Source organism: Massilia sp. DJPM01 (assembly GCF_030348125.1).
Classification (GTDB): Bacteria; Pseudomonadota; Gammaproteobacteria; order Burkholderiales; family Burkholderiaceae_D; genus Telluria_A; species Telluria_A frigida.
The window spans coordinates 57,672-115,342 of the sequence record NZ_JAQOZV010000001.1 but is presented as its reverse complement, the minus strand read 5'-3'; the positions used below and the strand labels follow the sequence as shown (position 1 = coordinate 115,342).

Here is a 57,671-nt window from a genome sequence, read left to right as displayed (position 1 = left end):
TCAGATAAATTGTTTTATGATTTGGACATGAAACAGCAAACGGCCCGGCATCGAGCGAAAGAAAGCATGGATATTGTGAAAAATGCCGTTCGTGGCCCGAGGCGAAGGTGCCGCTCGAGTACAAGGTGATGCAGGCCGGCCTCAAGACGTGGTTGATCACGCAGGCCGGCCTGATGCCGGCGTTGACCATGGCGCGTACGCGGAACAAGCTGAAGGAGGTCGTGCGCCTGGCAATCAAGGCGTAGCGCTTGCCGATCATCGACGCGAGCGGCTGCCTACCGAAGAATCGGGAGCAAGAAGAATGCAGGGTAATTCATCGTATCGGCCTCTCGGAAGACCGGAGCCCTTGCGCGAGGCCGCACGCAGGCATGACTCAAATCGCGGATGACGTCGGAACGCGTTTGACGTTAGGCAGCGCTTCATTCTGAAGCCAGACGATGAATTTCTTCATGTCCGCTTCTCCACCCCGTCGCATCAGCCGGACTTTGAGCAGCCGCAACAAGCCCTGCTCGCTATAGCCATGCAGCGCGGTGCCGGGAATGGTTGCGTAATCGGCGCCCAGAAGACGTTGTTCGCGCTCGGTGACGGCGGGTGACAGGATCGTCCGGACATCTTCCTCGATGATCCAGACCATGTCTTCCACCAGGCACAAGCGGATCTGCGCCCCGTAGTACGCGTAATAGCGGCCGTTCCATTTTTCGGATGCCGAACGGCGCGCGGCGCGCCTGAGCGCCGGGATGATCTCGATGATATCCCTCGCAAAATGAAAGCACCCGCCCGCGCACCACAAAATCAACACGACAGGCAAGGCCGCGCCGAACACGCCGCTGAATGTGCTGGCGATCAGCCACCCCAGCGTGAAGTAGCAGACAAGGCGAAGCGGGAGATAAGGCATGGCGCGTAGCAGCCGTGGTGGCGGCTTTTCAAAGAGTCGGGGCCGGCTTTTCGCCGGGCGAGGGCAGCGATCCGCTGCCCGAAAACCACACATCATACAACTTGCTGATTGTTTAATCATCTTATCCAGCGTAGTATGGACGCGTCGCTGCCGTGACGACCCCGCCAGGGGCTGCCGGCGCCGATTCTGACCTGCGCGAACCCGGCTCCCCGCCTTCCTCGCAACGGCGACAGGCACGCGAGGTACCTGTCTCAGTCATCGCTGTTGGATGCTGAAAGCTGTTCCCTACCCAACCCGTTGGACCCCATCGCCCGTGATGCGTTGCGGCTTGCCGCGCCGTTGTTCACGCCGATCCGGCATTGCCGCAGGCAAGGCGCCGGCGCGCGGGTAGGGATCGTCATGCGCGGCGCAACGGAGCGTTCAGCAAAAGAACGCGCGCCATTCTATATTTGCTTCATAGGAGACAACCATGAAAAAAACCTTACTCGCCGTCAGCGTCATGCTGGCATCGACCGCGCAAGCGGCCACCATCGACGCCAGCACCTTCGTCGGCGCCAGCACACCGCTGCAAACGCTTCCTTACGGCGTGCGCAATTACTCGGCCCCGGTGCTGGTGGGTGGGCTGCACGATCCCGCCAGCTACATGGCCGCGCCCAAGCTGCCGGCGTGGCAGTTCGCCCAGGTCGACCCGACCGGCGGCGTGCTCACCTTCGAGCGCCAGAGCGCGCCGGCGACCGGCTGGCATACCTGGTCGCGCAAGGGCAAGGTGGTGGTCAGCGGCGGCAGCGCGGCCAGGGCCGACCGCGTCTACACCGTCTTCAACGGCCAGCAACTGGTGAACGCCATCAACCAGGCCGGCAACGAACCGAAGATCATCCGCGTGGTCGGCCATATCGACTTGCGCTGGAGCCAGAACAACACGGTGTTCAAGGAATACACCAGTTATTCGGACCAGAAATACGGCGGCTCGATCAACCTGCCGTCGAACACGACCCTGGTGGGCATCAACGATGCCCAGGGCCGGCCGGCGCGCATCACCGGTACCGCGCTGCTGATCGGCGCCGAAATGCCGCTCGCGCCCGGTGGCGACCCGGAAGTGGATTTCAAGAAGTGGATCAAGGATGGCAAGGATGGCGAAGCGTATCCGACCTGGACCCGCAACATCATCGTGCGTGGTACGACTTCTACACGGGCGCGCTGCACCAGGGCGGCAAGACGGTGACGATGAAAGCCCCGGCCGCGCGCATGCCGCTGCTGGTCAAGGCTGGCGCGATCCTGCCGATGGGTCCCGTGACCCAGTACGTGGATGAAAAACCGGACGCGCCGCTCACGCTCACGATCTACACCGGTGCCGACGGCAAATTCAGCCTGTATGAAGACGACGGCGTCACCAACGCCTACACCCGGGGCGAATTTACGCGCATTCCGCTCAGTTACGACGACAAAACCAAAACGGTGACCATCGGCGAGCGCACCGGCCAGTACAAGGGCATGGTGGCCAAGCGCCAGTTCAAGGTCCGTTTCATCAAGGCCGGCGTATCGAGTTCCGATAACTTCGATCTGGCCGATAAGGAAGTCAATTATGAGGGCAAGGCGCTGACAGTCAGGATGTAAGCCCCCGCCACTCCCAGAAGCCCGCCGGCGCCACCGGCGGGCCTTTTTTTACCCCCTACGCTTTCCTATCCTCACACGCCATAGTCACAAAGGCGTAGCCCGCCTACGTCTTCTCCCCACCCCGCACAACCGTCATGCGCATAGGCACTGTCTAGCCCGATCTTTACACTTATCCAGTCGGCATACGTTTCCCGAAGGTCGACGCGAATCAGCGATATGGGGGAGCGTTCCCCCTTGCCCAGAACCGGAGAGTGACATCATGAAGAAGAAGATTCCAGCAACGTCCAGTAGCGCCACCCCAGGCAGCCGCCGCGATTTCCTTGGCAAGAGCGCCCTGGCGGGCCTGGTGACCGCAGGCGCTACCATCGGACTGGCCGGATGCAAGGAAGAGGCCGCGCCAGGCAAGGCCGCCGCGCCCGCCAAGGCCGCCGATACCGGCGAGCACATCAAACCCGGCCAGCTCGATACCTATTACGCCTTCATCAGCGCCGGCCACGGCGGTGAAGTGCGCGTGCTCGGCCTGCCGTCCGGCCGCACCCTGAAACGCATTCCTGTCTTCAATACCGATTGCATGGTCGGCTGGGGCATCACCAATGAATCGAAGGCGATCATCGGCACCAAGGCCGATGGCAGCCTGCAATACACCACCGGCGACACCCACCACGTGCACGGCAGCTACAAGGACGGCACCTACGATAGCCGCTGGCTGTTCGTCAACGACAAGATCAACGCGCGCCTGGCCCGCATCCGCATGGATACGATGGAGTGCGACAAGATCACCAGCCTGCCCAATGTAATGGGCTTCCACGGCATTTTCCCGGACAAGCGCGACCCGGTCGACGCCGCCATCAATTACACCACGCGCGTGTTCTGCGGCACCGAATTCCACATGCCGCTGCCGAACGACGGGCGCGACCTGGACGATCCGACCAAGTGGGGCTGCCTGTTTACCTGCGTCGACGCCGCCAGCATGGAAGTGCGCTGGCAGTGCCGCGTGGACGGCAACATGGAGCTGGTCGCGTCGTCCTACGACGGCAAGCTGGCCGCCGCCACCCAGTACAACACCGAGGGCGGCGCCGACCTGGCCGGCATGATGTCGGCCGAGCGCGACGCTTGCGTGTTCTTCAACGTAGCCCGCATCGAGCAAGCCATCAAGGATGGCAAGGCCACCACCCTGGGCAGTTCCAAGGTGCCGGTGCTGGACGGACGCAAGGCCGCCAACGCCGACCCCGCCACCGCGCTGACTTGCTATGTGCCGGTCGGTAAAAACCCGCACGGCGTCAACGCCAGCCCGGACGGCAAATATTTCGTCTGCGCCGGCAAGCTGTCGCCGACCGCGACCGTGATCGAACTGAGCAAGGTGCTCGGCTGGTTCGGTGGCGAAGTCAAGCTGCCGCGCGACTGCGTGGTAGCCGAACCGGAACTCGGCCTGGGCCCATTGCACACCGCGTTCGACGGCAAGGGCAATGCCTTCACCTCGCTGTTCCTCGATAGCCAGGTCGTGAAATGGAACGTGGATGCGTCGATTGCCCAGTTCAAGGGCGACAAGGCGGCCAAGGTGGTGCTCGACCGTATCGACGTGCATTACCAGCCGGGCCACGGCTACGCGTCGATGGGCGAAACCAAGGAAGCCGACGGCAAGTATTTCAACTCGGGTAACAAGTTCTCGAAAGACCGCTTCCTGCCGGTCGGCCCGCTGCACTGCGAAACCGAACAGCTGATCGATATCAGCGGCGCCAAGATGAGTCTGATGGCCGACCATACCGCGTATCCGGAACCGCACGACGGCATCATCGTGCGCCGCGACGTGGTCAAGACGCGCCAGATTCACACCATGACCGACTTCCCGAACGCGGTCACGCCGGAAACCGCCGGTATCGAGCGCAAAGGCAACAAGGTGCACGTGCGCCTGATGTCGCAGGCGCCCGCGTTCAGCATGCCGATCATTAAGATCAAGGTGGGCGACGAGGTGACCTTGACGCTGACCAACTACGACAAGGTGGAAGACCTGACCCACGGTTGCGCCATTCCGACGTACAACATCAACTTCATCGTCAACCCGCAGGAAACCAAATCGGTGACTTTCAAGGCGGACCGGCCCGGTGCCTACTGGATCTACTGCACCCACTTCTGCCACGCGCTGCACCTGGAAATGCGCAGCCGCCTGTTGATCGAAGCGTAAGCCGGACTGTCGATGCGCGCCCTGGCTTTCCTCCTGCGCCTGTTTGCCCCGTTGTTCCTGGCATCGTTGCTGGCGGCAGGGCCGGCGCGCGCCTCGGTCTACTCGGCCGAGCTGTCGCAGCAACTGCTGCATGGCCCCGACCTGTGCGCCGAGGCGCCTTGCCGCGATGTCATGCCGCAGGCGCAGAAGTTCTCCGTGCGCAAGGGCCGGCCGAGCTATGTCGAGGCCCTCGCGGTGGGAGCGGACAAGTCCGAGCGCGTCATCGGCTATGTCTTCCTGTCGACCGATGTGGTCGACATTCCCGCTTACTCAGGCAAACCCATCGTCACCCTGATCGGCATGGATACGCAGGGCATCATCACCGGTGTGCGCGTGCTCAAGCATTCCGAGCCGATTTTATTGGCAGGGATAGCTGAATCGACTTTACTCAAATTCATCGCCCAGTACACCGGCAAGTCCGGCGACGCCAAGCTCGAAATCGGCCACGGCGACGAGGCCAGCGGCACCGTCGGGCTGGACGCGATCAGCGGCGCCACCGTCACCGTGATCGCCGAAAACCAGGTCATGTCGCGCAGCGCCTACGAAATCGGGCGCCAGGTCGGCATTTTCAAGGGCGAAGTGCGGCCGGCGCCGCGCTACACCCCGCTTGACGATCGCCTCAGCTGGCAGCAATTGCTGGACGAGGGCAGCGTGGTGCATTTCCCCCTGCAGCGCAAGGACGTCGGCCTGGCCGGCGACGCGGCCTACATCGACATGTATTTCGGCCACCTGAACGTGCCCACGGTCGGCATCAGCCTGCTGGGCGAACCGGTTTACCGGCGCCTGATGGCCGACCTCAAGCCGGACGAGCAGGCCATCTTCATCATCGCCAATGGCGAAGCCTCGTTCAAGGGCTCGGGCTTTGTGCGCGGCGGCATCTACGACCGCATCCAGGTGCGCCAGGACCCGCAAAGTTTCACCTTCCGCGATACCGATTACCTGAACCTGTACGGCTTGCACGCGCCCGGCGCACCGGCGTTTACCGAGTCGGCCGTGTTCATCGTGCGCTCGGCCAATTTCAATCCCGCCTGGCCGTGGCAGCTCACTTTCCTGGCCAACAAGGCGGACGCCCAGAGCGGCGCCAAGACCTTCGTCCACTTCAATGCGCCGTACTGGCTGCCGGCGCGCTACCTGGAAGGCGGGCGTCCGCACATCGTCCGGCCCGAGGCGAGCTGGCGCGCCATCTGGAAGGGCAAGCCGGTCCAGATCGTGCTGTTCCTGCTGGTGCTGGCCTTCACGGCAGTCATGTATTCGCAGCGCGACAAGCTGGTGCGCGCCTCCAAACGCAAGCACAAGCCATGGATTTCGCGTCCGCGCCATGTGCTGTGGCTGGTCAGCGTGGTGTTCCTCGGCTTTTACCTCAAGGCCCAGCCCAGCATCACCCAGGTGCTGACCTGGTTCCATTCTCTGCTGCACCAGTGGAAATGGGAATTGTTCCTGTCCGATCCCTTCATTTTCCTGTTCTGGTGGTTCATCATCGTCAGCGTGCTGGTATGGGGCAGGGGCGTCTTCTGCGGCTGGCTGTGCCCGTTCGGCTCGCTGCAACAACTGGCGCTGAGCATCGGCAAGGCGGTCGGGCTGGCACGCTTCCAGAAGCTGTTGCCTAAACCGCTGCACGATAAGCTCAAGTGGATCAAATACGCCATTTTCGCCGTACTGCTGGCAGTGTCGTTCTACTCCATGGAAATGGCCGAGCGGCTGGCCGAGGTCGAACCGTTCAAAACCACCTTCATCGTCGGCGTATGGAACCGTACGTGGCCGTTCTGGGCCTTCATCGGCGCCATCCTGGGCTGGTCGTTCCTGAGCGAGCGGCCGTATTGCAAATACCTGTGCCCGCTGGGCGCCGGACTGGCCATTCCCGGCAAGTTCCGCCTGTTCGGGCTCAAGCGCAAGGCCGAATGCCAGACTTGCCACGCCTGCGCGGCCGGCTGCGGCTCGCATGCGATCGACAGTGCAGGCCGCATCGACCAGATGGAATGCATGCTGTGCCTGGACTGCATGATCCTGTACTACGATGATCACGCTTGCCCGCCGCTGGTCAAGGAGCGCAAGCTGCGCGAAAAGAATGGCGATGCGCTCACGCCAATCAATGCGGGAGGCTATTTCATTTCCCTCGATTCGGTGCGCGGCGCGCTCAAGGCCAAGACGGCGCCATCGGCGGGGGAGCCGCCGTGAGCGCGCGCGCCATCGCCCTGGGCGCGCTGCTGGCCCTGTGCGCCGGCGCCGCACACGCCGCCGTGCTGCAAGTGCGCGCGGGCGAGTCGATCGGCGCCGCCGTGCGCGCCGCATCCGCCGGCGACACGATCCTGGTCGCGCGCGGGCTCTACAAGGAACGGCTGCTGATCGACAAGCCGCTCACCCTGCGCGGCCAGGAGCGGCCCACCATCAGCGGCGGCAACAGCGGCGACGTGATCCGGGTGACAGCCAGCGACGTCACCATCGATGGCCTCATCATCCGCGACAGCGGCGCCGACCTCGACCGCCAGAACGCGGGCGTGTACGTGGTGCCCGGCTCCGACCGTTTTGTGCTGCGCAACTGCGTGCTGAGCTACACCCTGTTCGGCGTGTGGCTGGAAAAAGTGGACCATGCCACCCTGGCCGGCAACACCATCAGCGGCAAGCGCGACCTGCAATCGGCGGCGCGCGGCAACGGCATCCAGGTCTTCAACAGCGCCCACGTGGATGTCATCGACAACAACATCAGCTATGCGCGCGACGGCATCTACGTGGACCTCTCGCGCCACGCCCTGTTTCGCGGCAACAAGATCCACCACCTGCGCTACGGCACCCACTACATGAACACCAACCACAGCACGTGGGAAAACAACGAGTCCTACCAGAACCGGGGCGGGCTGGCGCTGATGGAAGTGCGCAACCTGGTGGTGCGCAACAACGTGGCCTGGGGTAACGAGGATCACGGCATCATGCTGCGCACCATCCAGGATTCGCTGATCGAAAACAATGTGGTGGCGGCCAATGGGCGCGGCTTCTTCATCTACGACGCCGAGTTCAATGTGCTGCGCAATAACATCGTCATCAACAACCGCACCGGCGTGCATCTGTCGGCCGGTTCCTCCAACAACGCGGTCGATGGCAACGACTTCATCGGCAACGAGGAAGCCGTCAAGTTCGTGGCCGCGCGCGACGTCCAGTGGGGCCGCACGCGCGGCAACTACTGGAGCGGCTACAACGGCTGGGACCAGGGCGGCGATGGCGCCGGCGACGTGGCCTACGAGGCCAGCGACCTGGTCGACCGCCTCAACTGGCAATACCCGCTGGTCAAGCTGCTGCTGACCAGCCCCTCGGTGAGCACCTTGCGCTTCGTGGCGCGCCAGTTTCCCGTGCTGCGCGCGCCCAGCGTGGTCGACCGCTATCCGCGCATGCGGCCCAACAATCCTGACTGGCATCGCTGGAATGACAAACATGTCCATTGAACTTGACGCGGTGAGCAAATCCTTCGGCCCGGTCGAGGCGATCCGCAATGTATCGCTGAACATCGCGCAGGGCGAGATGTTCGGCCTGATCGGGCATAACGGTGCCGGCAAGAGCACCTTGTTCAAGCTGATGCTCGGCCTGCTGCCGGCCAGTGCCGGCGCGGTGCGGGTGGGCGGGGTGGCCACCGCCAGCGCCGCGTTTCGCCAGGTGCGGCGCCGCATCGGCTATCTGCCGGAAAGCTTCGTGAGCTACGACAACCTTTCCGGCCTGGAAGTGCTGCAACTGTTCGCCGACCTCAAGCAGGTGGCGCGCGCCGAATGCGGCCGCATGCTGCGCCGGGTCGGGCTGGCCGATGCCGCCACGCGGCGCCTGCACACTTACTCGAAAGGCATGCGCCAGCGCCTGGGATTCGCGCAAGTGCTGCTGGGCGACCCGGCACTGATCTTTCTCGACGAACCGACCAACGGACTCGATCCGGAAGGTATCGCCGATTTCTACACCATCCTGCGCGAGGCGCAGGGGCGCGGCGCCACCATCGTGATCACCTCGCACATCCTGGCCGAAATCCAGGACCGGGTCGACCGTCTCGTGATCCTCGATGCGGGCCGGGTCGCCGCGCTGGGCACCCTGGCCGAGCTGCGCGCGCGCCAGGTGCTGCCCTCGCATATCGACGCGCAGCTGTTGCCCGGCGGCGGCGCCAAGGCCGGGCCGGCGCTGGCCCATCTGGCGGGGGTGACCACGATCGTCGATGGCGACCGCGCCCTCATCGCCTGCGCGGCCGCGCTCAAGGCGCCGGTGCTGGCCACGCTGGCGCCGATGCTGCTTGATGTGAGCATCCGCGAACCCTCGCTCGAAGACCTGTTTTTGGGCTATGGAGGCACGCATGGGCGCGCGCATTGAGTGGGGCCAGGTGCGCGTCATCGCCGCCAAGGAATTTCGCGACCGCATCCGCAATCGCTGGGTGCTGGCGGTGGCGCTCATTTTCGCCCTGTTCGCGCTGGCGATCGCTTACTTTGGCGCTTCGCAGCAGGGCGAGGTCGGCTTTCGCAGCATCGACGTGACGGTGGCCAGCCTGGTCAGCCTGGTGATCTACCTGGTGCCGCTGATCGCACTCATTCTCGGCTACGACGCCATCGTCGGCGAGCGCGAACGCGGCTCGCTGGAATTGATGCTGTCGATGCCGATCACCCGCTTCGAGATTTTGTTGGGAAAATATTGCGGACTGGCCGCCGCGCTCGCCAGTTCCACCGTGCTCGGCTTCGGCGCCGGTCTGCTGCCGCTGGCGTCCGAATTGACCGTGCGCGATGGCTACCACTACGCCGGCTTCGTCGGCAGCGCCATCCTGATGGGCATGGCGTTCCTGAGCATCTCGATGCTGGTGTCGGTGCGCGCGCTCGACCGCGTGCGCGCCAGCGGCGTGGCGATCGGCCTGTGGTTCTTCTTCGTGCTGATTTTCGACTTGCTGCTGATGGGGGCGCTGGTGCTGAGCCAGGGCCGGCTGGACAGCAACACCTTCGCGGCACTGCTGATGCTCAATCCCGCCGATGTGTTCCGGCTGCTCAATATCTTCAGCTCGGAGCAGGCCCAGACCATGTACGGCCTGGCCACGGTGATGCCGGGCGGCCTGACCGATCCGGCGGTCCTGCTGGCCATCATGGCCGGCTGGGTGGTCATTCCCTTCTTGCTTGCCAACTGGAGTTTCAAATGTCCTTCAAGATAAACCGCCTGCTGGCGGCCTTCGCCGCCGCCGGCTTGCTGGCCGCCTGCAGCCAGCAAGCCACCACCGCCAGCGCCCGGGAACCGGCACCTGACACCGCCTGCGCGCTCGATGGCATGGTGCTGCTCGATTTCCCCGGCCCCAAGGCGCAGATCCAGTATGCCGAAGGCAAGGCCGACTATTACTGCGACCTGATGGAACTGTTCACGGTGATGCTCGCGCCCGAGCACAAGCGGCGCATCGCCGGCGTGTTCGTGCAGGACATGGGCAAGACCTCCTGGGACAAGCCGAGCGGGCACTGGATCGCCGCCAAGGATGCGCTGTACGTGGTTGGCAGCAAGAAGCAGGGCTCGATGGGGCCGACCTTCGGCGCCTTCTCGGATGCCGCGCAGGCCGACGCCTTTGCCAAAGCCGAGGGCGGCAAGGTGCTGCCCTACGGCCAGATCACGGTAGCGATGCTCGACACCGGCCACGCCGCCGGCGATATGCGCCATTGATCGTCCCTTTTATAACGACTGGAAATACATCATGAAAAGCACCACCTTGCTGTCCCTGTTGATCGTTGCGGCCCTGGCGGCCTGCGGCGACAAGGCACCAGCCCCTGCCGCCCCTGCAGCCGGCCCAAGCGCGGACGCGCCTGCTGCGGCGCCTGCTCCCGTTCCCGTTCCCGCACCTGTCGCGGCCGCCGCGCCGGCTGCTTCCGCCGCAGCCCCTGCCGCCGCCAGCCCGGCCGAACTGGCCGCCGGCGAAAAAATCTATGCAGCCTCCTGTGTTTCCTGCCACGGCGCCGCCGTGCTGGGCGCGCCGAAACTGGGCGACAAGCCATCCTGGACGGCGCGCATCGCCAAGGGTATGGACGTGCTGTACGAGCACGCCACGAAAGGCTTCAACATGATGCCGCCGCGCGGCGGCAATGCCGCCCTCAAGGATGAGGAAATGAAGTCGGTGGTCGACTTCATGGTCAGCAAGGCGCGCTGATAAGGGAAGGGCGGTGCTGCCGCCCTGTCAAGGGAGAACGCCATGCGCGCCTTACATGCAACACTGATCGCGGCGGTGCTGTGCCTGCTGGCGCTGGCCGGCTGCCAGCGCGCCGGCACGGTCCATCACATGCGCGGGCACGTGTTCGGCACCGCGGTCGAGATCAGCATTTACGGCGGCTCGGCGCAACGCGCCGACGAGCTCAGCGGAGCGGTCCTGAACGAATTCGACCGGCTGCACCACAAATACCATGCCTGGCAGCCGAGCATGCTCACCTCGCTTAATGATGCCATCGCGCGCGGCGAGCCGTTCACCGCCGACGCCGAGATGGTCGCGCTGCTGCAATCGGCGACCCTGGTGGCGGAGCGCTCCGGCAACCTGTTCAACCCGGCCATCGGGCGCCTGATCCGGCTGTGGGGTTTCCAGAGCAGCGACATCGTGCCCCAGGCGCCGGCGGCGCAGGACATCCGGCGCTGGCTCGACGCGCGCCCGCGCCTGGCGCACCTGCGCTACCAGGGCAACACGATTTCGAGCAGCAACAAGGCGGTCATGATCGACCTGGGCGGCTACGCCAAAGGCTACGCGCTCGACCGCGCGGCCCTGATCCTGCGCCAGGGCGGGGTCAAGGCGGCGCTGGTCAACGTGGGCGGCAATGTGCTGGCCATCGGCCAGCCGGGGCCGCGCCCGTGGCGGGTCGGTATCCAGGACCCGCGCGCCCCCGGCGCCGTGGCGCAGGTGAACCTGGGCGACAATGAAGCGATGGGCACCAGCGGCGACTATCAGCGCTATTTCCTCAAGGATGGCAAGCGCCGCCCGCACATCATCGACCCGCGCAGCGGTTATCCGATCGACCTGGTGGCGTCGGTCACGATCGTGACCTCGGGTGGCGCGGATGCCGGTTTGCGCTCGGACGGCAACTCGAAACCCCTGTTCATCACCGGCCCGGCCGGCTGGGAAGCAATGGCCGCCCGCATGGGCCTGGACCAGGTGATGCTGATCGACGCGCAAGGCACGGTGCATACCACGGCGGCCATGCGCGCGCGGCTGGCGGCGGCGCAGGAGGCGAAGGGCCGCGTCCAGGTGAATTAGTTTCCGTGCGGGAACCAAAATGAAAGAAAGCTTACTTCCCCGTACAATGGCGATTCGACAACATGCGGCTGCTTCCAGCCCTGTTGGTTCCAGGACGACCACCGGAGAATAACTTGCGTAAACACTTAATCAAAATTTCAATGCTGTGCGCCGCGGTGCTGATGGCTGCTTGCGAAACCACGGGAACCAAGCCGGCCGACCCGAATGCGGTCGAAGCGCCGTCGCCGAAGAATCCGGACTTTTCCGCCGAAATGGCCAAGTTCGATGCCCAGTTCCCGAACGCCAAAGCCACCAAATACGAGAACGAATCGATCGCCTTCAATAACGAGCGCAAGCTCGACCAGAAAGGCAATTGCCACGGCAAGTCGAAGTACCCGGTCACGATCGTGCTGGTGCTCGATGCGGAAGGCAAGGTCACCAAGACCATGACCGATGTCGAGAACGCCAAGGCCAGCTGTTTCCGCAGCGCCTACGCGGGCGTGCAATTCCCGCGTCCGCCGATGGCGCCGTACCGCAAGGCGATCCTGCTGAACTAAGCGGCGTGTAATTCCCACGCCCGCCAGCGTGAATCCGGCCGGTTTTGATTTGCGTCAAGGTATTTGGTCGGTAACTCATTGATATTCCGGTATTCACTCTGGAAAGGTTTTTGATGAAACTGAAATTCCTTGGCGCGACTGGCACCGTGACCGGTTCAAAATACCTGCTCAGCGCCGGCGGCCATGCCATCCTGGTCGACTGCGGCCTGTTCCAGGGGCACAAAGAACTGCGCTTGCGCAACCGGCACCCGTTTCCGGTCGATCCGGCCGGTATCGACGCCGTGGTGCTCACCCATGCGCACCTGGACCACAGCGGCTACCTGCCGCTGCTGGTGAAAAATGGGTTCACCGGCAAGATTTTTTGCAGTCCGGCCACCTTCGACCTGTGCAAGATCCTCTTGCCCGACAGCGGGCACCTGCAGGAAGAAGAAGCCAGCTACGCCAACCGTCACGGTTTTTCCAAACATGCGCCAGCCTTGCCCCTGTATTCGGAGGCCGACGCGGTGCGCGCCCTGCGCCAGTTCGCGCCGGTGCCGTTCGACACGCCGTTTGCCATCGCCGGCGAGCTGCAAGGGCAATTGGCGCTGGCCGGCCATATCCTGGGCGCGGCCATCGTCACGGTGCGCTGCGCCGGGAAAAGCATCGTGTTTTCGGGCGACCTCGGCCGTCCCAACGACCCGCTCATGGTGGCGCCGGCGGCCATCGCCGAGGCGGATTATCTGGTGGTCGAGTCGACCTACGGCGACAGGCGGCACGACCCGGCGGATCCGCTGCTGCTGCTCGGCCAGACCATCCGCGACAGCGCCGCCCGCGGCGGCGTGACCATCATCCCCGCGTTCGCGGTCGGGCGCGCGCAGTCGCTGCTGTACGACCTGCACCGCCTGAAGGAGCAGGGCGCGATCCCGGCCCATCTGCCGGTCTACCTGAACAGCCCGATGGCCGCCGACGCGACCGCGCTGTACCAGAAGCACTTGCACAGCCACCGCCTCAGCCACGAGCAATGCTTCGCGATGCGCCACGCCGCCACCATCGTCAACAGCGTGGAGGAATCGATCGCCCTCAACGAGCGCCAGGTGCCGATGGTCATCGTGGCGGCCAGCGGCATGGCCACCGGCGGGCGCGTGCTGCACCATCTGAAGGCATTCGCCCCCGATCCGCGCAACACGATCCTGTTTGCCGGCTTCCAGGCCGGCGGCACGCGCGGCGCGCTGATGCTGGCCGGTTGCGCGTCGATCAAGATCCACGGGCAGCAAGTTCCCTTGCGCGCGCGGGTCGCGCAGATCGCCAATCTGTCGGCGCATGCCGACGGCGATGAACTGATCGGCTGGATGTCGCATATCCGGCATGCGCCGCGGCGTACCTTCATCACCCACGGCGAGAGCGCCGCGGCCGAGGCCCTGCGCCGCCGCATCGTGGAAGAGCTCGGCTGGCCGTGCGAGGTGCCGGGCTATCTGGACGAGGTAACGCTGGCCTGAGGCTGCCCGCCACGCCCCGTGAGCGTGGGGCGTACCCGGAGGTTTTTGATTTGTATCAAGGAATCGGGAAAACCTTCCGCCCTATGATGGGACTTGCCGGCGCGGCGCACCCGCCACGCCGCCGCATCGATCAACCCGAGGAGCGCCATGTTTTCCCCCGATAAGGCCAATTTGCTGGCAATCAATGCCGGCTCGTCCAGCATCAAGTTCGCCCTGTTCCCATCGAGTCCGGCAAGCGAGGCGGTTTTCCGGGGCGCGCTCAGCGACATCGGCGGCAAGCACAGCGCCTTTGCCGTGCAGGGCGCCGGCGCCGACACCTTCACGCGCCATTTCCCCATACCCGAACATGTCACCGCCTCCAACGTGCTGGTCGAATGGCTGGCCGCGCGCCTGCCGCCGGCGGCGCTGGCGGCGATCGCCCACCGGGTGGTTTGCGGCGGCCCCGGCCCGACGGCGACGCGGGCGATCGATGCGCCCATGCTGGCCGAGCTGTATGCGGCCGCGCCGGGCGAACCCGGCCATCTGCCGCAGGAACTGCGCCTGATGGAGGTATTGCGCCGCCATTATCCGGGCAGCGCGCACCTGGCCTGCTCCGACAGCGCCTTTCACGCCAGCATGGCGCCGCAGGCCGCGACGCTGCCGATTCCGCGCCGCTACCAGGCGCTCGGCGTGAAGCGCCACGGCTTTCATGGCCTGTCCTGCGCCTGGCTGATGGGCGAACTGGCACGCGTGGCCGGGCCCCGGGCGGCGGCCGGCAAGGTGCTGATCGCCCATCTTGGCGGCGGCTCGAGCGTGAGCGCCATCGAGAATGGACTGAGCCGCGATACCAGCATGGGCCTGACCCCGGCCGGTGGCATGATGATGGGAAAACGCTCGGGTGACCTCGACCCCGGGCTGGGCTGGCACCTGGCCCGCACCGAGCAGATGAGCCCGGCGAGCTTCAATCACATGGTCAATCACCAGTCCGGCCTGCTCGGCATTTCCGGCACCAGCGCCGACCTGCGGGTGCTGCTCGCCAGCGAGGCGCACGACAGCCGGGCCGCCGAGGCGGTCGCCATGTTCTGCTACCAGGCGCGCAAGACCATCGGCGCGATGGCCGCCGCCATCGATGGCGTGGACACCCTGGTGTTCGCGGGCGGGATCGGCGAGCGTGCGGCCGAGGTGCGCGCGCGCGTGTGCGCCGGCCTGGGGCACCTGGGCGTGCTGCTCGATGCGGGCGCCAACGAAGCCGGCGCGGCGCTGATCTCGGACCCGTCGGCCAGGGTCGCGGTGCGCGTCATGCGCACCGACGAGGAAGCGATGCTGGCCGCCGAGGCGCGCGCCTGGCTGGGCGCGCGCGGGGAGGACGGCCATGCGTGAGGCTGGCGCGGCCAGCGCGGCCACCCTCGACGGCGTGCACGCCTGGTGGCGGGCCGCCAATTACCTCTCGGCCGGACAGATCTACCTGCTCGACAATCCCCTGCTGCGCGAAGCGCTGGCGCCGGCCCACCTCAAGCCGCGCCTGCTCGGGCACTGGGGCACCACGCCCGGCCTGAACTTCATCTACGCGCACCTGAACCGTGCCATCCTGGCGCACGACGTGTCGGTGCTGTATGTCGCCGGCCCCGGCCACGGCGGCCCCGGCCTGGTGGCCAACGCCTGGCTGGAGGGCACTTACAGCGAAGTCTATCCGGCCATCAGCCGCGATGCGGACGGCATGCGGCGCCTGTTCAAGCAGTTTTCCTTCCCGGGCGGGATTCCCAGCCATGTGGCGCCGGAAACGCCGGGCTCGATCCACGAGGGCGGCGAACTGGGATACTCGCTGGCGCACGCCTACGGCGCCGCCTTCGACAATCCGGACCTGATCGTCGCCTGCGTGGTCGGCGACGGCGAGGCCGAAACCGGGCCGCTGGCGACCAGCTGGCACTCCAACAAATTCCTCAATCCGGTGCATGACGGGGCGGTGCTGCCGATCCTGCACCTGAACGGCTACAAGATCGCCGGCCCGACCGTGCTGGCGCGCATCCCGCGCGCGGAACTGGCCGCGCTCATGAGCGGTTACGGCTACGAGCCGTTCTTCGTCGAGGGCGACGATGCGCCCGCCATGCACCGCCTGATGGCCGACACGCTCGACACCGTGCTGGCGCGCATCCGGGCTATCCAGCAGGAAGCGCGCAGCGCCGGTTTTGGCGGACGGCCGCGCTGGCCGATGATCATATTGCGCTCGCCCAAGGGCTGGACCGGCCCGCGCGAGGTCGACGGCAAGCCGAACGAGGGCACCTGGCGTGCGCACCAGGTACCGATCGCCAATATGGAGCGCGCCGGGCATCTGGACTTGCTTGAACAATGGCTGCGAAGCTATGCGCCGGCCGAGCTGTTCGACGCGGCCGGTGCGCCGTGCGCGGCGCTGCGCGCGCTGGCGCCGGCCGGCACGCGCCGCATGAGCGCCAACCCGTGCGCCAACGGCGGCGCGCTGCTGCGCGACCTGGTGCTGCCCGATCCGGGGCAATTTGCCCTCAGCCTCGCCGCGCCTGGCGCGCTGCGCGCCGAGTCGACCCGGGTGCAGGGCCAGTACCTGCGCGAGGTGATGCGCGCGAACATGCACAATTTCCGCCTCTTCAGCCCCGACGAGACCACCTCCAACCGCTGGGATGCGGTGCTGGAAGTGAGCCAGCGCTGTTCGGTGGCCGAGATCCTGCCGGGCGACGAGCACATCGCCGCCGATGGGCGCGTGATGGAAATGCTGAGCGAACACCAGTGCCAGGGCTGGCTCGAAGGCTATCTGCTGAGCGGGCGGCACGGCATGTTTTCCTGCTACGAAGCCTTCATCCACATCGTCGACTCGATGGTCAACCAGCACGCCAAGTGGCTCAAGGCGGCCAATGGCATCGCCTGGCGCCGCCCGGTCGCGTCGCTCAACTACCTGCTCTCTTCGCACGTCTGGCGCCAGGACCATAACGGCGCCAGCCACCAGGATCCCGGCTTCATCGACCATGTGCTCAACAAGAAAGCCGAGATCGTGCGGGTCTACCTGCCGCCCGATGCCAACACCTTGCTGGCCGTGACCGATCATTGCCTGCGCAGCCGCAACCTGATCAATGTGATCGTGGCCGGCAAGCATCCGGCCGAGCAATGGCTCGACATGGATGCCGCCGCCGCCCATTGCCGGCGCGGCATCGGGGTGTGGGAGTGGGCCGGCAGCGCCGGCGCGCAGGAGCCGGACGCGGTGCTGGCCTGCGCCGGCGACGTTCCCACGCTCGAAGCGCTGGCGGCCGCGCAACTGCTGTACCAGCACTTCCCGGCCCTCAGGCTGCGCGTGATCAATGTGGTCGACCTGATGACCTTGCAGCCGCCGCATGCGCATCCGCACGGCTTGCCGGACCCGGAGTTCGATGCCCTGTTCACCGTCGACAAGCCGGTCGTGTTCGCCTATCACGGCTATCCGGCGCTGATCCACCGGCTCACCTACCGCCGCAGCAACCATGCCAACCTGCACGTGCACGGCTTCCGCGAGGAGGGCACGACCACGACCCCGTTCGACATGACGGTGCTCAACGGGATCGACCGCTTCCACCTGTTCGCCGCCATCGTCGAGCGGGTGGCGGCGCTGGCGCCCGCGCGCGCGGCGGCGCGCCAGTTCGTGGCCGCCAGGCTCGACGCGCACCGGCGCCATATCGAGCAATACGGCATCGACCTGCCGGAAATTCTCGACTGGCGCTGGAGCGGGCCGGGCGCCTAGCGCGCCTGGGATACCTCGCGCACCTGGACCCGGTCGCCGTCGCGCAGCTGGGCCGGCGGGTAGACGATCACTTGCGCGCCCTCGGCCAGGCCGTCGCGCACCCAAGCCTCGGCATCGTTGCGCCCGCCCAGGCGCAGCGGCGCCAGGTGCGCGCGGCCGTCGCGCACCAGGTACACGCCCATCCCGGTATTGTCGGCGCCGCTTTTTCCCGGCAGCGGAAACACGGCGCTGACCGGCACCTTGCGCACCTGGTCCAGGCTGGACGTGATGATGCGCACATTGACCCGGTAGGCCACTCCCAGGCCGGCGCCGCGCGCATCCGCGCCGGGCAGGTCGATCAAGACCCGCACCCGCTGTTCCTCGACCCCGAGCGCCGAGATTTTGGTGAAGGCGGCCGGCTCCACGCGCCGCACCCGGCCGTCCAGCGGCATGCCGCCCCAGCGGTCGATGCGCACCGGGGTGCCGGGACGGGCCAGGATGGCGTCGGCGGTGAGCAGTTCGGCCACCACCTCGAGCCGGTCCGGGTCGCCCAGTTCGAGCAGCGGCGCGCCCAGCGCGACCACCGCCTCGCTGGCCTGGATCACGCGCAGCACGCGCCCGCCGACCGGGGCGCGCACCGCGAACATGGCGTCGCCGCCCTGGCCGGTGCCGCCGTCCAGCGCCGCGCGCGCCTGCTCGGCTTCGTGCAGGGCGATCTGGCGCTGCGCGGCCGCGCCGTCGCGTTCCTGTTGCGCCGCCTGCGCCGCCAGCCGCTCTCTGTCGAGCCGGCTTGCAGCCACGAAGCCGGCCATTCCCAGCTGCTCGGCGCGCATAAAATCGTGCTGCGCCTGGCGCAGGGCGATCCCGGCGCGCTCGAGCGCGGCGCCGGCCGCCGCGACCTGGGCTTGCGCCGCAGCCAGCCGGGCTTGCTGCTGGCGGCGCGTGCGCTCGTCGAGCAGGGGCGCCCGCGCCGGGCGTAGCTGCGCCACCACGGCGCCGGCGGCCACCTGGTCGCCTTCGCGCAGGGCGATCCGCGCCAGCTGGCCGGCCAGCGGCGCCGACACCAGGTAGTGCTCGACCAGGCGGGTCTTGCCATCGTCTTCGACCGCGCTCTCGAAGTGGCCGCTGGCAACCAGCGCGGTTTCCACCGCGATCGGGCGCGGGGCGAAGGCCCATGCCAGCACGGCGGCCAGGGCGGCCGCCGATGCTCCTGTATAGATCCAGCGTCGTGCAAGCATATTACTCCCGGGTTTTAAGGACTTCGACCAGATTGAGGCGGTCGATATGGCGCCGCACCACCAGCGCGCTGGCCACGCCCGTGGCGAGCACGGCCAGCGCAGCCCATGCATAGGTGCTGGCCTGGATGACGAGCGGAAAATGCAGCTGGTCGGACTTCATCAGTTCGGCAATCAATCCCACCAGGCCCCGTCCCAGCAGCATGCCGAGCGGCAGGGCGAGCCCGATCACGATCGCCATTTCGCCGAGCAGCATGGCCGACACTTCGGCCCGGGTAAAGCCGAGCACGCGCAGGCTGGCCAGCTCCCAGGCGCGCTCGGACAAGGCGATGCGGGCATTGTTGTACACCACGCCGACCGCGATGATGACGGCGAAGGTGGTCAGGATCGTGCTCATGATGCGCACGTTGCGCGCGGTGATCTCTTCCATGTTGGCGAGCATGGTGTTCTTGCTCCAGGCGCCCGCGATGCGCGGCAGCGCCTTGCTCGCTTCCAGTACCCGGGCTTCCGCGCCCGGCTCGACCGACATCACGAAACCCGTGCTCAGGTCGCCTTCGGAGAGCAGGCGGTTCAGGGCGCGGCGTTCCATGTAGGCATTCAAGCCGAACATTTCATCGACCGTGGCCTGGAGCGGCACCAGCAGGGTGCGCGGGCGCCCTTCGAGCACCTCGATCCGGACCGGGTCGCCCGCTTTCAGGCCGAGCTTGTCGGCCAGGCGGTCGGTGAGCACCAGCCCGCGCCCCTCGAGCAGGGTTTCGCGCTGCGCCATGTCGACCACGCGGTACAGTTCCGGGCGCCCGGCGTAGCCGCGCAGGATGGTGCGTTCGCGGCGCTGGGCGTTGCCGATGCTGACGCTGGCATAGCGCAGCGACTCGACATGGCGCACGCCGGGCAGGCGCCGCAGCGCGAGCCGGACGCTGTCGTCGACCGGTTCGGCGGTCCACATGACGATGTCGCCGCGCAGCCCCAGGGTGAACTGGTTGTCGATCACCACGGCGATGGCGTCGCGGAAGAAATTGCCCATGATGATGATGGCCACGGCGGCGGCCACCCCGGCGCAGGCCATCAGGCTGCGCATGGGGCGCCGCTCCATATTGCGCAAGGTCATGCGCAAGGCCGGGCCGCCCGCCCTGATGCCGAGCCGTTCGAGCAGGGTGCGGCGAAAGTGGGCCGGCGCCGGCGCGCGCATCGCCTCGGCCGGGGCCAGGCGGGCGCTGGCCGCGATCGCGTGCAAGGTGCCGGCGCAAGCGGTGGCGATGCTGATCGCCGCGCTCAGCAACAGCAAGGCGGGCGCCAGGCGGTGCTCGAAGGTGGGGAAATGGAAGGACTCGGCGTACAGGCGGGTCAGCAGGTAGCCGAGTTGCTTGCCTACCGCGATGCCCAGCAGCAGTCCGGCGCCGACGATCAGCAGCACGAACTTGAGGTAGTGCGCGCTGATGGCCGCGTTGCCGTAGCCGAGCGCCTTGAGGGTGGCGATCTGTTCGCGCTGGGTCGAGACCATGCGCGCTACCACCACATTGAGCAGGAAGGCGGCCACGCCGAGAAAGATGGCGGGCAAGATCGTACCCATCACGCGCTGCTGCGCGATTTCGTTGCCCAGCATCGCGTGCGACACCTGTTCGCTGCGGGCGATGACGTCGCGCCCGCCGTAGGCCTGGAGCATGGCGCCGATGGCGGCCATGGCGGGCGGTGCCGGCGCACCCGGCGCCAGCGTGAAGGCGGCGCGGTTGAACCCGCCCTCCATGTCGTAGGCCGCCGCCAGCACCTCGCGCTCGACCCAGAACACGCCGAAGCCGCGCGCGTCGGGCATGCCCCACAGGCCGGCGAAAATGAATTCCGGGCTGTGCGCGATCCCGACCACCAGCAAGCTGCGCTGCTTGCCGTTGATCAGTGCGCGCAAGCGCGAGCCGGGGCGCAGTGCGCGCGCCTGGGCGAACGCTTCCGACACCAGCGCTTCGATCTCGGCGTCGGCGCGCACCGGGCCGGCCGCGCGCAGGGCGCGCCCGGCCGCCAGCGAGACCAGGTTCATGCGCGGCGGATGGCGCCGCTCGACCCCGATCAGTTGGCCGATCAGCGGTTCGGTGACGCCGGCCAGCTCGATCCGCACCACCTGTTCGATGCTGGTCTGGACATCGGCCACGCCCGGCGCCTCGCGCAGGCGCGCCGCCAGCGACAGGGGCGCGTTCTTGACGCCGGCGAACAGGTTGGCGAAGCGGGCGGAGGCGTAGAAGCGGTCGCGCGCCAGTTCCAGCGAATCGACCGCGGACAGGCTGGTGATGAAACCGCCGATCCCGCTGGCCACCACCAGCGCGATGGTCAGCGCCTGGCTCCACATGCGGCGCAGGTCGCGCAGCAGCTTGCGGTTCAGGACGCGCATGCGAATCGCGCCATGGGCCGCGCTACCATGCCAGTTGCGCCGGGCTGAGCTTATGGGTATTGCTGTCCACGCTCTGGATGGTGCCGTCGCCCAGCTTGACGACGCGGTCGGCCATGGCGGCGATCGCGGCATTGTGGGTGATCACGACCGTGGTGGTGCCCAGTTCGCGGTTGATGCGTTCGATGACGTCGAGCACCAGCTTGCCGGTGGCGTAGTCGAGCGCGCCGGTCGGTTCATCGCACAGCAGCACGGCGGGGCGCTTGACGATGGCGCGCGCGATGGCCACGCGCTGCTGCTCGCCGCCGGAGAGCTGGGATGGGAAGTGGTCGCTGCGGGCCGCCAGGCCGACCATGCCGACCGCCTCGTCGACCGGCATCGGGGCGCTGGCGATATCGGTCACCAGGGCCACGTTTTCGCGCACCGTCAGGCTGGGAATCAGGTTGTAGAACTGGAACACGAAGCCGACATGGCGGCGCCGGTACTCGGTCAGGCCGGCCTCGCCGGCGGCGCTGAGGTCTTGCTCACCGAACAGGACCTGGCCCGAGCTGGCGCTATCGAGTCCGCCGAGGATGTTGAGCAGGGTCGATTTGCCGCTGCCGGAAGCGCCCAGCAAGACGATGAATTCGCCGTGCCCGATGTCCAGGTCGACATCGCGCAAGGCGCGCACCGCCAGCTCGCCGGCGCCGTAGGTTTTGCACAGGCGGCGGATGCGAAACACGGGAAGCGCGGCCGCGTCCGCATGCTCAGGGCTCACGCCGGGTCTCCGCCGCGCGCGCTGTGCTTGACATGAACCGTGATTGACATGCTTGTCCCTGATGGCGTGGATGGATCGGCATCGACCGCAGGCGCCGCGCGGCCATGCGATAAATGATGTGCCTCAGGACGTGGCCCGAAAACCTTGACAGCAGCCGCTGTCAGTGCGGCACGGGCGGGCCCTGCTTTTCGAGCGCTTCCTGGCAGGCCAGGCACATGCGCGCCGCCGGCTGCGCACGCAGCCGGGGTAGCGCGATGGGCTCGCCGCACCCTGCGCAGCCGCCGTAGGCGTCGCCGGCGATGCGCCCGAGCGCGTAGTCGAGGGCTTCGAGGTCGGCCAGTTCGAGCTGCAACTGCCCGATGTCGGTGTCGCCCAGCAAGTCCGCCTCGGCCTGCTCGCGCACGTCCGCGAAATGATTGGCCAGCGCCAGCTGGTCCGGGTCGCCGCCCTGGTGCAGGCGCTGGCGGATGGCGGCCAGCACGGCCTCGCGCTGGCCGCGCAGTTGCGCGTCGAACTGCTTGATGTCGTCGTCGGTGAGGTGCTGCAAGAGAGGCTCCAGGAAAAGGATCGGCGTGCCGGGCGCACGATGACAGTCACTGTACTGGCGGGCGCGCCCAAAGTCAGCCCGGCTGCTTGATGCACATCAAATTACTATGCAACTGTACAAGCGAAGACGTGCACGGGCGATGGCGGCGCCGGCATGCCGCTCGCGCAAAAGGGTGGCGCCGGGTATCATGGGCACCGCCCCGGCAGGTGGCGTTCACGACAAGGAGTAGCCCATGAAACCAAGCAATCGCCGGCACTTGCAGGGTGCCGGCGCCCGGCCGGCGCGGGGCGCGTCCGTCCGGCGCAGCCGGTCCCGCCCATGGCGCTGACGATGGCGGCGCTGACCGGGATGGCGGTCGCCACCGGCTGCGGCTTGCTGATCGGGATCGACCGCGAACGGCGCAAGGGCAGCGGGCCGGCGCGCGCCTATGCCGGCGTGCGCAGCTTCGCGCTGGCTTCCTTCAGCGGCGCGCTGGCGCAAGCGCTGGGCGGCGCCCTGGTGCTGGTGGCCGGGCTGCTGGTGGTGGCCCTGAGCGTGGCCGCTTACTGGCGCGAGCGTTCGGACGACCCCGGCGTGACCACCGAACTGGCGCTGTTCCTGAGCTTCCTGCTGGGGGTCGCGGCGATCGACAATCCGCGCGTGGCGGCCGGCGCCGCCGTCGTGGTCGCGCTGCTGCTGCACCTGCGCGGCCCGCTGCATCACTTCGCGCGCACCACCCTGACCGGGCCCGAAGTGCGCGATGCCCTGTTTTTCGCCGGCGCGGCGCTGGTGGTCTGGCCCTTGCTGCCCGACGCCGGCAGCGCGTGGCTGCTGGGCGTGAACCCGAAAACCCTGTGGTCGCTGGTGATCCTGATCATGGGCATCCAGGCCGCCGCGCACATCGGCCTGCGCCTGGCCGGGCCGCGCCTGGGACTGGCCATGTCGGGCTTCGCGGGCGGCTTTGTCTCCAGCGTGGCGACCATCACCGCCATGGGCGTGCGCTGCCGCAAGGAGCCGGACTTGCGCCAGGCCTGCGTGGCGGCGGCCTTGCTGTCGAATGTCGCCACCTTCACGCTGCTGTGGGTCGTCGCCATCACCGTCGCGCCGGCCCATCTGCGCCAGCTGGCGCCGGTGCTGGGAAGCGCGCTGTGCGCGGCGCTGGCGGTAGGCGCGCTGAGCCTGGCGGGGCAGAAGGGCGGCGCGCCCGCCACGCCGGCCCCTGGCCGGGTGTTCGACATCCGCCAGGCAGCGCTGTTCGCGGTGCTGCTCAGCGCGGCGACATCGGCACTGGCCTGGCTCAATGCGCAGTTCGGCAGTGGCGCGCTGCTCAGCGGCACCGCGCTGGCCGGTTTTTTCGACCTGCACGCCGCCGCCGGCTCGGCCCTGTCGCTGCTGGGCGGCGGCAACGTCACGCCGCGTGCCGCCCTGCTGGCCGTGCTGCTCGCGGTCACCGCCAATATGATCAGCAAGGCGGCCGGCGCCCTGGCCGGCGGCCGCCAGTTTGCGGTGCGCGTCAATGCCAGCCTGTTGCTGGTATTGCTGGCGGCCTGGCTGCCGTTCTGGCTGCTGGTCCCATGATGCGCGCATGCCACCACGGGGGCGACCCTACATGTGGAAATGCATGATCGTTTGCCACAAGCCGATGTCGGCCTCGTCCATGCGGCGCATGTGCGGCGTGATCCTGGCGAGGATGGCTTTCACCGGCACCGGGTCGAGGTCGAGCCAGGCCGTGGCGCTGCGCCTGACCTCGTCGTCGACGCAGCTGTCCATGAAGTACAGCAGGGCGCTCTTCAATTCGGCCTGGTTCATGGCGCCATGGTCAATGCGCCATCCACAGCGGTATCGGTGACGAGCGCAGCGCCGTGCGGGTCGTGCCGCCGAGCACGAATTCGCGGAAACGGGAGTGGCCGAAGGCGCCCATGACGATCAGGTCGGCACCTTTGGCGGCAGCGAACGACAACAGCGACTCGCCATCGTCGTCGCCGCCACGGACCACATTCACGTCGACCTTGACCCCGTGCCGCGCCAGGAACAGCGCGATGTCGGCGCCCGGCTCCTCGCCGTACCGATCCGGGCGGTCGCTGCCGGCGACGACGACCAGGTCCACTTGCGCGGCAGCGCGCAGCAGGGGCAGCGCGCTGGTGATGGCACGCACCGCCTCGGCGCTGCCGTTCCATGCCACGGTCACGCGTTGGCCGATCGCGCCGATGGCGCCGGCGGCCGGCAGCACCAGCACCGGCCGGGCACAGTGGAGCAGGACGTACTCGGTGACATCGTGGCGCGCGAACGGACGCGGATCGCCCGCCGCCGGCGGGCTGACCACCAGCAGGTCGGCGTACCTGGCTTGCAGGCACAGGCCGGCCCCGACTTCCTCGTCGACCAGCAGCCGCTCCGGCGCGTTCACCCCCGCCCGGCGCGCGACGCTGTCGAACAGGTCCAGCGAACGCTCGGCCTCGGCACGGATTTCCGCGACCGGGAAGGCGATCGGGGGCATGCCCGCATCCATCGCGCTGAGCGGAAACATGAACGCCGACAGTCCGGTCGGCGCAACACCCGTCAGATGGGCGTCGTTCGCGATGGCGAGGCGCGCGGCGGCTTCCACGCGCGCGCCCAGGCGGGGACTTGCGTCGACATGGACCAGGATGGTTTTGTACATTGTCAGCTCCTTGGAAAGTGGACAGGTCAGCGCATCGAATTTACGCCCTGCCACTCGAATTGCCACTTGATGTGCATCAAGCCGTGTAACATTTGTGGCCATGACGCTCATAAAACGAAACAAGGTGCCGCTATCGGCCTGGCTGATGCGCGTGTCCGGCCTGCTCATGTCCCCCCCGGCCATAGCCATGGTCCCCCCGCGCCCCTTCATCAATGAGGTGACATCGTTTTCGATATTTCCTAACGGATGTGCAGATGACGACCTTAACCCCGCACGCTTACCGCAGCCGCGATGGGGGACTGCATTGGGAGGACGAAGGCTTCCGGTTTGGTTCATGGCGTATTGTCGGGGCGAATGAGGAGCTGCATACGACGCTGCGCGGGGATGGGCCGTTCGATCCGCGGCGCGACCGTATCGCCGTGCCGAGCGGCACTTACGGCGCCATCGGCAACAAGTACTATTTCTGTTTTTCCAAGAGGATTTATGTCAGCGCGAACAAGGGCCTGAGCTGGTATGCGCACGGGACGTTTCCTGAAAAAGCGATCCTATGCAGCGCCTTTCACGCACTTTCCGGGCAATTGTTCGTGGGGACCGAGCGCGGATTGTTTCGCGCCGGACCCGCTGCGGACAATTGGCAGCTGGTTGAGCCGCTAGGGACAAGACAGGTCCGTCGGCTGTTCGGCGGACCAGGGGGTGAATTCTACGTTAATGTGCTGGGGGATAAATATAATGGCCACAGTCATGTCAGCCAAGACGGCGGAAAGAGCTGGGCCCCAATTTCCTTTCCTCAGGCAATATCGCCCAGCCCCGGATACCAGCTGGTCGGTATCGTGGGAACGGTGCTGTTTGCCACTGAGCAGGGAAATTTGATCAGCAGCGACAATGGCGGTGTCACCTGGAGCGCGCCGCATGAGGGAGTGGGCAGCCCGAGCGATGAATCCGGACGTTACCTTCACGAAATTCGTGGCGTGGTGGACGGCGGCGACGGTGTTCAGTATGCCTATACACAGCGCTCTGTGTTCAAACGAACGACGCCGGACGGACAGTGGGAGCGCTTATTGCTGAAATCGCTTGATCTGCCCTGACGGCAGCGTCTATCCGCCGCTGAAATATCTTGTTGAAATGATCACCGGGAAGGACATTGGCTACGATGCGTACGCCACCCGCATTGCGGTCTACCTCGACAACACCTTGGTCGCGCGCTTCGACAACACCAGGAGCAGCGCCCTGACCTGGCAGCATGCAGTCGCCCGGTTCACCGGCAACGGTGGCAGGCGGACGATACGCATCGTTACCGACGCCGCCGATCGCTGCCAGTCGGCACGCTGATCAGCGCTGGCGTGCGCTGGCGATCAAACCGCCTGCCACGTTCGGCGGCAAGCGCGGTGGAAACGTCGAACGGCAGCAACGCGGTGATCCATCAAAATATCGTCGTGCAAGTTGAAGCCACGGCGCAGGCACCGATGCTGACATTGGCGCCAGGCCTGGCCCCGCTCAGCCGTTCCCTGGTCGACACCAGTTGGCTCAGGTAAACAGTACTGAACTGAGCAATGGTTCGACGGCCAGTGTCACCCGCGCCATTTCGGGGCTCAATGCCATTGTCAGTTGAAGTTGACTTCGGCTGCCATGTCCGCTACCGCTGTGTGTGCATGATTTCATCGTGACCTGGACTTGCCCGGCGCATCGAAGTGATCAGCTTCAAGCGGATTCATGTGATCCCCTTGGCTAACGAGGCGGTGGACGTCGCGTGGGTGCAAAAGGAGATGGAACGCGGCGTTTCGGCCACGTCCAGCCCGACGCGCGATTTGAACCTGCTAGCCTTCTTCGTCGACCAGCGACACCAGCTCGATCAGCACGGTAATGGCTGCGGCGGTCAGGCGGGCTAACCTGCCCACACGTTCTTCCTGAGGGGTATCGAGCACGCACGGCGCGCGTACCCCCGCATGTCGCCGGAATAGGAATTCGATGTCCATGTGCCACCCGGTCGGTGAAGCACATCGCCGGCATTTTGCAATAGTGCGAAGGATCGCCCGATGCACGGCCTGCCAGATCAGCCACTGCGGGGACGCAAAGGCGGCGCTTGGCCTCGCTCTCAGCCTGGCATGGGAATCGATATCTACAACAAAATTCCCGCACGGAACTCAATTTCGCCTAAAAGATATATTTTACTCAATCTCCGTATTGAGAATCATTTACATTTGAGGTAAGATGCGGCCGTCTCCCCAGTCCCACGGGCGAGTTGAAAGCCAGTATGCCGTTCGCCTTTGCCCTGATCCTGACACTGTTGTCCGCCGTGTGCTGCAATTTCAGCACGTCCCGGGCCGAACCACGCTTGCCGGCCATGCTGGGCTGCGCGCTGGGAGCGGCGCCGCTGCCGCTGGCGGTCGCCATCCTCGGCGCGCAGGCGAGCACCTTCACGGCCATCCTGACGGTGCTGATCGTCTGGATGATTGCCTTGCCGGCCGTCGGCGTGCTGCGCGCGCTGCGCAAGGCCCGCGCGGGGAGGGCGCATGGCTAAGGACACCACACAACGCGACCAGGTCCTGCTGCATAACGGCGTGCTGGCGCTGGTCTTGGGATACCCGCTGGCGATCGCCCTGAGCGGCGTGCTGCACCGGCTGATGCAGTGGCTGGACGCCGGCCCGGTGGCCGGGCAACTGGCCATGTGGGTGGTGTATCCGCTGTGGGTCGGCGTGATCGCCCTGGTCTTCCTGGTGCCCAGCAAGCGCGCCTGCTGGACCTGGCTGGCACTGGCCAACGCGCTGGCCGCCGGCGCCTTCTACCTCATGGCGCTGGCCGGTGGGAGTGCCGCATGAAGCCGGAAATCGTGCGCACCTATAAAGTGGTGCATACCTGGGTCGGCATCGCCAGCGGCGTGATGCTGTTCATCGCCTTTTACGCCGGCGCGTTCACCATGTTCAAGCCGGAGATCGGGCGCTGGGCCGAGGCCATCCCGAGCGCGCAACAGGGCGCCAGTTCGCCAATCGATGCGCTGGCCCGGGCATTTTTCGCCACGCGCGGCGACGCCATCGGCAGCGCGGTGCTGGAGCTCGACCGCGAGCGTCCGGGTTTCGGCCGCATGCGCTATGCCGACCAGCAGGGCGCCAGCTGGCAGGTGACGCTCGACGATGGCGGCCGGCTGCACACCAGCGCCGCGCAAACCGCGCCGGCCGGCCACTTTGTCGACGAGGTGCACCGCAACGGCGGCCTGCCGCTGGCCGGCGCCGTGGCCGAGCCGATCATCGGCGTCGTGGCGCTGCTGTACGCGCTGGCGCTCATTTCCGGCGTGGTCATCCTGCTGCCCTCGCTGGTCAAGGATTTGCTGCTGCTGAGGATTACCGCCAACGTCAAGCGCTTCTGGCTCGACGCGCACAACCTGATCGGCATCACCAGCCTGCCGTTCCACCTGGTCATTGCCCTGACCACGGCCGGCTTCTGCCTGCACGACTGGGTCTATGACACCCAGGACGCCACCATTCACGCCATCGGCAAGCCAGCCGGAGCGGCGCCGGGCGCCAAGGGCAAGGCTGCGCCCGGCGCCAGCGCGAACTGGGTGCCGCCATCGACCCTGCTGGCCAGTGCGCAGGCGCGCTCCGCCAGCTTCACGCCGACCGAACTGACCTACCGCGGCCTGAACAGCCCGAAACCGCAAGTGAACATGGGCGGCGAAGACTGGAGCGGCCACATGCGCGCCCCGCGCGCCGGTTTCATGAACTTCAATCCCGTCACCGGTCAGATGAACAAGGGCATCAGCCTGCTGCCGCACCAGCAAACCAATTGGGAAGCGAGCCTGTCGGCCATCTTCTCACTGCACTTCGGCAGTTTTGGCGGAGTGCCGGTGCGCCTGGCGTATGCCGTGCTGGGCGTGCTGGGCGCGATCCTGTTCTACACCGGCAACCTGCTGTGGATCGAATCGCGGCTGAAAAAGAACCGCCAGCTGGCCGTTCCGCTCGCACAGCCGCGCCACGTGCGCTGGGTGGCCGCGCTGACGGTCGGGCTGTGCCTGGGCGCCGTCATCGGCCTGCCGCTGGGCCTGGTGGCGCTGCGCTGGCAAGCCAGCCTGGGCGTCGGTCTGTCCGGCATCGGCCTGTCCGTCTTCAATACCGCGCTCGCCATCGGCCTGCTGGCGGCGCTGGTGAAGGGCGCGGCCTGGGCCGGCTACCGGCTGACCTTCGCCGCCGCGCTGGCGACCCTGCTGGTGCCCGTCACCAGCCTGCTGGCGGCCGTGTTCCCCGGCCTGCCGATCGGCAAGCCGTACGTCAGCGATTACCTGTTCATCGACGCCCTGTCGCTGCTCGGCGGCGTGCTGCTGCTGTGGATGGCGGCGCGCGTGCGCCGGCGCGGCCGCTCCGGCGAGCTGCACAGCGTCTGGCGCGAGCCGGCACCGCTGGCGCTGTCCCCGCAAACGAATTCAAGCCAAATACCTTCTAACCAAATGGAGCAAATGTAATGCGAGTTGTCCCTGTGTGTGCTTTCCGTGCAATTCCCATGGCCTGTATGACCATGATCGCCACCATGGCCCTGCCGGCCATGGCCCAGGCGCCTGTCGAAACCATGAAGGAAATCACTGTCAAGGCCGCTGCTGAAACAGCCGACAGCCTTCCAGCGGCCGCGCCCGGCGGCAAAGTGGCCAAGGGCGCCCGTCTCGGCGTACTCGGCAACGTGAGCGTGATGGACACCCCGTTCAACATCACCGCCTACACCTCCCAGACCATTGCCGACCAGCAGGCCCAGACCATCGCCGCCGTGCTCAAGAACGACCCGTCGGTACGCACCACCACCAACGAAGGCCACATCGTCGAGAACTTTAACATTCGCGGTTTTGGCGTGAGTGCGGGTTCGATGGCGATCAATGGCGCGTACGGCCTGGCGCCTGAGCAAAACACCCCGACCGAACTGTTCGAGCGCGTCGAAGTGCTCAAGGGTCCCGGCGCGATGATGATGGGCCTGCCGCCAGCGGGCGACGTGGGCGGCGCGGTCAACCTGGTGCCCAAGCGCGCCGGCGCCACCCCGCTGACGCGCGTGACGACCTCGGTGTCGAGCAAATCGAACGTCGGCGTGCATGCCGACGTGGCGCGCCGCTTCGGCGCGGACCAGGCCCTGGGCGTGCGCGTCAACGGCGTGCTGTCCGGCGGCAAAACCTGGCTCGACCACCAGACCAAGAAGCGCGAGATCGGCCATGTGGCCGTGGACTACCAGGGCAAGGGCTGGAACGTCGACATGGACGCCTATTCGCTGACCAACAAGGTGCGCAAGGGCGCGCCGATGCAGCCGATCATCACCGGCTGGACCAGCGTGCCGAAAGCGCCGCATGGCTCGACCAACTTCTTTTACGGCGAAGATGTGTACGGCAACACCGAAACCCAGGGCTTGATCGTGCGCGGCCAGGTCGAACTCGGCGCTGGCTGGAGCGCGTTCGCCTCGGCCGGTACCGCCAAGCACGCGTACGACGGCTTCATCTTCGGCACCCGTCCGGTGCTGCCGGTGTCGGGCGGCGACAGCGGCAAGGCCACCGGCACGGCCTACAACTCGTGGGGCGAGTACGAAACCACCACCTTCGAGACGGGCGTGCGCGGCCAGTTCGCCACCGGCGCCATCGCGCACAAGGTGACCGTGGCAGCCAATGTCATGAATTACGAAGGCGGCAGCCGCGGCAACGGCACCGCGCCGATCGTCAGCAACATCTACAACCCGACCCCGATCACCATGCCGGCCGGGAAGGACGCATCGACCTACACCCAGTTCAACGACGATGTAATGACGGCGGTCAGCGCGGCTGATTCGATGTGGTTCGCTGACGGCAAGCTGCAGCTCACCATCGGCGCACGCGCCCAGAAGGTGCACCAGAAGCTGAGCAACTACGAGGAAACCGCCGTCACGCCGCTGGCCGGCGTGGTGGTCAAGCCGTGGGGCGAGAATGTGTCCCTGTACGCCAACTACGTCGAAGGCCTGAGCGCCGGCACCACCGTCAAGGCGCCGTATGCCAACGAAGGTGAAACGTTCAAGCCGTACAAGTCCAAACAGGCCGAAGCTGGCGTGAAATGGGCGATGAATACGCTCACCCAGACCTTGAGCCTGTTCCAGATCAGCAAACCGGCGCTGATCGAAACGAACAACCGCATGACGACCGACGGCGAGCAGCGCAACCGTGGCGTGGAGTGGAATGTGTTCGGCAAGGCCGGCAAGGACATCACCTTGCTCGGTGGCGTCGCGTACACCAAGGCCGAGCAGACCAAGACCGCCAAGGGCATCAACCAGGGCAAGGCGCAATTTGGTATTCCGCGCCTGACGGCCAACATCGGCGTCGATTACGCGGTGGCGGCGGTACCGGGGCTGGAACTGAGTTCGCGCGTGAACTACACAGGTTCGCAGTGGCTGGCGTCGGACAATTCCCTGAAGCTCGATTCGTGGACGACGCTGGACCTGGGCGCGCGTTACGCGACGCGCTTTGGCGCAATGCCTGTGGTGCTGCGTGCCTACGTGACCAATGTGGCCGACAAGGAGTACTTTGAAAGCGCGTGGGGAACGGGGCGCGTGAACCTGGGCGCACCGCGCGCCGTGCGTTTGTCGGCCGCGTTCGATTTCTGATAACGTATGCTGGTGCCACGCCCTGTTGCCGTCTGGTAGACGGCAACAGGGCGTGGCCAGGTAGTCAGGCCCGCCATGCAGCGGGCCTTTTTGCATGTTATCTATCCTCAGTCGAAAGGGCCGGCGCCCTGGATGCGAAAATCGAGTTTGTCAAAAACTGGTCGGATGACGACATGTCGCAATTGACGATATCGATCTGCGACGGCACGTCCCGTTTCCGTCACGAGGTGTATGTCGGCCATCAGCGCTTGCGCGATGCCGTGCGCGCACTGGATGGTTTCAAGGACGACGTGTACGGCGGAGTGTATGACCTGCGTTTCGGCGTCGTCGGCCCTGCCTATGCCGCAGGCGCGTTCCATGCGCGCTTTCACTTCGATCAACATGCGGACCTGCTCATCACGGTGCATGCGCAATCGCGGTTCGTCGCGTTCCCCGTCAACGAAGTGGCAAGTGAGGTAACGCTTTACCTCACGGCGCTGCCCAGCCAGCTCGACGATTTTGTCCGGGCCTTGCGCGCCGTGAGCGATGGCCATGCCGATAGCGCCACCCTGGACGCCACCGGGCCCTGTTATCGACACTGCGGGCCCTGCCGGCACGAGGCTGTTGGCGAGTGCGGGTTCCAGCTTCTCCCGTTTCCTTTTCATCAGAAAATCACCAGCAACGCCAGATTCAGCATTGCCGCCACCTATCAAGAAAGAATTTCATGCGCCCTCTGTACTCCCTCATACCCTTGCTGTTTGGCATGCCTATGGCCATGGCTGCCATCCCCGTGGACATTCACGTTCCAGCCAATGTCCAAGCCTGTACGAATGCGATACCATGCCCAGTAGCAATCCTTAGCCCGGGATATGGATTTTCTGGTTCGGATTACTCCTTCGTCACCAACTATCTTAACGGCAAGGGTTACTTGGTTGTCGCCCTGCAAGACAGTGCCGGCGGCGTGAAAATGGACCCGAACGCCCCAGTGGCGAAGCAAGTACAAGCATTGGCCCGGGTGGCCTCGCAGTCGATCTCCACCGTGATCGACGACATCGCGCTACGGTATCCCCAGTTCGATTGGCGACACCTGCTCCTCGTCGGGCACTCCCTTGGTGGAGACAGTTCGGCTCAGTTCGCCGCTGACTACCCGAACCGGGTTTCCGGCTTGATCAGCCTGGACAGCCGGCGGGTCGCGTTGCCCCGTTCAGCTGGTATCCACGTCCTGACAATTCGTGCCAGCGACACCACTGCGGATCCCGCTGTCCTGCCGAACGAGGAAGAGCGGAGCCGCTACGGTACCTGCGTGGTCCGCATCGAAGGCTCCCGCCACAACGATATGCACGATGCTGGCAGTGAACAACTCAAGGCCAGAATGACATCCGCCATCGATACTTTCCTCGCTCCAGCGCCGTATCCGAAATACGCCTGTGGCCAAGACTCCAAGCTGGAATGACGGGCGCCCAGTGCGGGAGCGTGGCATGGCATCGATGCCTGCTCCCTCCTGTGTTGGAGGTACGTCGAGAGCTTTGCTCAGGCGCGCTTCATCGCCGCCACCGCGAGCCCTGGGCGCCTACGCCTGGATGTACACGAACTCCCCATGCGCAACCCCGACCTCGATGTCGGCCAGCGCGCTGCCTTCCATGGTCCGGGTGAGGAACTGGCGGCTGATATCGGGCAGCATCGAGTTGGTCAGGATCGCATCGATCATGCGGCCGCCCGACTCGCTCTCGGTACAGCGCAGCGTCACCAGCTCGACCACCGCATCGCTGTACCCGAACCGGATCCCGTAACGCTGCTCGACCCGCGCCTTGATGCGGTCCAGCTGCAAGCGGATGATCTGCTCCAGCATGGCCGGCGCCAGCGGATAATAGGGAATGCTCACCAGCCTGCCCAGCAGCGCCGGCGGGAACACGTGCAGCAGCGGGCCGCGCAGCGCCGCCGCCATCGCATCCGGGGTGGGCCTGGCGGCGCCGTCGCGGCAAAGCTGCGCGATCACGTCGGTGCCGGCATTGGTGGTCAGGATGATCAGCGTATTCCTGAAATCGATGACGCGGCCTTCGCCGTCTTCCATATAACCCTTGTCGAACACCTGGAAGAACATTTCGTGCACATCGGGGTGGGCTTTCTCGATTTCGTCGAGCAGTACCACGGAGTAGGGCTTGCGCCGCACCGCCTCGGTCAGCACGCCGCCTTCGCCGTAGCCCACATAGCCCGGCGGCGCGCCCTTGAGCGTGGACGCGGTATGCGCCTCCTGGAACTCGCTCATGTTGATCGAGATGAGATTGTGCTCGCCGCCGTACAGGGCCTCGGCCAGGGCCAGCGCGGTTTCGGTCTTGCCCACGCCCGAGGTCCCGGCCAGCATGAACACGCCAATCGGCTTGTTCGGGTTATCCAGCCCGGCGCGCGAAGTCTGGATGCGCCGCGCGATCATGTCCATCGCATGATCCTGCCCGATCACCCGGCGCGCCAGCACGGCCGCGATGCCCAGCGTCGTCTCGACGTCGTTTTTTGCCATCCGCCCGACTGGAATGCCGGTCCAGTCGCCCACCACAGCGGCGACGGCCTGGTAGTCCACCGTCGGCAAGATCAGCGGCTGCTCGCCCTGCACGGTCGTGAGCTCCTGTTGCAGCGCCTTGAGCTGCGCCGTCATCGCATCGCGTTCATTCTCTCCGGATGGTTGCGCGGCGCCGTCGCGCAAGGTGGCGCGCAGGGCCAGCAGCCGGTCGACCAGCGCGCGTTCGGCGCCCCAGCGTGCCTCCAGCGCCGCCAGCCGATCCCGTTCGAGGCCGAGCAGGTCGTTGGCGCAGTTGGCGCGCATGCCAGTGTCGATGCCGATGGCGCGCTCGCGGCCCACGATGGCCAGTTCCGTCTCCAGCGCTTCGATGCGGCGGCGGCTGTCGTCCACCGCCGCCGGCGTTGCGTGCAGGCTCACCGCCACGCGCGCGCAGGCCGTGTCGAGCAGGCTGACGCACTTGTCGGGCAGCTGGCGCGCCGGAATGTAGCGGTGCGACAGCTTGACCGCCGCCTCGAGCGCCTCGTCCAGGATCTGCACCCGGTGGTGCGCTTCCATGGTTGCGGCCACGCCGCGCATCATCAGCAGCGCGCGCGCCTCGTCCGGCTGGTCGACCTGCACCATCTGGAAGCGCCGCGTCAGGGCCGGGTCCTTTTCGATATGCTTCTTGTACTCGGCAAAGGTGGTCGCGCCGATGGTGCGCAGGGTGCCGCGCGCCAGGGCGGGTTTGAGCAGGTTGGCGGCGTCGCCGGTGCCGGCCGCGCCGCCCGCGCCGACCAGCGTGTGCGTCTCGTCGATGAACAGGATGACCGGTTTGGCGCTGCCCTGGACCTCGTCGATGACGGCGCGCAGGCGCTGCTCGAATTCGCCCTTCATGCTGGCGCCGGCCTGCAACAGGCCGATGTCGAGCATCAACAACTGCACATCCTTCAGCGCCGGCGGCACGTCGCCGCGCGCGATGCGCTGGGCGAAGCCTTCCACCACGGCGGTCTTGCCGACACCGGCCTCGCCGACCAGGATGGGATTGTTCTGGCGCCGCCGCATGAGGATGTCGACCAGTTGGCGGATCTCGTTGTCGCGCCCGACGATCGGGTCCATCTTGCCGTCGCGCGCCTGCGCGGTCAGGTCGACGGTGAATTTTTTCAGCGCTTCGTGCTTGCCCAAGGGGCCGGGCGCGATGGCGCCGCTGGCCACGCCCGGCGCCACGTCCACGCCATTGCTGGTGGTGAGGTGCGCCTCCGGCGACTGCGCCAGCAGGCTTGCGAAGGCATCGGCCAGGTCGTCGGCGCGCAGCTTGTCGAACTGGCTGGAGATGGCCAGCAGCGCGTGGCGCAGGTTGGCGGTCTTGAGCATGCCGATGAGCAGGTGGCCGGAGCGGATGTGCGTGTCGCCGAACAGCAGCGTGCCGTAGACCCAGGCCCGTTCCACCGCCTCGTCGAGCCGGGACGACAGGTCCGTCACCGACGTGGCGCCGCGCGGCAGCCGGTCCAGCGCCGCCGTCACGTCGCGTGCCAGGGCCGCCGCATCGAGATCGTCGTGTTCCACGATGCGGCGCAGGTCGCAGTCCTGCTGCAGCAGCTGATGCAGCCAGTGGACCAGTTCCACGTAGGGGTTGCCGCGCAATTTGCAGAACACGGTACTGCTCTCGATCGCCCGGTAGCACAGGGAATTGAGCTTGCCAAACAAGGCAACGCGGCTGATGTCGGCCATGAATTTTCCTTCGTCGGAGTCAGCCCGCGCGGGGCTGGGGGTTGATAAGCAGTTGATCAGGATCATGCAGGGGCGTGGCGCTGGTGACATAGCTGGTCCAGCCCAGGCGCGTGGCCGCACCCAGGCGCAGGCCCGGCACCTCGTCCCTGGCGAGGATCAGGCGCACGTCCCAGTCGGGCACCGTGCCGGCGTACAGCCTGACCCAGTCGGACAGGCGCCGCATGCTGTCGCCGCCCGGGAGCATGCGTTGGTAATCGTGCAGCGACAGGGGACCGAATACGATGCGGAATTTGTGCTGGCAATCCCACACCTGGCGCCCGAGCACTGTCGACTGCCCCAGGCGGTTGCCGCGTTCGGGCGCGCCGATGCGGGTCTGGCTGTCGTCCGGCAGCGGCATCCAGTGGCCGACGAACTGCTCGATCCGGACCGGCAGGCCGAAATAGTCGTGCAACAGCGTCACCAGGCCGGCCGCCGGACGCGCGCGATTGGCCAGCAGGCCGGCCGCGTGCAGCTTGGCGGCGTCGTCGATGCTGTCGCGCCCCTTCATGGCGGGTGAACCGATGCCGCACAAGCTGCCGACATAATCGGCAAAGCGGTCGCTCTGCGGCCGGTCGAAACCGACCACCGGTTCGGCGCAGGCGCGGGCGCGGTAGAACAGGGCGAGCATCCGGTGATGAAACAGGTCGGCAAACGCCGCCAGGGTGGTATCGCCAGCATTGCGCGCGCGCTCGCGCGCGTGCTCGGTCAGGTGCAGGGGCAGGGCGCCGCCGGGACCGAACATGCCAAAGAAATTGACGGACAGGCGAGGCAGCACGCGCGCACCCGCCGGAACGTAGGCGCCGACGGCGCTCGCCTGGAATGTCAGCACCGGGTCCTGGCCGAAGCGCACCGCGTCGTCGCCGGCGCGCAGCGAGGCGCCGATGCGCGGCTTGTGTGGATGGGCGTTTTCGATCAGGCGCAGGATCTGGAAGAACTCCATCCCGCGTACGCCCGCCTGCAACCGGGCGTCGAGCGCTACAGGATCGCGCATACGCCGCTGCTGGCGGGCCAGCGCATGATCTCCCCGCGCGCCACGGTGCGAATGACCGTTTCGGTGAACGAATTGATCGACACATACTGGGCAAAAAAGCGGTTCAGCACCGCGCCGAGCAGGAAGGCGCCGCTGCCCTCGAATGCGGCGTCGTCCAGCGTCACCGTGATTTGCAGGCCGCGGCCGAAGGCGATGGGGCCGGGCGCGGACAGGCGCCGCGTGACGGTGGCCGTGCTCGCCGAACGCAGGCCCTCGATCTGGCGCTGGCCTTGCAGGTCGCCCGGCTGGCAGTACAGCGACAGCAGTTCGCGCAAGGCGACGGCGCCATGTTCGGGATCGCTGTCGACCAGCGACAGGTAGTTCAGCGACAGGTGGTTCATCAGGCGCCAGGTGGTGCTGCCTTCGGCGAACGAGGGAAACGGCCGGCTTGGCCCGGCCACCACACGCGCCGCCGTCAGCGGCGCATCGGTATCGGCCACCAGGTCGGTTTTCCCGAGCCCCAGCGGCATCGACAGCGGCAGGTCGCGGTTGGTGCACCACAAGGTCAGTCCGAGCTGGCGCAGGTCGGCGCGGTAGGGCGCCTCGGCCGCATCGACAATCGCGATGTACGTTTCGCTGCCGATGTAGCTGGAACGTGGCCCATGCTGCTGTTGGCGCTGCGACAGGGTACGCCTTTCGCGCCGGATCTGGAAGTATGCGCGGCCCTCGCCGCCGCCATCCTTGGCGCAGTAGAAGGGCAGGAAGGCCTGCCCGGCGCCGACACCGCTGCCGTACCCGGTGACGCGCTCGATGTGGTGCACTTCGTAGTCGAGCGGGCGGGTGCGGTCGACCAGCACGTGGTATTCGAACTTGTCGTCGGCCAGGTTGATGCGGTCGGCGCGGCGTGGGAACAGGTTGGCGGCCGGCGTGCAATTGAGCGCGAAGTGGCTGGCGTCGAGCGCTTGCTCAAGGTGGGCGTCGGTCCGGTTGAGCAGCACGATGATTTCGATTTCAGTGTCGTCGCAGGAGCGCAGCGTGCCTTGCAGCTGGCCGATCTCGACGAAGTGATAGCGCTGCGGGAAGGCGAAATACTCGCGCAGCAGGCGAAAGCCGTCGAAACTGCGGCCGCTGCCCGGCAGCAGCGCCTCGTCTTCTTCCATTCCCAGCGGGCGTAACGCACTTTTGGGCAACAGTTTGTGCCAGCGCGCCGGGCGGGTAGTGGGCAGCACGAGGATGCCCTCGATCCCGGCCAGCATCGCTTCGTGAATGCGGGCCGGCATGGCGTCGCTGCCGCGCAGATGCAGCGCCAGGGTGTCGAGCGCCAGGTCCTTGAAAGCGATGCCGCCCGTGGTGCGCAGGCGCAGGCGGATGCCGGCCTTGACGCCGGCCGGCAGAGCCACCTCGGGCATGCCGCTGTGCGTGAAAAAATTCGCGGCCACCAGTTCGATCGGCCACAGGGTCAGCGCATGGGCACTGCGGTATTCGCAGGCGGTGGCGTCGCCCTTGCCAAGCACGCTGCGCATGGGGGTGCCGCGCGCCACCGTCACGCCGGCGGCCAGGGCAGGGTGCGACAGGTCGGGCTGCATCTGCACCACCGCCATCGATGGCGTGGGGGCCAGCAGCTGCGGGTACACCAGCTCGGCCAGGTGCTGGGTGAAGCGCGGGAATTCGGCGTCGATCTTCATCTGCACGCGCGCAGCCATGAAGCTGAAGCCTTCCAGCAGGCGCTCCACGTAGGGATCGGCGCATTCGAAGGCATCGAGGCCCAGGCGCCCGGCGATCTTGGGATAGTCGCGGGCGAACTCGCCGCTCATCTCGCGCAGGTGGTGCAGCTCCTGGCTGTAGTAGCGCAGGAAGGCGGGGTTCATGATGGGTGCTCCCGGGTTGTGTTGGTGATGCGGTGCCTGGCACGTCGCGCTGCGGTTGGCGTGATCGATTGTATGGTGGCTGGCAGCGGAACAATCGCTAACGATCCTAATTGTTCTTAACGGTTCTAATACTCGTTGTCACGCGCTCTGCACATCGGCGATATTGCATCGTTAAGCCCGCATAACCATTTTGGAGCCTCCATGCACTCGCCATATATATTTACGCTGGACTGTCGAAGCACGAAGCCCGAGGCGGCATATGCGGCCTGGGCCGCCAGGTTTGTTGTCGAGGCAAGCAGGATCGAATCGGCATACCGGACTTACTGCAATTTTGCGTGGCAGACCGGCGATTTCCCCCACTTTTACGCCGCCATCATTGCTTCGCTGAGCGAGGGTCACGACAATGTGACGCTGGTCATTTCAGCCGAGGAAGCGGTGGGGAAGGACATCATCAGCGACCTGTGGTTTGCCTTAGGCAGCTACTGCCGTGCAAACAAAAAGCATGTCAGTGTCGTGATGTTCGAGCACATGGGCAAAGAAGCGAAGACCAAATGGGAACAGGTTCTCGGCGTGCCGAAGGTGTTTGGGCCAATGGACGCGACCGAGCATGCATCGGGTTTTGTCAAAAGGATGCAACCGGGTGATACGTTTACGCCCGCTTGGGCTGGGCTGATCCGGGGCGGCGACGACGGGCTTTTCAAGGCCTATGGAAAAGCCTGCCAGGCCTTCGCGGCCAGTTTCTTCAGCCCATCGTCCGGTTTTGACAAGGAAGCGTTTTCGGGAACGTCAAAATTTGTGTGCATATGGGACAGAACCGTCAGCCTGACTGGCGCCAACCCGCAGTACAACTCGACCGTGGAGGGGAACGACCAGTTGTGCCGATACCTGCTGGACGCTGTTCCCGGTCTCAATGCGGTCTTGCTGGTGGGGACGGGTTTTTCAAACGGCACCCGGTCGCTATCCAAAGTATTCGACATGGGTGGGTTCTGGAGCAAGCTGAGAGGGATCAACGGCCGCATGCAGCAAAATGGATTTTTTGATTATATGACTGCCATGTACGATTGCGACGTGGTGCATGTCGGCATGAAGAGCGGAGGCATGGACGCGCTCGGACTGCTGGGGCAGAAAGTCGTTTTTATCGATTCAAAGCGTGCGCCGGAAATTACCCGCGAGCGAGTCGACTTGTTTCGGGCACATCATTTCAGGTCTGTAGCGGTGGCCGAGCTTCCGTCGCCCGTCGGCAAAGCGATTGACCAAATACGGGAAGACAAGGGCGATACCAGCGTCATCAAGTCAACCATTCCATCAAGCCTGCTGGATGAAGTATCCACAAAGGCAAAGTCCAAGACAAGCGGTTTTATCGACACCGATCTTGACGATGTCGCGACGCAAGTGAAAATGCTGTTCGCCCGCTGAATCGACACTGCCTCCCGGAGCGGCGGAGCGCCTCGTTCCGCCAGCCGCCTTTCCCTATCCATCGTTCCCCTCGCGCCGCCTTACGGGCGTTGCCGCCGTTTGCCGATCCGTTTGGATTTTTATTGATTCCTAACGATTCCTAACGGTCCTAATAGTCGTTGGAGGACGTCGCCGCTGCGGATATCTTGGATTCATCGACGGCACGCATCACGGTGCCGACCACTCATCCGAACACTGTGCTTGATTACCATCCATGGCCGAATCCGACAACATCGCGACCCACCCAACGCCAGCCGGCGCCACCGCCGGCGAGCTTGGCGAACGCACGTCCTGCGGCCCCAACCTGGAATACGACGCCGACTTCCTCGCACTCGAAGAACTCATGCGCGACAAGCCCGAGGTCCAGTACGGCAAGACCATCGTGGCGGCCGTGGAGCCGGAGTGGAAGGCGGTCGAATCGCTCGCCACCGCCTTGCTCGAACGCAGCCGCGATCTGCGCATCGCCTGCCCGCTGCTGCGCGCATCGATCGCCTTGCACGGCCTGCGCGGCCTGGCCGACGGCGTCACCCTGATCGACAAGCTGCTGACCGAACACTGGGACGACGTCCATCCCCAGCTCGATCCGTCCGACGACATGGACCCGACCTTGCGCGTCAATTCCCTGGCCATGCTGGCCGACGGCGACGCGGTGGCCGGTGCAGTCAAGGAGATGCTGCTCGTGACCCTGCCCGGTGTTGGCGCGCTGACGGTGCGCGAACTTGACGTCGCCAATGGCGACCTCGCACCGCGCCCCGGCACCGACAGGCACACCATGCCGACCCTGGAGCGCGCCATCGCCGAACTGGCGCCCGCGCCGCTGGAACTGGCGGCAGACGCCTTGCGCCAGGCGCACGGCAAGGCGCTGGCGGTCGAAGCGCTGTTGATGCACAAGCTGGGCGCGGTCAACGCGCTCAATCTGGCCCCCTTGACCCGGCCCCTCAAACGCGGCCTCGATTTTCTCGACGCCGAACTGGCGCGGCGTACGGCGCTGCTGCAGCAAGCCGTGCCCGGGCCATCCGGTGCGGTGACGCCAGCTGCGCCCGACGGCGCCATCGCCAGCCGCGCCGACGTGCTGCGCATGCTCGAACGGATCTGCGCCTACTACACGCAGTTCGAGCCATCGAGTCCGGTGCCGCTGCTGCTCGACCGCGTCAAGCGGCTGGTGCCGATGAATTTTCTGGAGGCGATGCAGGACCTCGCGCCCGATGGCGTAAGGCAGTTGTTGGTCGTCAGCGGTTCGTGCGAAGACGCGGCGGGACGCTGAACGTTGCAGTGTTTATCTAATCATCAAGGAGTGGACCGTGGGTAGTCAGAGTAGCCAAAAATTCATCGGGCGTAATCGCGCGCCGCGTGTGCAGATCGAATACGACGTGGAGGTGTACGGCAGCGAAAAGACGGTGCGCCTGCCCTTTGTCATGGGCGTGATGTCGGACCTGTCGGGCCAGCCCGCCGAGCCGCTCGCGCCAGTGGCCGAGCGCCAGTTCCTTGAAGTCGACATCGACAATTTCGACGAGCGCCTCAAATCCATGAAGCCGCGCGTGGTGCTGCAGGTGCCCAACACCCTGACCGGCGAAGGGAACATGGCAATCGACATGACGTTTTCCTCGCTCGACGATTTCTCGCCGGCGGCCATCGCCCGCAACGTCGAGCCGCTCAAGGCGCTGCTGGAAGCGCGCGCCCAGTTGTCGAACCTGTTGACTTACATGGACGGCAAGACCGGCGCCGAGGAATTGATCGCCCGGCTGCTGCAAGAACCGGCCCTGATGCAGGCATTGAGCGCGGCGCCCAAGCCGCAAGAATAAACAGACAACGGAGCGACCACCATGGCAGAGACAGACGTAGAAACAAGCGCACCAGCGCAGCAGGGCGGCGCAACGCTCGACATGAGCGACTTTGGCGCCCTGCTGCAAAAGGAATTCAAGCCCCAGTCCGACCGGGCGAAAGAAGCGGTCGACAATGCGGTGCGCACCCTGGCCGCGCAAGCGCTGGCCGGCACCGCCCTGGTATCGGACGACGTGCTGGGCACCATCGAAAGCCTGATCGCGGCGCTCGACAAGAAACTGAGCGACCAGATCAACGCGGTGCTGCACGCGCCGCAGTTCCAGGCACTGGAAGGCGCCTGGCGCGGCCTGCACCACCTCGTCAACAACAGCGAGACCGATGAAAGCCTGAAGATCCGGGTGATGAACGTGTCGAAAAACGACTTGGGCAAAACGCTCAAGAAGTACAAGGGCGTGGCCTGGGACCAGAGTCCGATCTTCAAGAAAATGTACGAAGAAGAGTACGGCCAGTTCGGCGGCGAGCCGTTCGCCACCATCGTGGCCGACTACTACTTCGACAACAGCCCGCCCGACGTCGAACTGCTGGCCGCCATGGCCAAGGTGGCCGCAGCCTCCCACGCGCCGTTCCTGGCCGCCGCCGCACCATCGGTGATGCTGATGGAATCGTGGCAGGAGCTGGCCAATCCGCGCGACCTCACCAAGATTTTCCAGACGCCGGAGCATGCCGCCTGGCGCCTGTTCCGCGAAACCGAGGATGCCCGCTACGTGGGCCTGGCGATGCCGCGCTTCCTGGCGCGCCAGCCGTACGGCGCCAAATCCGACCCGGTCGAGGAATTCGATTTCGAGGAAGACACCAGCGCCCCGGGCAGCAAGAACTACACCTGGGCCAACGCGGCCTATGCGATGGCGGTCAATATCAACCGCAGCTTCAAGGAGTACGGCTGGTGCTCGCGCATTCGCGGCATCGAATCGGGCGGCGCGGTCGAGGGCTTGCCGGTGCATACCTTCCCGACCGACGACGGCGGCGTGGCCATGCAGTGCCCCACCGAGATCGCCATTTCCGACCGGCGCGAGGCCGAACTGGCGGCCAACGGCTTCATGCCGCTGGTGTACAAGAAAAACACCGACTTCGCCGCCTTCATCGGCGCCCAGTCACTGCACAAGCCGGCCGAATACGACGATCCGAATGCGACCGCCAACGCCAACCTGGCGGCGCGCCTGCCATACCTGTTCGCCACCTGCCGCTTCGCGCACTACCTCAAGTGCATCGTGCGCGACAAGATCGGTTCATTCAAGGGCCGCGACGAGATGGAGCGCTGGCTGAGCAACTGGATCAACCGCTATGTCGACGGCGACCCGGCCAATTCCAGCGAGCGCACCAAGTCGCAAAAACCGTTGTCCGACGCCGAGGTGATCCTGGAAGAAGTCGAAGGCAATCCGGGCTACTACACATCCAAGTTTTTCCTGCGTCCGCACTATCAGCTGGAGGGCTTGACCGTGTCGCTGCGGCTGGTCTCCAAGCTGCCGTCGGCGGCAGGCGCATAAGGTTTGGCAGGGAGCGTGAACCGGGCATGGCGCCTGGTCCTTTTGTAGCACAACGCCGGCAAGCGCCGGCATCATAAGGAGTGAAAAATGGCTGTAGATATGTTCCTGAACCTGGGCGATAACATCAAGGGTGAATGCCAGGACACAGTGCAGGGCCCCTTGGGCGACGTCGACATCCTGGCGTGGGGCTGGGGACTGCAGAATTCCGGTTCCTTCCACGGCGGCGGCGGCGGCGGCTCCGGCAAGGCGTCGGCGCAGGACCTGTCGTTCACCAAGTACCTCGATACCGCATCGACCGGGCTGATGATCGCGCTGACCAAGGGCTCGCACATCCCCGTGTGCACGCTGCTGGTGCGCAAGGCCGGCGAGGGCCAGAAGCCTTATCTGAAAATCACCATGTCGAGGGTACTGGTCACGTCGATTTCGACCGGCGGCAGCGGCGGCGAAGACCGCCTGACCGAAAACGTGTCCCTGCACTTTGGCGAAGTCAAGGTCGAGTACTTCGTCCAGGATCAGAAAGGCGATACTAAAAATAGAGGCGAATTGATCTGGAATATCGCCGGCAATGACGCGAACGGAAAAGCGGCAGCATAAGGAGAGCGCACTCCCGGGCCACCCGGACCCGGGAGTGCGGCTGAAATGGCATCTGACCTGTTGGGAGCAACGAACCATGCCTGAACTGGCACCCCGCGAGCGCTTGCAGCCCTCGCTGCTCGACCGCCTGACCGACCTCGCGCCGGACCAGGCATCCGAGCCGCGCGAGCAGCGCGTGCTGTGCATGGCCGGCCTGCGCCGCGCCGTGCTGCGCGACCTGACCTGGCTGCTCAACGCCAGCAGCCTGTTCCCGCGCGCCCAAAGCGGCGTGCCGCGCCACGTGCACGACAGCGTTCTCAATTACGGCATTCCCGATATTTCCGGCGTCAGCGTCGACGGCCTCGATCTGGCCGGTCTTGAACAAGGCATCCGCCAGGCGATCTGGGATTTCGAGCCGCGCCTGCTGCGCAATTCGGTGTCGGTCAGCGCGGTCGCTTCCGCCGCCAACGCCAGCAACACCATCCTGTTCGATATCTGCGCCGAACTGTGGGGCCAGCCTTTTCCCGAACACCTGTACCTCAAGACGGAGCTCGATCTCGAACGCGGCACCGTCCATTTGATCGAAAGAAGCTGATGGCAAGCCAGGTTTCCATGGGCGCGATGATGACCTGCACCTTCGGCGTCGCGCCGTCGACCCTCGTGGTACTCCCCAAGAACAAGGTGCTGGCCGAAGGTCCGCCGGCGGCCAACATCATGGACCACATCCCGATCGTGAACATTCCGCCTTTCGGCATGTGCAATTCGATGGCCAACCCGATGGTGGCCGCCGCCACCGCCGCCGCGCTGGGCGCGCTCACGCCCATGCCCTGCATCCCCGTCACCAGCGCGCCCTGGGTCACGGGCGCACCGACGGTCTTGCTGGGCAATATGCCGGCGCTCGACAACCTGTCGAAGTGCCTGTGCAACTGGGGCGGGGCGATCGCCTTCACCACCGCCGGGACCATCAAGACGATGATTCCCTAGACGCGCGAGCGCACCGACTTCGCAAAGGACCCCATGCTCGACACGCAAGAGAACCGAGACGTTTCCGTCAGCACCCCGCTGGGTGCCGACACGCTGCTGTTCCATCGCATGAATGGAACCGAGCGGCTGGGCCGTCTGCCGGAATACCGCTTGCAGCTGTTCAGCACCAATCACGCCATCAGGATCGACGACGTCCTGGGCAAGCCGCTCACCGTGCGCCTTAATCTCGCGGGCGGCAAGGCGCGCCACTGGAACGGCATCGTCACGCGCTTCGGCATGAGCGGCTGGAACGACAAGTTCGCCGTCTACGAAGCCACCGTCCACCCCTGGCTGTGGCTTCTCAAGCGCTCCTCGAACTGCCGCATTTTCCAGAACCGCAGCGTGATCGAGATCGTCAAGGAAGTCTGCGGCGCGGCCGTCTATGGCGGCCTGGCCGACCTGTCGTCCAGGGGCTTGAGCGGCGAGTACGCCAAGCTGCCGTTCTGCGTGCAATACCGCGAAACCGATTTCGATTTCGTCTGCCGCCTGCTCGAACACGCCGGCATCTACTTCTACTTCACCCACGCCAGCGGCCATCACACGATGGTACTGGCCGACTCCTATGCCGCGCATAGCACCATCGCCGGCTATGGCGCGCTGGCCTTTTGCGGCGAGAGCGGCGCCAACGCCGCCGACCGCGAAAGCGTGCAGACCTGGTCGGCCGCGGGCGAAATCGCTTCGGGCGCCTATGTGCTCAACGACTACGACTTCGAAAAGGCCGCCGCCAGCGCCAGCGGCAGCCTGCTGGTGCGGGCGCGCGCGGCCGCCTCCACCCAGCCCCTGTACGAATTGTTCGACTATCCCGGCACCCACGCCAGCGCCCAGGAAGGCGAAGCACTGGCGCTGGGGCGCATGGAAAGCGTGCACGGGCAGGGCGAGCAAGTCAGTGCGGCGACCAATGCGCGCGGCCTGTACCCGGGCGGCTTGTTCGGTCTGAGCGGCCATCCGCGCGCGGACCAGAACCGCGCCTACCTCGTCACCGCGACCGACTTCACCATCGAAGGCGACGACTACGCTTCCTCCGCCATCTCGCGTCCGCTGCGCGCGCTGTGCCGCTTTTCCGCCATCGGCGCCGATCACGGCTACCGCCCGCTGCCGCACATCGCCAGGCCGCGCGTGCAAGGGCCGCAGACCGCCATCGTGGTCGGCAAGCCGGGCCAGGAAATCTGGACCGACAAATACGGCCGCATCAAGGTGCAGTTCCACTGGGACCGCGACGGCCAGGACGACGACAAGAGTTCATGCTGGGTGCGCGTATCGCAGGCGTGGGCCGGCAAGGGCTGGGGCGCGATGTTCATTCCGCGCGTGGGCATGGAGGTCGTGGTCGACTTCCTGGAGGGCGATCCGGACCGCCCGCTGGTCACCGGCTGCGTCTACAACAGCGACGCCATGCCGCCTTATACCCTGCCGCAGCAGCAAAGCCGCTCGACCATCAAGTCGCACAGCATCGACGGCAGCGGTTTCAACGAGATCCGGCTGGACGACAAAAAGGACGCCGAAGAGATTTTCGTGCAGGCCGAAAAAGACTATCTGCGCGTGGTCAAGAACAACGACACGCTCAAGGTCGGCTTTGATAAGAAGGACAAGGGCGACCAGTCGATTTCGATCCACAACGACCAGCAACTGGAGATCGGCCACGACCAGCAGTGCAAGGTCGGCAACGACCAGCGGCTCGACATCGGCAAGGACCAGTGCGTCAACATCAAGGCCGACCAGAAGCTCGACGTCGGCGGCAAGCAGGCGGTCGACATCGGCGGCGACCAGACCGTGTCGGCGGGTAAAAGCATCGTCCTCGAAGCCAATTCCTCGATCGAACTGAAGGTCGGCGCCAGCAGCATCAAGATCGAGCCGGGCAAGATCACGATCAAGGCGCCGGAAGTGCTGGTGCAGGCCGACGCCAACCTGACCGTCAAGTCGGGCGCCATGGCCAGCATCAAATCGGGCGCGATCATGTCGATCGAAGGCGCTTTGGTCAAGATCAATTGAGGCGCCCATGATGCCACTGACCTTGCGCATTCTCAGCCACCACGGCCAGCCTCCCGTGCCGCCGGCCACGTTTTGCATCGGCCACGCCGGCGCCAGCGTGGGCCGCGCGCCCGGCTGCGCGGTGGCGCTGCCCGACCCCGGCCAGACCATCTCGCGCGAGCACGCCCGCATCGTTGTCGAGTCCGGCCGCTACAGCCTGACCGACGTCGGCCGCAACCCGAGCGCCATCAACGGCCGCCCGCTCGCCAGCGGCGAATCCGCGCCGTTCAATGATGGCGACCAGTTGGCCATCGGCGACTACGTGCTCGCTGTCGAACTGGCGCCGCCGGCCAACTTCGCCATGCCCATGCTGGCCGGCGTCGAGCAGGCGGCAGCCAGCACCAATATCCTGGACTTGATCGGCGCCTCCTCAATGGCCGATGGCGACGACCCGCTTGGCCTGCTGACCGATGGCTGGCGCACCGCCGACAGCGGCGCCGCCGAATTCGACCATGTCGCCTCGCATGCGATCCCGATGGACCAGGTGCGCTTGTGCAGCGCGCCGCGCATGCTGATCCCGGACGACTACGATCCGCTGGCCGATGTGACGCCCCCCGCCGATGGCGGCGCGCAGGCCGTACTCCAGGCCCTGTTGACCGGCATGGGCCTGTCCGATGCCACGTGCGCGCAGCCGCCCACCGAACTGGCCCACCTGGCCGGCGTGATGCTGCGCCAGGCCACCGCCGGTGCGATGGCCGTGCTCAAGGCACGCGCCGCCAGCCGCCGCGATGCGCGCTACGAGGTGCAAGCGCCGCCGCAAGACACGCGCAATCCCTTGCTGGCCTGTCCCGATGCCGAGAGCGCGCTGGCGCACCTGCTGTTCGCGCCCGACATTGGCGCCATGGGCGCCGACAAGGCCATCGCCAGCGCCTTCGACGGCGTGCGCTGCCACGAGGCGGCGATCGAAGCCGGCCTGCGCGCCGCCCTGGCGGGCGTGATCGCCCGTCTCGACCCGGTGCGCATCGCCGCCGACGCCGGGCCATCCGGCGCGCTCGCCCGGCTGCTGCCGTCGCAGTGCGAGGCGCGCCTGTGGACGCACGCCGTGCACGCCCACGACAACCTGGCGCTGGCCGCGCGCCACGACTTCGAGCAGCTGTTCGGCGCGCCGTTCGCCGCCGCCTACGACGCGCGCCTGCGCAACATGCAGGGCGAGCGCTGAACGGCGCCCCTTCCGCACGACCACCCTGGAACCTGAACCATGTCATGCAACCGTAAAGTCGTCTGGTCCGAGGGCATGCTGCTGCAACCGCAGCATCTGCAACAGCACGACCGCTATCTGCAACACCAGCTCGACGCCCGCGTGCGCGCCCTGGGGCCGTACGGCCATGGCTTCTCGCGGCTGGCCATCGACGTGGCCCAGCTCGCATCCGGCCGCATTGCGCTGAGCTCCTGCGCCGCCGTCATGCCGGACGGAACCGTGTTCAGCTTGCCCTGCGACGAAGAATTGCCGCTGCCGCTAGACATCCCCGAGGATGCGCGCGACCTGCTGGTGGTGCTCGCCGTGCCCCTGCGCCGCCCAGGCGTCGACGAAGTCACCATGAACGGCGCCGGCGCCGACAATTACGCGCGCCATGCCACGGCCGAGCAGGACGTGCGCGATAGCACCGGCCTGGACAGCAGCGCGCTGGTCCAGGTCGGCAAGCTGCGGCTGCGCCTGATGCTGGCGTCGGACGCGGCCAGCGCCCATGCCTGCCTCGGCGTGGCGCGTGTGATCGAGCGCCGCCCCGACAAACAGCTGATGCTCGATCCCGATTACCAGCCGCCATCGCTCGATCTGCGCGTGGCGCCTTATTTGCGCGGCTTTGCCGACGAGCTGCTCGGCCTGCTGCGCCAGCGCGGCGATGCGCTCGCCCAGCGCCTGGGCCAGCCGGGTGCTGCGGGCGCTGCCGAGATTGCCGATTTCCTGATGCTGCAAGTGATTAACCGCGCCGATCCGCTGTTCGCGCACCTGGCGGCGACGCCGCTGCTGCACCCGGAAGCGTTTTACCGCGCCGCGCTGCAACTGGCGGGCGAATTGCGCAGTTTCGGGGCTGGCGCGCGGCGCGCGGCGCGCTACCCGGCCTACCGCCACGACGATCTGCACGCCAGCTTCGCGCCGCTGATCGAAGACCTGCGCCAGGCACTGTCGCTGGTGCTCGAGACGCAGGCGGTGGCACTGGCGCTCGACGAGCGCCAGTACGGCATCCGCGTGGCCTTGCTGCGCGACCCCGAGCTGGTCAAGTCGGCCACCTTCGTGCTGGCGGTCAACGCCCAGATGCCGGCCGAGACGCTGCGGCTGATGCTGCCGCGCCAGATCAAGATCGGCTCGGTGGAAAGCATCCGCGACCTGGTCAACCTGCAACTGCCCGGCATCGGCCTGCGCCCGCTGGCGGTGGCGCCGCGCCAGTTGCCCTTCCATGCCGGCTTTACCTACTTCGAACTGGAGCGCGGCGCTGACTCCTGGCAGCAATTGAGCAGCTCGGCCGGCTTCGCCATGCATGTGGCGGGCGACTTTCCTGGCTTGCAGATGGCGTTCTGGGCGATCCGCTCCTGAGAAAGGCATACCGTGTTGCAAATCGATAGAGAGGGCGCAGCGCCGCCCGACTGGGAACAGACCGTCTTGCGTGTCGACCAGGCCGCGCCCCGGCGCGTGCGCCCGGCCAAGGCCGCCGTGGCGGGGAAGCAGGCGCCGCTGGCGTTCGCGCCGGGGCCGCGCGCGTTCGATGCGCCGCGCTGGCCGAATGCCCTGGCCGGGCTGGCCACGCCGCTGCTGGCGTTCGCACTGCAAGCGCGCGCCGGCACGGCCCATGTCGACTTGCCGGCGCTGCGCCAGCAATTGCTGCAAGGGATGCAGCGCTTTGCCGCCGACGCCGCCCGCCACGGCAGCGCGCCGGCCACCGTGGCGGGAGCGCAATATTGCCTGTGCACCTTGCTCGATGAAACGATCTCAGGCACGGCGTGGGGCGGGAATGGCGTCTGGGCCAGCCAGAGCTTGCTGGTGCACTTTCACAACGAAGCGTTTGGCGGCGAAAAGTTCTTCCTGATCTTGCAGAAGCTGTGCCAGGACCCGGACGCCAACCTGGACTTGCTGGAATTGATGTATTTGTGCCTGGCGCTGGGGCTGGAAGGGCGCTACCGCGTCATCGATGGCGGGCAGGCGCGGCTCGACACCATCCGCCAGCGTTTGCAGCTCCTGATCCGCAAGCAAAGAGGCGCCGGCGAGATGGCCTTGTCGCCCGATTGGCAGGCGCAGGCGGTGGCGCGCCCTGCGGCGCGTCCGGGCGTGCTGGCGCTCACGCTGACGGCGATGCTGGCCACGCTGCTGGTACTGGGCGTTGGCGCCCGCCTGGCGCTCGAGCGTAGCGCGGATCCGGTCGCGGCCAGTCTGGCCGCGCTGAACGTGCCCGATGGCGCGCCCCTGCCGCCTGTTGCAACGGTCGCGGCCGCGCCGCGCCTGGCCGCCTTGCTGGCGCCCGACGTCGAACGCGGCCTGATCAGCGTCACCGATGGCGCCGGCCAGTCGACCATCGTGTTGCACGGGGAGGGCGTGTTCGCCTCGGGCAGCGCCGATGTTGCCGTGCCATTCCTGCCGCTGCTCGAGCGCATTGCCGGCGCGCTGGCACCCTTGCCGGGACGGGTGCTGGTGATCGGCCATACCGACGACGTGAAAAGCGCCTCGCCGCGCTTTCCGTCGAACCACGCGCTCTCGGGCGCGCGCGCGGCCACGGTCGCGGCGCTGCTGGCGGCGCGCGCGGCGTCGGCGGAGCGCTTCACGGCCCAGGGGCGCGGCGATAGCGCGCCGCTGGTGCCCAACGACAGCGCGGCCAGCCGCGCCCGCAACCGGCGCGTGGTGATCATCCTGTCGCGCGAGCACCAGGAGGGAACCCCATGAAACGATTGCTGCGCTTTCTTGTCTCGCCGGCTGGCCTGGCGCTCATCGCGCTGTTGCTGCTGGCAGTGCTGATCTGGACCCAGGCGCCGCTGCTGGCATTCAATGGCGCCGTGCCGTTCGCATCGCCACGCTCGCGGGCGCTGGCGATGGTGGCGCTGCTGGCCGCCTGGCTGGTCTGGCTGGGCGTGCGCTGGGGCCGGGCGGCGCTGGCGCGGCGCGCGCAAGCGAGTCCGCCGGAACCCGGGCAATTGGCCGCCGAGGCCGAACGGCGCCTGCTGGCACAGCGCTTGCGCGCGGCCCTGGCCCTGGCACGCAAGGGGCGCGCGCGCTGGGCGGCGCCGCTGCCATCGTACGTGCTGCTGGGCGGCCCCGGCAGCGGTAAAACCAGCATGCTGGAGCAGTCGGGCCTGACCATGGCACTGGCGCAGGCACGCGCCGGGCGCACCCTGGCGCCGACCGCGCATTGCGAATGGCGGGTCAACGGCGCCGCGCTGCTGCTCGATACCCCCGGCCACTACAGCACGGACGATGGCGCCGCCTGGGCCGGCGTGCTCGATCTGCTGCGCCGGAAACGCCGCCAGTGTCCGCTGGGCGGGGTGATCGTGGTGCTGAGCGCGGCCGCCATGCTGGCCCAGGGCGCGGCGGCCAGGCGCACGCAGGCGCAGGCGATCCGCGCGCGCGTCGATGAATTGCAGCGCCAGCTCGGCGTCGTGGTACCGCTGTATGTGGTGGTCAGCAAGTGCGACCTGCTGCCCGGTTTCGGCGCCTGGTTCGACGCGCTGGGCGAGCATGACCGCACCCAGGTGTGGGGCATGAGCTTCCCGCTCGGGGCGGAAACGGCCGGCGCGGATGCCGGCGCGCGCTTCGGCGCCCTCGAACACCAGATCCGCACGCGTCTGATCGAGCGCATGCAGGGCGAAGGCGACGACACGCGGCGCGCGCTGCTGTTCGGCTTCCCGCAGCAATTTTCCGCCCTGGGCGACGCGCTGCACACATTCCTGGACGAGGCCTTCCAGCCCAGCGAGTTTGGCGACGAACTGATGCTGCGCGGAGCCTATTTTGCCAGCGCGGCGCCGGCCGATGCCGGCTTCGGACCGGGTGCGCGCAGCTATTTCCTGACGCGCCTGCTGCGCGACCTGGTGTTCCAGGAGAGCGGCCTGAAGGCGCACAGCGCCGCGCGCGCGCGCCGTCGGCGGCTGCACGGGCGCATCGCGCTGGCGGCCAGCGCCCTGATCCTGCTCGCGGGCACGGCCGGCCTGGCGCGCAGCTTCACCGGCAACCGCACCTATGTACAGCAGGCGGCGCGCCAGGCCGTGCAGGCGCAGCAGGCGGCGCTTGCCGTGCTTGCGGCCGACCGTACGCTCCAGGCGCCGCTGGCGCTGCTCGATGCCGTCAGCACCATGCCGGACTCCGGTGCCGGTATTCCGCCGCTGATGCGGCTCGGCTTGTATCAGGGCGAGCGCCTGGGCGCGGCGGCGGACCAGGCCTACCGCCGCCTGCTGCGCAGCGCCTTGCTGCCGCGCGTGCGGGAGCGCATGGAAACCGAACTGCGCCGGGGCGCCGCGCAGGACAGCGACGCCCGCTACGACTTGCTGCGTGCCTATCTGATGCTGGGCCAGCCCCGGCAACGCGATCCGCTGGCCCTGCGCGGCTGGGCCGAACGCCATCTCGACGGCGCCGCGCCGGTTGCGCGCCATCTGGCCGCCTTGTTCTCGGCGCGCACGCTGGACGGCGCGGCGGTGCAACTGGACCCGCAACTGATCGCCGCCACCCGCCAGTCGCTGGATGCGCTGCCGCTCAGCGAGCGCGTCTACCAGCGCCTGCGCCAGGCGCCGGCCCTGGCCGGGCTGCCCGACCTGGACTTGGCCGCGCTCGGCGGTCCGGGTTTGAGCCAGGTGCTGGTGCGCCGCAGCGGCTTGCCATTCACGCGCGGCATCGGGGGGATGTACACGGTGGCCGGCAACACGGCCTTCCTGGGCCTGCTCGACCAGGCCGTGGCTGCCGAAGCGGCCGACGGCTGGGTATTGGAGCGACGCGACGCGGGCTTGAAGGCCGCCGTGCTGCGCCTGTATGCCGACGACTACATCTCCCAGTGGGATGCGCTGCTGGCCGATATCGCCCTGGCGCCGGTGGACAGCGTCGACGCCGCCGTGCGCAGCCTCAACGCGCTGGCGGGGAGCGAATCGCCGCTGCGCAAGCTGTTGCAGGCGGCCGCCACCCAGACCCGCCTGGCGGGCGCCGGGCGCGGCATCGCCAGCCCCGCCGCCGGCTTTGCCCTGCAACAGGTGGTGCGGATGACCAGCACGCGGGTCCAGGCCGCGCTGTCGGCCGCGCCGGCACCCCTGGCCGCCACGCCGCCGGCGCACCCGGTTGACCTGCATTTCGCGCGCCTGCAGCGCCTGCTGGCGGCGGGCGCGGACAAGGTCAGCGAGTTCGACCGCCTGATGGAATCCTTGAAACAGGCATCCGCCGAGCTGGCCGCGGTCGGCCTGGCGCAGCAAAGCGGCCAGCCGATGCCGGCCGGCCCCGCGCTGGCCGGGCTGCGCCAACAGGGGGAGGGCTTGCCCACGCCCATGGCGGCCCTGCTGATGACGGCGCATGCCAGCGCGGCCGGCCTGACGCTCGACAACGAACACGCGCGCCTGAACGCCTTATGGCAAGCCGGGCCGGCGCAGCTGTGCCGCAGCGCGATCGCGGGACGCTACCCGCTGGTGCGCGGCGCCAGCGTCGACGCCAGCGCCGAAGACTTCGGCAATTTTTATGGTGCCGGCGGCCTGGTCGACAGTTTCTTCAGCACGCATCTGGCGCCGCATGTCGAGACCGGGTCGGGGCGCTGGCGCCTGCGCCCGGGCGCCAGCAGCCGTCTCGGGCTCAGCCAGGCGGTGCTGGACGAATTCCAGCGCGCCGCGCGCATCCGCGATACCTGGTTTGCCGACGGCGGCACGCGGGTGGCGATGCGCTTTTCGCTGCGCCCGCTGGACGCCGACCCGGCGCTGGCCAGGGCCGTGCTCGATATCGAGGGCCAACTACTCAGTCATGGGACAGCCGCGGCGGGCGCCGCGATGCGCTTCCAGGTGCTTGGCGGCAAAGGCAGCGAGCAGGTACGGCTGCTGGCCGGCGCGGCCGCAGGGAGCAGCCTGCACACCGAGGGATCATGGGCCTGGCTGCATATGCTCGACCTGGGGCGCCTGGAAAAAACCGCGCAGGCCGACCGGTTCCAGCTCAGTTTCGACATCGATGGGCTGGCCTTCAGGTACGAGCTGAAGGCCAGTAGTGTCAACAACCCGTTTCGGCGCGAGATTGTCGAGGCCAGCCGCTGCCTGACGCGCCTGTGAACGGGGCGCCGTATTGCTGCGCGGCGCGGCCGCTGGTGTGGCGCAGGGCGTAGCCCTGGCGGTAAATGCTGACCAGGCCCAGCGCGGAGCCGCTCAGTTGTTCGAGTTTCAGGCGCAGCTCGAAGATCCCCACGCGAATATTGCTGCGCGTGTCGGCCTTGCCCTGGGTCTGGAAAAATTCGGATAGTTCACCGAAGGAAACCACGCCGCCCGTGCGGCTGAGAAACAGGTCGATCAGCATGAATTCGGTGCGGCTCAGGCGGATCGAGCGGCCCTGGTAGCCCACCGACAACGATGCCGCATGCAGCGACAGCGCCGGTCCGCCGGGGTAGGCCGGCTGCGGCGTAGGCGTGGACGTCTCGGGCGCGCTGTCGGGCGGCGTTTGCAAGCGGTGCAGCAGCAGCGCGGCGCGGCGCAGCAGGTCGGTCGGACTGACCGGCGCGAACACCCAGTCGGCGGCCAGCATGCCCGCATCGGTGGCGCTGGGCGGGCTCTGGTGGGCGTCGACCGCCAGGATCAGGGGCGCGGGCCACAGGCGGCGGTCGGCCATGCCGCGCGCCATGCGCTGGGCCGGGGCCAGGGCGTCGAGCAGACGGTATTCGCGGCTGTCGACCAGTACGATGTTGGACAGGCTGGCATCGCACAGGAAGTCGGCGCTGCCGCCGTGCGGGTTCAGCGCCGAGATGTCCAGCCCGCTGAAGGCGAGCAGCTCGTTGCTCGTGGCAGCCGACCGAAACTCACGGATGTTCACCATGCAGCTCTCATATAATTGTTTCCCGCCAACATGTATATGTATACGCATAAATACTCCTTGTCATGATTGTGGGTTCGGCGGCTATCTCTTGGCCGACGCATCGGGCACGAAAGGCGCCGGTCATCACATCAAAGCATGAAGCGGGAGGCTGGCTACCTATCGAAAGTTAGGTTCGTTCTTGCCAATCGGTCAAATCGATTCCCTGTGAAAATGTATGTGTTTGTTAAGAATTTTTCTTCTGCGCAATCATGCGTGCCACGCACGCCGGGGCAGTGAAAAAGTAACAATCCACGCTATTCATTAGATGCTTTTCGGTTAATATGTAATGCAATTGTCACAAAACAAGACGTGATTGTTCACGTTTTGGCTGTGGCGAGACGCGCCGTCCGACTTGTGTTTTTGCACGCCCTTTTCATGCCAACAGACGCAAAATTCCATCCGCCGGTGCTGCCCGTCCGGTTTCTTCCCGTTCCGCGTTTGCACCAGCGCATCGCGGCGGTTGCTGGCGCCCGTATCGTGTGCCTGGTCGCCCCGGCCGGTTTCGGCAAGAGCACCACCATGGCGCATCAGATGGCGGCGCTGGCGGCGCGTGCGGTGGGCAGCTGCTGGATCAATCTGGACGAAGCCGATAACGATGTCGAGCGCTTCCTGCAGCACCTCACGACCGCGCTGGCAGCCGCCCATCCGGCCGGCGCGAGCGCCACGGCGCACGCCAGCGGGCGCGGCCAGCTGCTGGCCATGTGCAACCGCCTGACCCACCAGAGCTGCGACGTGGCCCTGTTTTTCGACGACTACCATGTCATCGCCAATCCGGCCGTGCACGAGCTGATGGACTGGCTGCTGGCGGTCAGCCCGGTCCAGCTGACCTTGTATATCGGCTCGCGCAGCCGGATCCCCCTGAAACTGAGCCGCTTGCGCCTGTGCGGCGGCGTGGCCGACCTGGGCGCGGCCGACCTCAGCCTGACGCGCGAGGAAACCTGCGCCTTCATGGACGTGGTGGGCGCCGGCGCGCTCGATGGCGCCGACTGCGGCGTGCTGTACGAGCGCACCGAAGGCTGGGCGGCCGGATTGCAGCTGGCGGCGATCGCGCTGCAAAACGCCGCCGACCGCGAACGCTTCATCCGCGATTTTTCGGGCAGCGCGCACGATATCGCGTCCTACCTGATGGAAGCGGTGCTGGCGCGCCTGCCGCCCCAGGTCGACCAGTTCATGTCGCGCACCGCGCTGTTCGACCGTTTTTCGGGCCGCCTGTGCCAGGACGCGCTGGGCCTGCGCGACGCGCCCGAACTGATCGACTGGATCGCCGCCCACAATCTGTTCCTCATCCCGCTGGACCGGCGCGGCGAGTCGTTCCGCTATCACCACCTGTTGGGCGAGTATCTGCGCACGCGCTACCTGGACGCCGACGGCGCGGCCGCGCGCGCCGACTACCGCGCCGCCAGCCACTGGTGCGAACGGGCCGGTGAGAACGATGAAGCGATCCGCTACGCCCTGGCCGGCGACGACAGCACGCGCGCGGTCGACCTGATCGCGGCCTGCGTCGATGAACTCATTCGGGCCCGCGCCGGTTTTGATACGCTGCTGCGCTGGATGTCGGCCGTGCCTTACCGGCTGCTGGCCCAGCGCGTGCAGCTGCGCCTGACCTTCATCCGGTCGAGCATCTGGAACAACCGCTTCGAGCAGGCCGAAAGCGCGCTGGCCGAACTGGAATACGACCTGGGGAGCGGCCCGCCGGTGGCCGGCGCTGCCGCCACCCTGTGCACCATGGAGATGCTGTGGTGCCTGCTGTACGCATTCCAGGACAAGACCGCGCTGGCGGCCAGCCGCAGCCGCGCGTGGCTGGTGCGCTGGGGGCCGTCGGCGCAGCCGTCCGACATCGCGCGCGCGCACATCGCGATCGGCTACAGCGCCTTCGTGGCGCACGATTACGCCGTCGCCGAACAATCCTGCCAGAGCGCCGAAACCTTTTACGCGGCCGCCGATTTTTATTCGGGCGTGGTGTGGACCGAGCGCTTCATCAGCATCATCCGGCTCGAACAGGGACAGGCGCGCGAGGCCGAACGGGTGCTGGCGGCCTTGTACGTCGCCAACCGCGACCGCCTGGGCGCCGACTCCATGGTGTCCTCGCACACCGGGGTGCACCTGGCGCAGGCGGCGTATGAACTCGACAAGATCGACGCGGCCGCCGCGGCGCTCGACAGCGCGCTGACGATTCCCACCGATGCGGTCGCGCTGGCGCAGGGCGAGGGCGGCGTGATTCCGCACGGCTTCGGCCTGCTGGAAGACTACATGGCCGCGTATCTGACCCGCGCGCGCCTGCTGTGCGTGCAGGGCCAGCCCGGCGCTGCCGACGCGGTGCTGGCCAACGGCGTCGCCAGCGCGCTGCACTGCAAGCAGGTGCGCCTGGCGCGCAGCCTGATGGCCGAGCGCATCCGGCT

At 66.7% G+C, this 57,671-nt stretch carries 50 protein-coding genes (2 of these 50 cut by a window edge); 36 read left to right on the top strand and 14 right to left on the bottom strand.

The annotated features are described in order from the left end of the window. A protein-coding gene (locus PO883_RS00480; RefSeq protein WP_289308028.1) for a hypothetical protein crosses the window boundary here: on the bottom strand, positions 1 to 259 show its 5' portion. Its footprint begins 104 nt before the window's first position; only the first 259 of its 363 coding nucleotides appear in the window; its start codon is at positions 257 to 259; the stop codon falls past the left edge of the window. Between the two features lie 114 nt (positions 260 to 373). Further along, positions 374 to 895 (bottom strand): hypothetical protein, encoded by a 522-nt coding sequence (locus PO883_RS00475; protein ID WP_289308027.1) that lies wholly within the window; start codon positions 893 to 895, stop codon positions 374 to 376. A 469-nt stretch (positions 896 to 1,364) separates the two neighbouring features. Here PO883_RS00475 and PO883_RS00470 point away from each other — a divergent pair, with 469 nt between their 5' ends. From PO883_RS00470 to PO883_RS00405, 14 genes are all read left to right on the top strand, one after another. Next, positions 1,365 to 2,117, top strand: a complete 753-nt coding sequence (locus PO883_RS00470; protein ID WP_289308026.1) for a hypothetical protein — start codon at positions 1,365 to 1,367, stop codon at positions 2,115 to 2,117. Further along, positions 2,006 to 2,509 carry a DUF5110 domain-containing protein gene (locus PO883_RS00465; RefSeq protein ID WP_373890020.1) on the top strand — a complete coding sequence of 168 codons (504 nt, stop codon included), beginning with the start codon at positions 2,006 to 2,008 and terminating at the stop codon, positions 2,507 to 2,509. The genes PO883_RS00470 and PO883_RS00465 overlap by 112 nt, the downstream gene beginning before the upstream one ends. Positions 2,510 to 2,768: 259 nt before the next feature. After that, positions 2,769 to 4,691 (top strand): TAT-dependent nitrous-oxide reductase, encoded by a 1,923-nt coding sequence (gene nosZ, locus PO883_RS00460; protein ID WP_289308024.1) that lies wholly within the window; start codon positions 2,769 to 2,771, stop codon positions 4,689 to 4,691. Between the two features lie 12 nt (positions 4,692 to 4,703). Next, positions 4,704 to 6,905: a 4Fe-4S binding protein gene (locus PO883_RS00455; RefSeq protein WP_289308023.1), complete on the top strand. Its 2,202-nt coding sequence runs from the start codon at positions 4,704 to 4,706 to the stop codon at positions 6,903 to 6,905. Continuing rightward, complete coding sequence (locus tag PO883_RS00450; RefSeq protein WP_289308022.1) at positions 6,902 to 8,164, top strand: nitrous oxide reductase family maturation protein NosD; 1,263 nt, start codon at positions 6,902 to 6,904, stop codon at positions 8,162 to 8,164. Before PO883_RS00455 ends, PO883_RS00450 begins: the two co-directional genes overlap by 4 nt. Beyond that, on the top strand, positions 8,154 to 9,065 hold the full coding sequence (locus tag PO883_RS00445) for an ABC transporter ATP-binding protein (RefSeq protein WP_289308021.1): 912 nt from the start codon (positions 8,154 to 8,156) through the stop codon (positions 9,063 to 9,065). The genes PO883_RS00450 and PO883_RS00445 overlap by 11 nt, the downstream gene beginning before the upstream one ends. Continuing rightward, on the top strand, positions 9,049 to 9,885 hold the full coding sequence (locus tag PO883_RS00440; protein ID WP_289308020.1) for an ABC transporter permease: 837 nt from the start codon (positions 9,049 to 9,051) through the stop codon (positions 9,883 to 9,885). Before PO883_RS00445 ends, PO883_RS00440 begins: the two co-directional genes overlap by 17 nt. Further along, positions 9,870 to 10,379: a nitrous oxide reductase accessory protein NosL gene (locus tag PO883_RS00435; RefSeq protein WP_289308019.1), complete on the top strand. Its 510-nt coding sequence runs from the start codon at positions 9,870 to 9,872 to the stop codon at positions 10,377 to 10,379. The genes PO883_RS00440 and PO883_RS00435 overlap by 16 nt, the downstream gene beginning before the upstream one ends. 31 nt (positions 10,380 to 10,410) lie before the next feature. Next, a complete protein-coding gene (locus tag PO883_RS00430) occupies positions 10,411 to 10,860 on the top strand; it encodes a cytochrome c5 family protein (protein WP_289308018.1) in 450 nt (149 codons plus the stop codon). Between the two features lie 42 nt (positions 10,861 to 10,902). Continuing rightward, on the top strand, positions 10,903 to 11,949 hold the full coding sequence (locus PO883_RS00425) for an FAD:protein FMN transferase (RefSeq protein WP_289308017.1): 1,047 nt from the start codon (positions 10,903 to 10,905) through the stop codon (positions 11,947 to 11,949). 113 nt (positions 11,950 to 12,062) lie between these two features. Further along, positions 12,063 to 12,485, top strand: coding sequence for a hypothetical protein (locus tag PO883_RS00420; protein ID WP_289308016.1), 423 nt, complete (start codon positions 12,063 to 12,065; stop codon positions 12,483 to 12,485). Positions 12,486 to 12,598: 113 nt separating this feature from the next. Next, on the top strand, positions 12,599 to 13,960 hold the full coding sequence (locus PO883_RS00415) for an MBL fold metallo-hydrolase RNA specificity domain-containing protein (RefSeq protein WP_289308015.1): 1,362 nt from the start codon (positions 12,599 to 12,601) through the stop codon (positions 13,958 to 13,960). Positions 13,961 to 14,107: 147 nt separating this feature from the next. Then, positions 14,108 to 15,319, top strand: a complete 1,212-nt coding sequence (locus PO883_RS00410; RefSeq protein ID WP_289308014.1) for an acetate/propionate family kinase — start codon at positions 14,108 to 14,110, stop codon at positions 15,317 to 15,319. Then, positions 15,312 to 17,678 (top strand): phosphoketolase, encoded by a 2,367-nt coding sequence (locus tag PO883_RS00405; protein WP_289308013.1) that lies wholly within the window; start codon positions 15,312 to 15,314, stop codon positions 17,676 to 17,678. The genes PO883_RS00410 and PO883_RS00405 overlap by 8 nt, the downstream gene beginning before the upstream one ends. Here PO883_RS00405 and PO883_RS00400 read toward each other — a convergent pair. The 4 genes from PO883_RS00400 to PO883_RS00385 form a co-directional block, all read right to left on the bottom strand. Then, positions 17,675 to 18,895 carry an efflux RND transporter periplasmic adaptor subunit gene (locus tag PO883_RS00400; RefSeq protein ID WP_289308012.1) on the bottom strand — a complete coding sequence of 407 codons (1,221 nt, stop codon included), beginning with the start codon at positions 18,893 to 18,895 and terminating at the stop codon, positions 17,675 to 17,677. The two genes, PO883_RS00405 and PO883_RS00400, sit on opposite strands and share 4 nt — an antisense overlap. Position 18,896: 1 nt before the next feature. Then, positions 18,897 to 21,269 carry an ABC transporter permease gene (locus tag PO883_RS00395; RefSeq protein ID WP_289308011.1) on the bottom strand — a complete coding sequence of 791 codons (2,373 nt, stop codon included), beginning with the start codon at positions 21,267 to 21,269 and terminating at the stop codon, positions 18,897 to 18,899. Positions 21,270 to 21,291: 22 nt separating this feature from the next. After that, positions 21,292 to 22,023, bottom strand: coding sequence for an ABC transporter ATP-binding protein (locus tag PO883_RS00390; protein ID WP_289308010.1), 732 nt, complete (start codon positions 22,021 to 22,023; stop codon positions 21,292 to 21,294). Positions 22,024 to 22,183: 160 nt separating this feature from the next. Beyond that, the gene (locus PO883_RS00385) at positions 22,184 to 22,570 is read right to left on the bottom strand and encodes a TraR/DksA family transcriptional regulator (protein ID WP_289308009.1); all 387 of its coding nucleotides are present in this window, start codon (positions 22,568 to 22,570) and stop codon (positions 22,184 to 22,186) included. A 318-nt stretch (positions 22,571 to 22,888) separates the two neighbouring features. Here PO883_RS00385 and PO883_RS00380 point away from each other — a divergent pair, with 318 nt between their 5' ends. Next, positions 22,889 to 24,127 (top strand): MgtC/SapB family protein, encoded by a 1,239-nt coding sequence (locus PO883_RS00380; RefSeq protein ID WP_289308008.1) that lies wholly within the window; start codon positions 22,889 to 22,891, stop codon positions 24,125 to 24,127. A 27-nt stretch (positions 24,128 to 24,154) separates the two neighbouring features. Here PO883_RS00380 and PO883_RS00375 read toward each other — a convergent pair whose 3' ends face one another. Then, positions 24,155 to 24,358, bottom strand: a complete 204-nt coding sequence (locus PO883_RS00375) for a hypothetical protein (RefSeq protein ID WP_289308007.1) — start codon at positions 24,356 to 24,358, stop codon at positions 24,155 to 24,157. A gap of 10 nt (positions 24,359 to 24,368) precedes the next feature. Then, complete coding sequence (locus PO883_RS00370) at positions 24,369 to 25,205, bottom strand: universal stress protein (protein ID WP_289308006.1); 837 nt, start codon at positions 25,203 to 25,205, stop codon at positions 24,369 to 24,371. A gap of 254 nt (positions 25,206 to 25,459) precedes the next feature. Between PO883_RS00370 and PO883_RS00365 the strand changes: the two genes are divergently transcribed. From PO883_RS00365 to PO883_RS00355, 3 genes are read left to right on the top strand one after another with little or no spacing between them, the layout of a single operon-like run. Next, positions 25,460 to 26,290, top strand: a complete 831-nt coding sequence (locus tag PO883_RS00365) for a hypothetical protein (protein ID WP_289308005.1) — start codon at positions 25,460 to 25,462, stop codon at positions 26,288 to 26,290. Next, complete coding sequence (locus tag PO883_RS00360; protein WP_289308004.1) at positions 26,277 to 26,534, top strand: hypothetical protein; 258 nt, start codon at positions 26,277 to 26,279, stop codon at positions 26,532 to 26,534. Before PO883_RS00365 ends, PO883_RS00360 begins: the two co-directional genes overlap by 14 nt. Before the next feature lie 11 nt (positions 26,535 to 26,545). Beyond that, positions 26,546 to 26,737: a hypothetical protein gene (locus PO883_RS00355; RefSeq protein WP_289308003.1), complete on the top strand. Its 192-nt coding sequence runs from the start codon at positions 26,546 to 26,548 to the stop codon at positions 26,735 to 26,737. 282 nt (positions 26,738 to 27,019) lie between these two features. Here the strand turns inward: PO883_RS00355 and PO883_RS00350 are convergent, their stop codons facing one another. Further along, positions 27,020 to 27,178, bottom strand: coding sequence for a hypothetical protein (locus PO883_RS00350; RefSeq protein ID WP_289308002.1), 159 nt, complete (start codon positions 27,176 to 27,178; stop codon positions 27,020 to 27,022). 278 nt (positions 27,179 to 27,456) lie between these two features. On the opposite strand from PO883_RS00350, the gene PO883_RS00345 reads away from it, so the two are divergent. From PO883_RS00345 to PO883_RS00330, 4 genes are read left to right on the top strand one after another with little or no spacing between them, the layout of a single operon-like run. Then, a complete protein-coding gene (locus tag PO883_RS00345) occupies positions 27,457 to 27,723 on the top strand; it encodes a hypothetical protein (protein WP_289308001.1) in 267 nt (88 codons plus the stop codon). After that, the gene (locus PO883_RS00340; protein ID WP_289308000.1) at positions 27,716 to 28,021 is read left to right on the top strand and encodes a hypothetical protein; all 306 of its coding nucleotides are present in this window, start codon (positions 27,716 to 27,718) and stop codon (positions 28,019 to 28,021) included. The genes PO883_RS00345 and PO883_RS00340 overlap by 8 nt, the downstream gene beginning before the upstream one ends. Next, entirely contained in the window at positions 28,018 to 29,655 is a 1,638-nt protein-coding gene (locus tag PO883_RS00335) for a PepSY domain-containing protein (RefSeq protein WP_289307999.1), read from the top strand. The genes PO883_RS00340 and PO883_RS00335 overlap by 4 nt, the downstream gene beginning before the upstream one ends. Positions 29,656 to 29,693: 38 nt before the next feature. Next, entirely contained in the window at positions 29,694 to 31,793 is a 2,100-nt protein-coding gene (locus PO883_RS00330) for a TonB-dependent siderophore receptor (protein ID WP_289307998.1), read from the top strand. 107 nt (positions 31,794 to 31,900) lie between these two features. Here PO883_RS00330 and PO883_RS00325 read toward each other — a convergent pair whose 3' ends face one another. After that, positions 31,901 to 32,485 (bottom strand): hypothetical protein, encoded by a 585-nt coding sequence (locus PO883_RS00325; RefSeq protein WP_289307997.1) that lies wholly within the window; start codon positions 32,483 to 32,485, stop codon positions 31,901 to 31,903. A gap of 11 nt (positions 32,486 to 32,496) precedes the next feature. On the opposite strand from PO883_RS00325, the gene PO883_RS00320 reads away from it, so the two are divergent. Further along, positions 32,497 to 33,225 carry an alpha/beta hydrolase gene (locus PO883_RS00320; RefSeq protein ID WP_289307996.1) on the top strand — a complete coding sequence of 243 codons (729 nt, stop codon included), beginning with the start codon at positions 32,497 to 32,499 and terminating at the stop codon, positions 33,223 to 33,225. A 117-nt stretch (positions 33,226 to 33,342) separates the two neighbouring features. Here PO883_RS00320 and tssH read toward each other — a convergent pair whose 3' ends face one another. Genes tssH through tssF form a run of 3 tightly spaced genes read right to left on the bottom strand, consistent with a single transcriptional unit; the run spans position 33,343 to position 38,871 of the window. Continuing rightward, a complete protein-coding gene (gene tssH, locus PO883_RS00315; protein WP_289307995.1) occupies positions 33,343 to 35,994 on the bottom strand; it encodes a type VI secretion system ATPase TssH in 2,652 nt (883 codons plus the stop codon). 19 nt (positions 35,995 to 36,013) lie between these two features. Continuing rightward, positions 36,014 to 37,024 carry a type VI secretion system baseplate subunit TssG gene (tssG, locus tag PO883_RS00310; RefSeq protein ID WP_289307994.1) on the bottom strand — a complete coding sequence of 337 codons (1,011 nt, stop codon included), beginning with the start codon at positions 37,022 to 37,024 and terminating at the stop codon, positions 36,014 to 36,016. After that, a complete protein-coding gene (gene tssF, locus PO883_RS00305) occupies positions 37,009 to 38,871 on the bottom strand; it encodes a type VI secretion system baseplate subunit TssF (protein WP_289307993.1) in 1,863 nt (620 codons plus the stop codon). The genes tssG and tssF overlap by 16 nt, the downstream gene beginning before the upstream one ends. 201 nt (positions 38,872 to 39,072) lie before the next feature. Between tssF and PO883_RS00300 the strand changes: the two genes are divergently transcribed. From PO883_RS00300 to tssM, 12 genes are all read left to right on the top strand, one after another. Then, the gene (locus PO883_RS00300) at positions 39,073 to 40,287 is read left to right on the top strand and encodes a hypothetical protein (RefSeq protein WP_289307992.1); all 1,215 of its coding nucleotides are present in this window, start codon (positions 39,073 to 39,075) and stop codon (positions 40,285 to 40,287) included. Between the two features lie 253 nt (positions 40,288 to 40,540). After that, a complete protein-coding gene (gene tssA / locus PO883_RS00295) occupies positions 40,541 to 41,590 on the top strand; it encodes a type VI secretion system protein TssA (protein ID WP_289307991.1) in 1,050 nt (349 codons plus the stop codon). 37 nt (positions 41,591 to 41,627) lie between these two features. Continuing rightward, positions 41,628 to 42,128, top strand: a complete 501-nt coding sequence (tssB, locus tag PO883_RS00290) for a type VI secretion system contractile sheath small subunit (RefSeq protein WP_289307990.1) — start codon at positions 41,628 to 41,630, stop codon at positions 42,126 to 42,128. 21 nt (positions 42,129 to 42,149) lie between these two features. Then, a complete protein-coding gene (gene tssC / locus PO883_RS00285) occupies positions 42,150 to 43,652 on the top strand; it encodes a type VI secretion system contractile sheath large subunit (RefSeq protein ID WP_373890019.1) in 1,503 nt (500 codons plus the stop codon). An 87-nt stretch (positions 43,653 to 43,739) separates the two neighbouring features. Next, a complete protein-coding gene (locus PO883_RS00280) occupies positions 43,740 to 44,246 on the top strand; it encodes a type VI secretion system tube protein Hcp (protein WP_289307989.1) in 507 nt (168 codons plus the stop codon). A gap of 76 nt (positions 44,247 to 44,322) precedes the next feature. Continuing rightward, complete coding sequence (gene tssE, locus PO883_RS00275; RefSeq protein ID WP_289307988.1) at positions 44,323 to 44,820, top strand: type VI secretion system baseplate subunit TssE; 498 nt, start codon at positions 44,323 to 44,325, stop codon at positions 44,818 to 44,820. Further along, entirely contained in the window at positions 44,820 to 45,209 is a 390-nt protein-coding gene (locus tag PO883_RS00270) for a DUF4280 domain-containing protein (RefSeq protein WP_167089773.1), read from the top strand. Before tssE ends, PO883_RS00270 begins: the two co-directional genes overlap by 1 nt. 33 nt (positions 45,210 to 45,242) lie before the next feature. Then, complete coding sequence (locus tag PO883_RS00265) at positions 45,243 to 47,234, top strand: type VI secretion system Vgr family protein (RefSeq protein ID WP_289307987.1); 1,992 nt, start codon at positions 45,243 to 45,245, stop codon at positions 47,232 to 47,234. Positions 47,235 to 47,241: 7 nt separating this feature from the next. Then, positions 47,242 to 48,432 (top strand): type VI secretion system-associated FHA domain protein, encoded by a 1,191-nt coding sequence (locus PO883_RS00260; protein WP_289307986.1) that lies wholly within the window; start codon positions 47,242 to 47,244, stop codon positions 48,430 to 48,432. Positions 48,433 to 48,471: 39 nt separating this feature from the next. After that, positions 48,472 to 49,806 carry a type VI secretion system baseplate subunit TssK gene (gene tssK / locus PO883_RS00255; RefSeq protein ID WP_289307985.1) on the top strand — a complete coding sequence of 445 codons (1,335 nt, stop codon included), beginning with the start codon at positions 48,472 to 48,474 and terminating at the stop codon, positions 49,804 to 49,806. A gap of 15 nt (positions 49,807 to 49,821) precedes the next feature. Then, complete coding sequence (gene icmH / locus PO883_RS00250; RefSeq protein WP_289307984.1) at positions 49,822 to 51,144, top strand: type IVB secretion system protein IcmH/DotU; 1,323 nt, start codon at positions 49,822 to 49,824, stop codon at positions 51,142 to 51,144. Next, positions 51,141 to 54,479 carry a type VI secretion system membrane subunit TssM gene (gene tssM / locus PO883_RS00245; RefSeq protein WP_289307983.1) on the top strand — a complete coding sequence of 1,113 codons (3,339 nt, stop codon included), beginning with the start codon at positions 51,141 to 51,143 and terminating at the stop codon, positions 54,477 to 54,479. Before icmH ends, tssM begins: the two co-directional genes overlap by 4 nt. Here the strand turns inward: tssM and PO883_RS00240 are convergent. Next, entirely contained in the window at positions 54,421 to 55,233 is an 813-nt protein-coding gene (locus PO883_RS00240) for a helix-turn-helix domain-containing protein (RefSeq protein WP_289307982.1), read from the bottom strand. The two genes, tssM and PO883_RS00240, sit on opposite strands and share 59 nt — an antisense overlap. A 414-nt stretch (positions 55,234 to 55,647) precedes the next feature. On the opposite strand from PO883_RS00240, the gene PO883_RS00235 reads away from it, so the two are divergent. After that, positions 55,648 to 57,671, top strand: partial view of a LuxR C-terminal-related transcriptional regulator gene (locus PO883_RS00235; RefSeq protein ID WP_289307981.1) — the 5' portion only. Its footprint extends 730 nt past the window's final position; the window shows 2,024 of its 2,754 coding nt (coding positions 1-2,024); the start codon lies at positions 55,648 to 55,650; its stop codon lies off the right edge, out of view.

What these genes read in the sequence shown, in the direction of transcription:
- PO883_RS00475 (WP_289308027.1), bottom strand. Translation starts at nt 895, where the DNA reads ATGCCTTATCTCCCGCTTCGCCTTGTCTGCTACTTCACGCTGGGGTGG.
- PO883_RS00470 (WP_289308026.1), top strand. Translation starts at nt 1,365, where the DNA reads ATGAAAAAAACCTTACTCGCCGTCAGCGTCATGCTGGCATCGACCGCG.
- nosZ (WP_289308024.1), top strand. Translation starts at nt 2,769, where the DNA reads ATGAAGAAGAAGATTCCAGCAACGTCCAGTAGCGCCACCCCAGGCAGC.
- PO883_RS00455 (WP_289308023.1), top strand. Translation starts at nt 4,704, where the DNA reads ATGCGCGCCCTGGCTTTCCTCCTGCGCCTGTTTGCCCCGTTGTTCCTG.
- PO883_RS00445 (WP_289308021.1), top strand. Translation starts at nt 8,154, where the DNA reads ATGTCCATTGAACTTGACGCGGTGAGCAAATCCTTCGGCCCGGTCGAG.
- PO883_RS00440 (WP_289308020.1), top strand. Translation starts at nt 9,049, where the DNA reads ATGGGCGCGCGCATTGAGTGGGGCCAGGTGCGCGTCATCGCCGCCAAG.
- PO883_RS00435 (WP_289308019.1), top strand. Translation starts at nt 9,870, where the DNA reads ATGTCCTTCAAGATAAACCGCCTGCTGGCGGCCTTCGCCGCCGCCGGC.
- PO883_RS00430 (WP_289308018.1), top strand. Translation starts at nt 10,411, where the DNA reads ATGAAAAGCACCACCTTGCTGTCCCTGTTGATCGTTGCGGCCCTGGCG.
- PO883_RS00425 (WP_289308017.1), top strand. Translation starts at nt 10,903, where the DNA reads ATGCGCGCCTTACATGCAACACTGATCGCGGCGGTGCTGTGCCTGCTG.
- PO883_RS00415 (WP_289308015.1), top strand. Translation starts at nt 12,599, where the DNA reads ATGAAACTGAAATTCCTTGGCGCGACTGGCACCGTGACCGGTTCAAAA.
- PO883_RS00410 (WP_289308014.1), top strand. Translation starts at nt 14,108, where the DNA reads ATGTTTTCCCCCGATAAGGCCAATTTGCTGGCAATCAATGCCGGCTCG.
- PO883_RS00405 (WP_289308013.1), top strand. Translation starts at nt 15,312, where the DNA reads ATGCGTGAGGCTGGCGCGGCCAGCGCGGCCACCCTCGACGGCGTGCAC.
- PO883_RS00400 (WP_289308012.1), bottom strand. Translation starts at nt 18,895, where the DNA reads ATGCTTGCACGACGCTGGATCTATACAGGAGCATCGGCGGCCGCCCTG.
- PO883_RS00395 (WP_289308011.1), bottom strand. Translation starts at nt 21,269, where the DNA reads ATGCGCGTCCTGAACCGCAAGCTGCTGCGCGACCTGCGCCGCATGTGG.
- PO883_RS00380 (WP_289308008.1), top strand. Translation starts at nt 22,889, where the DNA reads ATGGCGCTGACGATGGCGGCGCTGACCGGGATGGCGGTCGCCACCGGC.
- PO883_RS00375 (WP_289308007.1), bottom strand. Translation starts at nt 24,358, where the DNA reads ATGAACCAGGCCGAATTGAAGAGCGCCCTGCTGTACTTCATGGACAGC.
- PO883_RS00370 (WP_289308006.1), bottom strand. Translation starts at nt 25,205, where the DNA reads ATGTACAAAACCATCCTGGTCCATGTCGACGCAAGTCCCCGCCTGGGC.
- PO883_RS00365 (WP_289308005.1), top strand. Translation starts at nt 25,460, where the DNA reads ATGACGACCTTAACCCCGCACGCTTACCGCAGCCGCGATGGGGGACTG.
- PO883_RS00350 (WP_289308002.1), bottom strand. Translation starts at nt 27,178, where the DNA reads ATGGACATCGAATTCCTATTCCGGCGACATGCGGGGGTACGCGCGCCG.
- PO883_RS00345 (WP_289308001.1), top strand. Translation starts at nt 27,457, where the DNA reads ATGCCGTTCGCCTTTGCCCTGATCCTGACACTGTTGTCCGCCGTGTGC.
- PO883_RS00340 (WP_289308000.1), top strand. Translation starts at nt 27,716, where the DNA reads ATGGCTAAGGACACCACACAACGCGACCAGGTCCTGCTGCATAACGGC.
- PO883_RS00335 (WP_289307999.1), top strand. Translation starts at nt 28,018, where the DNA reads ATGAAGCCGGAAATCGTGCGCACCTATAAAGTGGTGCATACCTGGGTC.
- PO883_RS00330 (WP_289307998.1), top strand. Translation starts at nt 29,694, where the DNA reads ATGGCCTGTATGACCATGATCGCCACCATGGCCCTGCCGGCCATGGCC.
- PO883_RS00320 (WP_289307996.1), top strand. Translation starts at nt 32,497, where the DNA reads ATGCGCCCTCTGTACTCCCTCATACCCTTGCTGTTTGGCATGCCTATG.
- tssH (WP_289307995.1), bottom strand. Translation starts at nt 35,994, where the DNA reads ATGGCCGACATCAGCCGCGTTGCCTTGTTTGGCAAGCTCAATTCCCTG.
- tssG (WP_289307994.1), bottom strand. Translation starts at nt 37,024, where the DNA reads ATGCGCGATCCTGTAGCGCTCGACGCCCGGTTGCAGGCGGGCGTACGC.
- tssF (WP_289307993.1), bottom strand. Translation starts at nt 38,871, where the DNA reads ATGAACCCCGCCTTCCTGCGCTACTACAGCCAGGAGCTGCACCACCTG.
- PO883_RS00300 (WP_289307992.1), top strand. Translation starts at nt 39,073, where the DNA reads ATGCACTCGCCATATATATTTACGCTGGACTGTCGAAGCACGAAGCCC.
- tssA (WP_289307991.1), top strand. Translation starts at nt 40,541, where the DNA reads ATGGCCGAATCCGACAACATCGCGACCCACCCAACGCCAGCCGGCGCC.
- tssC (WP_373890019.1), top strand. Translation starts at nt 42,150, where the DNA reads ATGGCAGAGACAGACGTAGAAACAAGCGCACCAGCGCAGCAGGGCGGC.
- PO883_RS00280 (WP_289307989.1), top strand. Translation starts at nt 43,740, where the DNA reads ATGGCTGTAGATATGTTCCTGAACCTGGGCGATAACATCAAGGGTGAA.
- tssE (WP_289307988.1), top strand. Translation starts at nt 44,323, where the DNA reads ATGCCTGAACTGGCACCCCGCGAGCGCTTGCAGCCCTCGCTGCTCGAC.
- PO883_RS00270 (WP_167089773.1), top strand. Translation starts at nt 44,820, where the DNA reads ATGGCAAGCCAGGTTTCCATGGGCGCGATGATGACCTGCACCTTCGGC.
- PO883_RS00265 (WP_289307987.1), top strand. Translation starts at nt 45,243, where the DNA reads ATGCTCGACACGCAAGAGAACCGAGACGTTTCCGTCAGCACCCCGCTG.
- PO883_RS00260 (WP_289307986.1), top strand. Translation starts at nt 47,242, where the DNA reads ATGATGCCACTGACCTTGCGCATTCTCAGCCACCACGGCCAGCCTCCC.
- tssK (WP_289307985.1), top strand. Translation starts at nt 48,472, where the DNA reads ATGTCATGCAACCGTAAAGTCGTCTGGTCCGAGGGCATGCTGCTGCAA.
- tssM (WP_289307983.1), top strand. Translation starts at nt 51,141, where the DNA reads ATGAAACGATTGCTGCGCTTTCTTGTCTCGCCGGCTGGCCTGGCGCTC.
- PO883_RS00240 (WP_289307982.1), bottom strand. Translation starts at nt 55,233, where the DNA reads ATGGTGAACATCCGTGAGTTTCGGTCGGCTGCCACGAGCAACGAGCTG.